This window comes from Leisingera aquaemixtae, from assembly GCF_001458395.1.
GTDB lineage: Bacteria > Pseudomonadota > Alphaproteobacteria > Rhodobacterales > Rhodobacteraceae > Leisingera > Leisingera aquaemixtae.
Map to the genome: position 1 here is coordinate 1 of NZ_CYSR01000030.1, position 54,943 is coordinate 54,943.

54 protein-coding genes, 3 tRNA genes, 1 other RNA gene and 1 pseudogene (1 of these 59 cut by a window edge) are annotated in these 54,943 nt (G+C 63.8%); 34 read left to right on the forward strand and 25 right to left on the reverse strand.

Annotation, left to right across the window (positions count from 1 at the left end; translation table 11 throughout):
- Positions 1 to 465: MerR family transcriptional regulator (locus tag PHA8399_RS13625; RefSeq protein WP_500683700.1), on the forward strand; the 465-nt coding region annotated here is incomplete at its 5' end.
- 9 nt (positions 466 to 474) lie between these two features.
- On the opposite strand, the pseudogene tnpC reads toward PHA8399_RS13625, so the two are convergent.
- The 5 genes and pseudogenes from tnpC to PHA8399_RS13650 all read right to left on the reverse strand — a co-directional run.
- Positions 475 to 1,824 (reverse strand): annotated as a pseudogene (gene tnpC, locus PHA8399_RS13630) (IS66 family transposase); the annotation flags it as partial.
- Between the two features lie 132 nt (positions 1,825 to 1,956).
- Positions 1,957 to 2,232 carry an IS66 family insertion sequence element accessory protein TnpB gene (tnpB, locus tag PHA8399_RS13635; protein ID WP_145977043.1) on the reverse strand — a complete coding sequence of 92 codons (276 nt, stop codon included), beginning with the start codon at positions 2,230 to 2,232 and terminating at the stop codon, positions 1,957 to 1,959.
- Positions 2,226 to 2,606 carry an IS66-like element accessory protein TnpA gene (tnpA, locus tag PHA8399_RS13640; protein WP_244270225.1) on the reverse strand — a complete coding sequence of 127 codons (381 nt, stop codon included), beginning with the start codon at positions 2,604 to 2,606 and terminating at the stop codon, positions 2,226 to 2,228. The genes tnpB and tnpA overlap by 7 nt, the downstream gene beginning before the upstream one ends.
- A 780-nt stretch (positions 2,607 to 3,386) precedes the next feature.
- Positions 3,387 to 3,460 (reverse strand) — tRNA-Ile (locus tag PHA8399_RS13645).
- Between the two features lie 172 nt (positions 3,461 to 3,632).
- Positions 3,633 to 3,705, reverse strand: a tRNA-Met gene (locus tag PHA8399_RS13650).
- A 161-nt stretch (positions 3,706 to 3,866) separates the two neighbouring features.
- Between PHA8399_RS13650 and purM the strand changes: the two genes are divergently transcribed.
- Together purM and purN are read left to right on the forward strand one after the other, a co-directional pair.
- The gene (purM, locus tag PHA8399_RS13655) at positions 3,867 to 4,913 is read left to right on the forward strand and encodes a phosphoribosylformylglycinamidine cyclo-ligase (protein WP_058287267.1); all 1,047 of its coding nucleotides are present in this window, start codon (positions 3,867 to 3,869) and stop codon (positions 4,911 to 4,913) included.
- Positions 4,910 to 5,506 (forward strand): phosphoribosylglycinamide formyltransferase, encoded by a 597-nt coding sequence (gene purN / locus PHA8399_RS13660; RefSeq protein WP_058286684.1) that lies wholly within the window; start codon positions 4,910 to 4,912, stop codon positions 5,504 to 5,506. Before purM ends, purN begins: the two co-directional genes overlap by 4 nt.
- Here purN and PHA8399_RS22355 read toward each other — a convergent pair.
- Positions 5,503 to 5,688: a hypothetical protein gene (locus PHA8399_RS22355; RefSeq protein WP_145977044.1), complete on the reverse strand. Its 186-nt coding sequence runs from the start codon at positions 5,686 to 5,688 to the stop codon at positions 5,503 to 5,505. The genes purN and PHA8399_RS22355 overlap by 4 nt on opposite strands.
- Before the next feature lie 63 nt (positions 5,689 to 5,751).
- Between PHA8399_RS22355 and PHA8399_RS22580 the strand changes: the two genes are divergently transcribed.
- Positions 5,752 to 5,898, forward strand: a complete 147-nt coding sequence (locus tag PHA8399_RS22580; protein WP_158509269.1) for a hypothetical protein — start codon at positions 5,752 to 5,754, stop codon at positions 5,896 to 5,898.
- Positions 5,899 to 5,917: 19 nt separating this feature from the next.
- Positions 5,918 to 7,075: a ribonuclease D gene (gene rnd / locus PHA8399_RS13665; protein WP_058286685.1), complete on the forward strand. Its 1,158-nt coding sequence runs from the start codon at positions 5,918 to 5,920 to the stop codon at positions 7,073 to 7,075.
- Between the two features lie 75 nt (positions 7,076 to 7,150).
- Here the strand turns inward: rnd and PHA8399_RS13670 are convergent, their stop codons facing one another.
- The gene (locus PHA8399_RS13670) at positions 7,151 to 7,663 is read right to left on the reverse strand and encodes a hypothetical protein (protein WP_058286686.1); all 513 of its coding nucleotides are present in this window, start codon (positions 7,661 to 7,663) and stop codon (positions 7,151 to 7,153) included.
- A gap of 135 nt (positions 7,664 to 7,798) precedes the next feature.
- Between PHA8399_RS13670 and PHA8399_RS13675 the strand changes: the two genes are divergently transcribed.
- On the forward strand, positions 7,799 to 8,209 hold the full coding sequence (locus PHA8399_RS13675) for a SufE family protein (RefSeq protein ID WP_008555164.1): 411 nt from the start codon (positions 7,799 to 7,801) through the stop codon (positions 8,207 to 8,209).
- Positions 8,210 to 8,256: 47 nt separating this feature from the next.
- On the opposite strand, the gene PHA8399_RS13680 is transcribed toward PHA8399_RS13675, so the two are convergent.
- Together PHA8399_RS13680 and PHA8399_RS13685 are read right to left on the reverse strand one after the other, a co-directional pair.
- The gene (locus tag PHA8399_RS13680) at positions 8,257 to 8,991 is read right to left on the reverse strand and encodes a DUF1638 domain-containing protein (RefSeq protein ID WP_058286687.1); all 735 of its coding nucleotides are present in this window, start codon (positions 8,989 to 8,991) and stop codon (positions 8,257 to 8,259) included.
- Position 8,992: 1 nt separating this feature from the next.
- Positions 8,993 to 9,691: a corrinoid protein gene (locus tag PHA8399_RS13685; protein ID WP_058286688.1), complete on the reverse strand. Its 699-nt coding sequence runs from the start codon at positions 9,689 to 9,691 to the stop codon at positions 8,993 to 8,995.
- A 222-nt stretch (positions 9,692 to 9,913) separates the two neighbouring features.
- Here PHA8399_RS13685 and PHA8399_RS13690 point away from each other — a divergent pair, with 222 nt between their 5' ends.
- Complete coding sequence (locus PHA8399_RS13690) at positions 9,914 to 10,993, forward strand: PA0069 family radical SAM protein (RefSeq protein WP_058286689.1); 1,080 nt, start codon at positions 9,914 to 9,916, stop codon at positions 10,991 to 10,993.
- A gap of 73 nt (positions 10,994 to 11,066) precedes the next feature.
- Positions 11,067 to 11,345 carry an acylphosphatase gene (locus PHA8399_RS13695; RefSeq protein WP_058286690.1) on the forward strand — a complete coding sequence of 93 codons (279 nt, stop codon included), beginning with the start codon at positions 11,067 to 11,069 and terminating at the stop codon, positions 11,343 to 11,345.
- 107 nt (positions 11,346 to 11,452) lie between these two features.
- Here PHA8399_RS13695 and bmt read toward each other — a convergent pair whose 3' ends face one another.
- From bmt to PHA8399_RS13710, 3 genes are all read right to left on the reverse strand, one after another.
- On the reverse strand, positions 11,453 to 12,475 hold the full coding sequence (bmt, locus tag PHA8399_RS13700; RefSeq protein ID WP_058286691.1) for a betaine--homocysteine S-methyltransferase: 1,023 nt from the start codon (positions 12,473 to 12,475) through the stop codon (positions 11,453 to 11,455).
- A 66-nt stretch (positions 12,476 to 12,541) separates the two neighbouring features.
- Positions 12,542 to 14,428 carry a phosphatidylglycerol lysyltransferase domain-containing protein gene (locus PHA8399_RS13705; RefSeq protein WP_058286692.1) on the reverse strand — a complete coding sequence of 629 codons (1,887 nt, stop codon included), beginning with the start codon at positions 14,426 to 14,428 and terminating at the stop codon, positions 12,542 to 12,544.
- 240 nt (positions 14,429 to 14,668) lie between these two features.
- Positions 14,669 to 14,986, reverse strand: coding sequence for a DUF1476 domain-containing protein (locus PHA8399_RS13710; protein WP_058286693.1), 318 nt, complete (start codon positions 14,984 to 14,986; stop codon positions 14,669 to 14,671).
- Between the two features lie 272 nt (positions 14,987 to 15,258).
- Between PHA8399_RS13710 and purC the strand changes: the two genes are divergently transcribed.
- The 6 genes from purC (at position 15,259) to PHA8399_RS13740 (ending at position 23,714) form a co-directional block, all read left to right on the forward strand.
- Positions 15,259 to 16,020, forward strand: coding sequence for a phosphoribosylaminoimidazolesuccinocarboxamide synthase (gene purC / locus PHA8399_RS13715; protein ID WP_008555976.1), 762 nt, complete (start codon positions 15,259 to 15,261; stop codon positions 16,018 to 16,020).
- Between the two features lie 102 nt (positions 16,021 to 16,122).
- The gene (gene purS / locus PHA8399_RS13720) at positions 16,123 to 16,353 is read left to right on the forward strand and encodes a phosphoribosylformylglycinamidine synthase subunit PurS (RefSeq protein WP_027243772.1); all 231 of its coding nucleotides are present in this window, start codon (positions 16,123 to 16,125) and stop codon (positions 16,351 to 16,353) included.
- Positions 16,353 to 17,021: a phosphoribosylformylglycinamidine synthase subunit PurQ gene (gene purQ, locus PHA8399_RS13725; RefSeq protein WP_058286694.1), complete on the forward strand. Its 669-nt coding sequence runs from the start codon at positions 16,353 to 16,355 to the stop codon at positions 17,019 to 17,021. Before purS ends, purQ begins: the two co-directional genes overlap by 1 nt.
- A gap of 36 nt (positions 17,022 to 17,057) precedes the next feature.
- Complete coding sequence (locus PHA8399_RS13730; RefSeq protein ID WP_058286695.1) at positions 17,058 to 18,830, forward strand: ATP-binding protein; 1,773 nt, start codon at positions 17,058 to 17,060, stop codon at positions 18,828 to 18,830.
- A 30-nt stretch (positions 18,831 to 18,860) separates the two neighbouring features.
- Positions 18,861 to 20,198: a sigma-54-dependent transcriptional regulator gene (locus PHA8399_RS13735; RefSeq protein ID WP_058286696.1), complete on the forward strand. Its 1,338-nt coding sequence runs from the start codon at positions 18,861 to 18,863 to the stop codon at positions 20,196 to 20,198.
- A gap of 588 nt (positions 20,199 to 20,786) precedes the next feature.
- Positions 20,787 to 23,714, forward strand: coding sequence for an Rne/Rng family ribonuclease (locus PHA8399_RS13740; RefSeq protein WP_058286697.1), 2,928 nt, complete (start codon positions 20,787 to 20,789; stop codon positions 23,712 to 23,714).
- Between the two features lie 166 nt (positions 23,715 to 23,880).
- Here the strand turns inward: PHA8399_RS13740 and PHA8399_RS13745 are convergent, their stop codons facing one another.
- A complete protein-coding gene (locus PHA8399_RS13745) occupies positions 23,881 to 24,114 on the reverse strand; it encodes a sulfurtransferase TusA family protein (RefSeq protein ID WP_058286698.1) in 234 nt (77 codons plus the stop codon).
- Positions 24,115 to 24,208: 94 nt separating this feature from the next.
- Between PHA8399_RS13745 and PHA8399_RS13750 the strand changes: the two genes are divergently transcribed.
- The 3 genes from PHA8399_RS13750 to PHA8399_RS13760 all read left to right on the forward strand — a co-directional run bounded on the left by PHA8399_RS13750 (position 24,209) and on the right by PHA8399_RS13760 (position 27,687).
- Complete coding sequence (locus tag PHA8399_RS13750; protein WP_058286699.1) at positions 24,209 to 24,961, forward strand: cytochrome c biogenesis CcdA family protein; 753 nt, start codon at positions 24,209 to 24,211, stop codon at positions 24,959 to 24,961.
- Positions 24,962 to 25,093: 132 nt separating this feature from the next.
- The gene (locus tag PHA8399_RS13755; RefSeq protein WP_058286700.1) at positions 25,094 to 26,335 is read left to right on the forward strand and encodes a hypothetical protein; all 1,242 of its coding nucleotides are present in this window, start codon (positions 25,094 to 25,096) and stop codon (positions 26,333 to 26,335) included.
- Positions 26,332 to 27,687, forward strand: a complete 1,356-nt coding sequence (locus tag PHA8399_RS13760; RefSeq protein WP_058286701.1) for a cytochrome P450 — start codon at positions 26,332 to 26,334, stop codon at positions 27,685 to 27,687. Before PHA8399_RS13755 ends, PHA8399_RS13760 begins: the two co-directional genes overlap by 4 nt.
- Before the next feature lie 48 nt (positions 27,688 to 27,735).
- Here PHA8399_RS13760 and PHA8399_RS13765 read toward each other — a convergent pair whose 3' ends face one another.
- From PHA8399_RS13765 to fumC, 4 genes are read right to left on the reverse strand one after another with little or no spacing between them, the layout of a single operon-like run.
- The gene (locus PHA8399_RS13765; protein ID WP_058286702.1) at positions 27,736 to 27,963 is read right to left on the reverse strand and encodes a hypothetical protein; all 228 of its coding nucleotides are present in this window, start codon (positions 27,961 to 27,963) and stop codon (positions 27,736 to 27,738) included.
- Between the two features lie 23 nt (positions 27,964 to 27,986).
- Entirely contained in the window at positions 27,987 to 28,205 is a 219-nt protein-coding gene (locus PHA8399_RS13770) for a ribbon-helix-helix domain-containing protein (RefSeq protein WP_058286703.1), read from the reverse strand.
- Positions 28,202 to 28,378 (reverse strand): DUF4169 family protein, encoded by a 177-nt coding sequence (locus tag PHA8399_RS13775; protein WP_058286704.1) that lies wholly within the window; start codon positions 28,376 to 28,378, stop codon positions 28,202 to 28,204. Before PHA8399_RS13775 ends, PHA8399_RS13770 begins: the two co-directional genes overlap by 4 nt.
- Positions 28,378 to 29,772: a class II fumarate hydratase gene (fumC, locus tag PHA8399_RS13780; protein WP_058286705.1), complete on the reverse strand. Its 1,395-nt coding sequence runs from the start codon at positions 29,770 to 29,772 to the stop codon at positions 28,378 to 28,380. Before fumC ends, PHA8399_RS13775 begins: the two co-directional genes overlap by 1 nt.
- Before the next feature lie 206 nt (positions 29,773 to 29,978).
- On the opposite strand from fumC, the gene PHA8399_RS13785 reads away from it, so the two are divergent.
- Entirely contained in the window at positions 29,979 to 30,539 is a 561-nt protein-coding gene (locus PHA8399_RS13785; RefSeq protein WP_058286706.1) for a hypothetical protein, read from the forward strand.
- Between the two features lie 61 nt (positions 30,540 to 30,600).
- Here PHA8399_RS13785 and PHA8399_RS13790 read toward each other — a convergent pair whose 3' ends face one another.
- From PHA8399_RS13790 to PHA8399_RS13810, 6 genes are all read right to left on the reverse strand, one after another.
- The gene (locus tag PHA8399_RS13790; RefSeq protein WP_058286707.1) at positions 30,601 to 31,074 is read right to left on the reverse strand and encodes an SspB family protein; all 474 of its coding nucleotides are present in this window, start codon (positions 31,072 to 31,074) and stop codon (positions 30,601 to 30,603) included.
- Positions 31,075 to 31,193: 119 nt separating this feature from the next.
- A complete protein-coding gene (chrA, locus tag PHA8399_RS13795) occupies positions 31,194 to 32,465 on the reverse strand; it encodes a chromate efflux transporter (RefSeq protein ID WP_058286708.1) in 1,272 nt (423 codons plus the stop codon).
- Between the two features lie 269 nt (positions 32,466 to 32,734).
- Positions 32,735 to 33,274 (reverse strand): nuclear transport factor 2 family protein, encoded by a 540-nt coding sequence (locus PHA8399_RS13800; RefSeq protein ID WP_058286709.1) that lies wholly within the window; start codon positions 33,272 to 33,274, stop codon positions 32,735 to 32,737.
- A 305-nt stretch (positions 33,275 to 33,579) separates the two neighbouring features.
- Positions 33,580 to 33,929: a transfer-messenger RNA gene (gene ssrA / locus PHA8399_RS22015) on the reverse strand.
- 127 nt (positions 33,930 to 34,056) lie between these two features.
- Positions 34,057 to 34,308 (reverse strand): hypothetical protein, encoded by a 252-nt coding sequence (locus tag PHA8399_RS13805; protein WP_058286710.1) that lies wholly within the window; start codon positions 34,306 to 34,308, stop codon positions 34,057 to 34,059.
- 21 nt (positions 34,309 to 34,329) lie between these two features.
- Positions 34,330 to 35,058, reverse strand: a complete 729-nt coding sequence (locus PHA8399_RS13810) for a FadR/GntR family transcriptional regulator (protein ID WP_058286711.1) — start codon at positions 35,056 to 35,058, stop codon at positions 34,330 to 34,332.
- A 125-nt stretch (positions 35,059 to 35,183) separates the two neighbouring features.
- Between PHA8399_RS13810 and PHA8399_RS13815 the strand changes: the two genes are divergently transcribed.
- The 6 genes from PHA8399_RS13815 (at position 35,184) to PHA8399_RS13840 (ending at position 41,130) form a co-directional block, all read left to right on the forward strand.
- Positions 35,184 to 35,954 (forward strand): DUF2182 domain-containing protein, encoded by a 771-nt coding sequence (locus PHA8399_RS13815; RefSeq protein WP_208856312.1) that lies wholly within the window; start codon positions 35,184 to 35,186, stop codon positions 35,952 to 35,954.
- A gap of 15 nt (positions 35,955 to 35,969) precedes the next feature.
- Complete coding sequence (locus PHA8399_RS13820) at positions 35,970 to 36,602, forward strand: DUF1326 domain-containing protein (protein WP_058286712.1); 633 nt, start codon at positions 35,970 to 35,972, stop codon at positions 36,600 to 36,602.
- Between the two features lie 69 nt (positions 36,603 to 36,671).
- The gene (locus tag PHA8399_RS13825) at positions 36,672 to 37,775 is read left to right on the forward strand and encodes a dimethylsulfoniopropionate demethylase (protein ID WP_058286713.1); all 1,104 of its coding nucleotides are present in this window, start codon (positions 36,672 to 36,674) and stop codon (positions 37,773 to 37,775) included.
- A gap of 11 nt (positions 37,776 to 37,786) precedes the next feature.
- Entirely contained in the window at positions 37,787 to 38,779 is a 993-nt protein-coding gene (gene acuI, locus PHA8399_RS13830; protein ID WP_058286714.1) for an acryloyl-CoA reductase, read from the forward strand.
- Between the two features lie 194 nt (positions 38,780 to 38,973).
- Entirely contained in the window at positions 38,974 to 39,393 is a 420-nt protein-coding gene (locus tag PHA8399_RS13835) for a universal stress protein (protein ID WP_058286715.1), read from the forward strand.
- Between the two features lie 96 nt (positions 39,394 to 39,489).
- Positions 39,490 to 41,130, forward strand: a complete 1,641-nt coding sequence (locus tag PHA8399_RS13840) for a BCCT family transporter (protein WP_058286716.1) — start codon at positions 39,490 to 39,492, stop codon at positions 41,128 to 41,130.
- 56 nt (positions 41,131 to 41,186) lie between these two features.
- On the opposite strand, the gene PHA8399_RS13845 is transcribed toward PHA8399_RS13840, so the two are convergent.
- Positions 41,187 to 41,567 (reverse strand): VOC family protein, encoded by a 381-nt coding sequence (locus tag PHA8399_RS13845; RefSeq protein ID WP_058286717.1) that lies wholly within the window; start codon positions 41,565 to 41,567, stop codon positions 41,187 to 41,189.
- A 264-nt stretch (positions 41,568 to 41,831) separates the two neighbouring features.
- Between PHA8399_RS13845 and PHA8399_RS13850 the strand changes: the two genes are divergently transcribed.
- The 9 genes from PHA8399_RS13850 (at position 41,832) to PHA8399_RS13890 (ending at position 51,854) form a co-directional block, all read left to right on the forward strand.
- Positions 41,832 to 43,055, forward strand: coding sequence for an aminotransferase class V-fold PLP-dependent enzyme (locus tag PHA8399_RS13850; RefSeq protein WP_058286718.1), 1,224 nt, complete (start codon positions 41,832 to 41,834; stop codon positions 43,053 to 43,055).
- 24 nt (positions 43,056 to 43,079) lie between these two features.
- The gene (locus PHA8399_RS13855; RefSeq protein ID WP_058286719.1) at positions 43,080 to 44,504 is read left to right on the forward strand and encodes a cryptochrome/photolyase family protein; all 1,425 of its coding nucleotides are present in this window, start codon (positions 43,080 to 43,082) and stop codon (positions 44,502 to 44,504) included.
- 81 nt (positions 44,505 to 44,585) lie between these two features.
- A complete protein-coding gene (locus tag PHA8399_RS13860; protein WP_058286720.1) occupies positions 44,586 to 45,791 on the forward strand; it encodes an SAM-dependent methyltransferase in 1,206 nt (401 codons plus the stop codon).
- 29 nt (positions 45,792 to 45,820) lie between these two features.
- Positions 45,821 to 46,261, forward strand: a complete 441-nt coding sequence (locus PHA8399_RS13865) for a TrgA family protein (protein WP_058286721.1) — start codon at positions 45,821 to 45,823, stop codon at positions 46,259 to 46,261.
- Positions 46,262 to 46,291: 30 nt separating this feature from the next.
- Positions 46,292 to 47,416, forward strand: coding sequence for an NUDIX domain-containing protein (locus tag PHA8399_RS13870; protein ID WP_058286722.1), 1,125 nt, complete (start codon positions 46,292 to 46,294; stop codon positions 47,414 to 47,416).
- A gap of 68 nt (positions 47,417 to 47,484) precedes the next feature.
- On the forward strand, positions 47,485 to 48,519 hold the full coding sequence (locus tag PHA8399_RS13875; RefSeq protein ID WP_058286723.1) for a cysteine synthase A: 1,035 nt from the start codon (positions 47,485 to 47,487) through the stop codon (positions 48,517 to 48,519).
- Entirely contained in the window at positions 48,516 to 50,972 is a 2,457-nt protein-coding gene (locus PHA8399_RS13880; RefSeq protein WP_058286724.1) for a DUF3772 domain-containing protein, read from the forward strand. Before PHA8399_RS13875 ends, PHA8399_RS13880 begins: the two co-directional genes overlap by 4 nt.
- Entirely contained in the window at positions 50,959 to 51,684 is a 726-nt protein-coding gene (locus tag PHA8399_RS13885) for an alanyl-tRNA editing protein (RefSeq protein ID WP_058287269.1), read from the forward strand. Before PHA8399_RS13880 ends, PHA8399_RS13885 begins: the two co-directional genes overlap by 14 nt.
- 80 nt (positions 51,685 to 51,764) lie before the next feature.
- A tRNA-Ser gene (locus PHA8399_RS13890) sits at positions 51,765 to 51,854 on the forward strand.
- 102 nt (positions 51,855 to 51,956) lie between these two features.
- Here PHA8399_RS13890 and PHA8399_RS13895 read toward each other — a convergent pair.
- Positions 51,957 to 52,154, reverse strand: a complete 198-nt coding sequence (locus PHA8399_RS13895; protein WP_058286725.1) for a hypothetical protein — start codon at positions 52,152 to 52,154, stop codon at positions 51,957 to 51,959.
- An 812-nt stretch (positions 52,155 to 52,966) separates the two neighbouring features.
- Between PHA8399_RS13895 and PHA8399_RS13900 the strand changes: the two genes are divergently transcribed.
- Positions 52,967 to 54,943, forward strand: partial view of a Hint domain-containing protein gene (locus PHA8399_RS13900; protein WP_058286726.1) — the 5' portion only. It continues 252 nt past the right edge of the window; the window shows 1,977 of its 2,229 coding nt (coding positions 1-1,977); it begins with the start codon at positions 52,967 to 52,969; its stop codon lies beyond the right edge, outside the window.

The window sequence follows — 54,943 nt, forward strand, 5'->3', positions numbered from 1 at the left end:
AAGAAGCCAAAGAGCGGCGAACACAATGCCCGCACCAGTGAAGAGGCGCTTGGAGTCATTCGCGAGATGGCAGGACGCTGGCCGGATGAGTCGATTGCTGCCTGTCTAAACCGCATGGGAATGCAGACTGGCCAGGGCAAGACCTGGAATGCGAAACGCGTTTCATCCATCCGGCGTGTGAATGACATTCACGGATACCTGTCTGCTGACAAGGATGGCCCGTGGCGCACAATGACCGAGGCAGCGAAAGAGCTCGGTGTGACCAATCACGTCATCCGCAAACTGATAAAGGACGGTATTCTGCCCGCAAATCAGGTGGTCGATGGCGCGCCGTACCAAATCCGGACGGCTGACCTGCATTCGGATAAGGTCAAAAACGCTCTCGCACGGAAAGGACGCCCGTGTCGCGCTGACCTCGACGACCAGCTATCAATGTTTCCAAGCACTTATGAAGGGGGTGCATAATGACCAACCAACTGCGATAGGGCGGATCAGGTTCTCGACAGCATTGGAGTCGATCTCGACGCGGCCGTCGTGGAGGAAGGTCTGCAGCCCGTCCCACTGCCGGTGGATGTAGGCCAGCTTCTCTCCGAGACGTGACTTTGAGGAGATCCGGCGGCGCTGGCTCTGCAGCCATTCTCCGAACCCGGTGACCAGCGGCGCGGTGCGGGTCTGCCGGGCGGACAGCCGCTGGCCGGGGCCCATGCCGCGGATCTCACCCTCGATGCGGTAGAGCTCCGCAATCCGGCGCAGCCCTTCGGCGGCGATCTCCGAGCCGTCGCGGTCGAAGACCTCCTTCAGCTTCCTGCGGGCATGCGCCCAGCAATACGCGACCGTGACCGGCGCGCCGCCTTTCCGCGAGGGGCGCGTCAGCCGGTTGTAGCCGGAATAGCCGTCCAGCTGCAGGATGCCATCGAAGCCCAGCAGGATCTGTTCCGCGTTCTGCCCGGCGCGGCCGGGAGCATAGGTGAACACCACGCCGGGCGGGTCATCGCCGCCCCATCCCCTGTCGTCCCGGGCCAGCGCCCAGAGATACCCGGTCTTTGTCCGGCCGCGGCCCGGGTCCAGGACCGGCGCCGTGGTCTCGTCCATGAACAGCTTGCCCGATCCTTTCAGGTGCTCGGCCAGCCGGTCGACTACGGGACCGAGGTGGAAGGCGGCTGTCCCCACCCAATCGGCGAGCGTGCTGCGGTGCAGGTCGATCCCGGAGCGGACCAGGATCTGGCTCTGGCGGTATAACGGCAGATGATCCGAGAATTTGCTGACCAGAACATGCGCGATGGCGCCCTCGGTCGGCAGACCACCCTCGATCAGGTGCGCGGGGGCTGGTGCCTGGGTGACACCCTCGGCGCAGGCACGGCAGGCATATTTGGGCCGGACAGTGACGATGACACGGAGCTGCGCGGGAATAATATCCAGCCGCTCGGTGCGATCCTCGCCGATCCGGTGCATCTCGCCGCACCCGCACGGGCAGTCCAAGCTGTCCGGCTCGATCACCCTCTCGACCCGCGGCAGGTCCTTGGGCAGATTGCCTCGGTTGCGGCGGGCTGCCTTGCGCGGCGCCGGACCGGTGGACGCCTGCGTGTTTTGCTGCGTCTTGGCCTCGGCCACCGCGGTCTCGAGATCCTCGAAAGCTAGCTGCCGCTCGTCCTCGCTCAGCTTCTCCGACCGCTTGCCATGCACGGCCTGGTTCAGCTCGGCGACGAGATGCTCCAGGCGTTTGTTGGCCTCCCGAAGCGCATCCCGCTCGCGCAGCACTGCCAGAACGGCGTCACGCTGGTCTTCAGGAATGGCAGAAAGGTCGATGGGCGGGGCGCTGGACATGGCCGGACCATACCCTGATCTCCCCCTATAGAAGCAGGCTTTCCGCAGCCCGAGTCACTCTGCCACAGCCGGGCGGCGCGGCTCCAGGGACCGCACCCGCCGCCAGTCCAGCCCGGCAAACAGCGCCTCGAATTAGGCACGGTTCAGCGTCATCGCCCCGTCGCGGATCGCAGGCCAGGTGAACGTGCTGTCCTCCAGCCGCTTGTAAGCCATGACAAGCCCGCTGCCGTCCCAGAACAGGATCTTCATCCTGTCCGCCCGTTTGGCGCGGAACACAAAGACCGTGCCGGTGAACGGATCTTCCGCCAGCGCTGACTGCACGAGCGCTGCCAGACCGTCATGGCCTTTGCGGAAATCCACCGGCTTCGTCGCCACCAGAACCCGCACGCCCTGCGAGGGCATCAGCATGGCGTGGCTCCGAGCGCATGCACGATCTCGGCGATCCGGATTGCGGGCGTGCCCGGCGCCAGTTCGATCCTGACTTCGCCCGAAACGATCCGGATCACCTCTGCTGAAGCGGCAATGTCCGGCGCCGGCTGCACCTCCGGAACATCGCAGACCACCAGCGGGGCGAAGACCGGTTCGTCCAGCTCCGCCGCTGGCAACACCAGCTTCCCCTGCTTCGCCAGTCGGCGCCAGGCCGACAGCTGGTTCGCTAAGACCCCATACCGCGCGGCCACGCCATTCACCGTCGCACCCGGCTCGAGCGTATCCGCCACCGCCTGGGCCTTGGCGTCATCCGGCCACCGACGGTGACCCGACGCGTAGATCTCGACGCCCAACGATTTGAGAAACGAATTTGTAGCGCACATTGCGAAACGCACTCCCCACTGTGAGATGTGCAAGATCTCGCAGCACGGGATGGGCGCTACAACGTGGGGCGCAGACGCCGGTTACGATTTTCTCGTAGGTGCTGCGTTTAGTGCTTCTTTGAAATCACTTCTGCGCACTGTCGCACTTGAAAAGGGACAAGCTCGAGTTTGGAGACCTGTCGAAGCGGCCGTTATTTACCACAAAGAGGGGTGACCGCTCTCCATCAAAAGGGCCGTAGGTCACCCCTCTTTGTAGGCCGCGTTAGCGGCATTCGGTCTAAAAAAGCACATATATTTGCTGGTTGAGCTTTAACTGTGGAGGTCACCTTGTGAACAGTGGTATTGAATGAAGTTGCTGCCAATCAGCAACAGGAAGTAATGTGAAAGTTACAACGTGAGCAAAGTTCAGTGTGTATTTTGCACGGACGCAGTGCATATCGGCTGGCCTTTGCCAGTTCGCGTCTGCAGAGAATGGCGGTAAAGCGGGCTGTGGTTGCAGTAGTATGAACCGGAGGCGGATGGCTGGTTTGGGCGGGGTTTGCTAGCAAACTGACGTATGGCGCCTAATAGGTAATTTGGATCGCAAGAATGGGTCCGATCCTACCCTGTGGTTTCCGCTTGTTCTTGTTTCAGTCGGCGGAATTTGAGCCGCGTGAAAATTGAAAAGCCCACAGATGGAGCACTTTTAGAAGCAATCACATGCTTTATAGTTCCCGAAGAAATTTCTCCGTATCTCAATGACTGCTCACCTAGGGGATGAGGGACTTGAACCCCCAGCCAAAGCGTTATGAGCGCTCTGCTCTAACCAATTGAGCTAATCCCCCAGGAGCAGGCGCTGAGTACAGCAATGTTGCTGTGACGCCAAGGGTGTTCGGCCATCTGACCGAATTTTCTTCCTAGTACGCCTATCAGTAAGTCATACCAGTAATATTCGTTCTGATTTACCAGTCTCGAATCCATTTACTTGTTGACTAGATCAATCAATCAGTAAGTTTATACCTACTAACAAAGAATTGAACCTGCAACCAAAGCGTTATGAGCGCTCTGCTCTAACCGTTGAGCTACAGGCCCGCCATTGTCCTGTGGTTAGAAAATGGCGCGCGGGAGGTCAAGCGGCGATTGCATCGCGGTGCTGCGGCCGCGGCCTTCTGTGCCGGGATGCAATCGCTTGTTTCCTTCTCTTCCGCCTTGCGCTAAAGGCTGCCGCAACGTGTTGGAAGGAGCCAAATGATGACCAGCGGCAAGAACGGCCTGACCTATGCAGACGCAGGTGTGGACATTGATGCGGGCAACGCCCTGGTCGACCGGATCAAGCCGGCCGCCAAGCGTACCAACCGCCCGGGCGTGGCCAGCGGGCTGGGTGGATTTGGCGCTCTGTTCGATCTGAAAGCCGCCGGTTACAGCGATCCGATCCTGGTCGGCGCCACCGATGGTGTCGGCACCAAACTGCGGATCGCGATCGACACCGGCGTGGTAGATGGCGTTGGCATCGACCTGGTGGCGATGTGCGTCAACGACCTGGTGTGCCAGGGCGCTGAGCCGCTGTTCTTCCTCGACTATTTCGCCACCGGAAAACTGGAAACCGACACCGCTGCCCGCATCATCGAGGGCATTGCCGAGGGCTGCGTGCGCTCCGGCTGCGCGCTGATCGGCGGAGAAACGGCAGAGATGCCGGGCATGTACCCCGAAGGCGATTTTGACCTTGCGGGCTTTGCCGTGGGCGCGATGGAGCGCGGCTCTGCGCTGCCTGAAGGCGTGGTCGAGGGCGACGTGCTGCTGGGGCTGGCGTCCGACGGCGTGCATTCCAACGGCTATTCCCTGGTGCGCAAGCTGGTCGAGGTCTCCGGCCTGGGCTGGGATGCGGACTGCCCGTTTGGCGAAAGCACTCTGGGCGCGGCGCTGCTGACCCCGACGCGTCTCTATGTGAAGCAGTGCCTGGCCGCGGTGCGGGCAGGGGGCGTGCATGCGCTGGCCCATATCACCGGCGGCGGCCTGACCGAGAATCTGCCGCGCGTGCTGCCCGAGGACCTGGGCGCCGACATCGACCTGAACGCCTGGGACCTGCCGCCCGTGTTCAAATGGATGGCAGAGACCGGCGGCATTGCCGAAGCGGAAATGCTCAAGACCTTCAACTGCGGCATTGGCATGATCCTGTCGGTCGCGGCGGACCGCGCCGATGAGCTGGTGAAGGTGCTGGAAGCCGAAGGCGAGACAGTGGCCCGTCTGGGCACCGTCACCAAAGGCGCCGGCATGCGCTATGCGGGCAAGCTGCTGTGAGCCACAAGAAGGTCGCGATCCTGATATCCGGCGGCGGCTCCAACATGGTGTCGCTGCTGGAGAGCATGACCGGCGGCCATCCGGCGCGGCCCTGTCTGGTGCTGTCCAACAACGCAAGTGCCGGCGGGCTGGCCAAGGCCGCTGCCGCAGGTGTGGCCACTGCCGTGGTGGACCACCGCCCCTTTCAGGGCGACCGGGCGGCCTTTGAGGCTGAGCTGGTGAAACCCATTTTCGAGGCCGGTGCGGATATTGTCTGTCTGGCCGGTTTCATGCGGGTTCTGACCGCCGGGTTCGTGTCGCAGTTCGAAGGCCGGATGCTGAACATTCACCCCTCGCTGCTGCCGAAATACAAAGGCTTGCACACTCACGCCCGCGCGCTTGAGGCGGGCGACGCGGAGCATGGCTGCACCGTGCATGAGGTGACGCCGCGCCTGGACGACGGCCCGGTGCTGGGCCAGGCCCGGGTGCCGGTTCTGCCCAGCGACACGCCGGAAACGCTGGCGGCGCGGGTGCTGGTGCAGGAGCACAAGCTGTACCCGGCCGTGCTGCGCCGTTTTGCCGCTGGCGACAAAACCCCGGTCCAGCTGCCCTAGCGCCGTTCCTGCGCGGCTGCGCTGTTGCCGTGCCAATCCAGCAGATCCTGCTGCGGAGCCGGGGCCAGAAGCGCGGGCAGGCCCAGCAGCAATAGCAAAGCAGCAGCAGCCAGCAGCGGAATCATCCTGCGATGCGGCGCAGTTCCTGCAGTTTTTGCGGCGGAAAAGTCGAGTGAAGTCATCGGTCATTCTCCTGTTTGCGATGCACACCTAACCTAGGGGCTGCACTTGCATCAGGGAAATGAATGTTTGACGACAGTATTATCACAAACAGTGAATTCAGGGGCGCCGGTACGCCAGCGGCTGTGCCGCTTGCAGCACAAAACCACGGCGGCAGCGGCACCTGTTTGCATTGCCCGGAACAAGCGCGTATCACGGCCCGGCCCACGTGAGATTGAAAAGCGGTAATTGATGAAAACCCTGACCACGACCGAAGAACTGCAGGCCTTTTGCGATGCCGCCGCACAGCATCCCTATGTCACTGTGGATACCGAATTTCTGCGCGAGCGGACCTATTATTCCAAGCTTTGCCTGATTCAGCTGGCCTTTGCCGGCGATGGTGAAAACGACGCTGTGCTGGTTGACCCGCTGGCGGAGGGCATCTCGCTGGAGCCGCTTTATGCGCTGTTTCGCGACGAAAACGTGGTTAAGGTGTTCCATGCCGCGCGTCAGGACCTCGAGATCTTCTGGGTCGATGCGAGCGTCTTTCCCAAGCCTCTGTTTGACACTCAGGTTGCGGCGATGGTCTGCGGCTTTGGCGAGCAGGCGGGATATGAAACCCTGGTGCGCAAGATCGTCAAGCAGGGGCTGGACAAGACCTCGCGCTTTACCGACTGGTCGCGCCGTCCGCTGAGCGAGGCGCAGAAGACATATGCGCTGGCGGATGTGACCCATCTGCGCAAGATCTACGAATTCCTGGCGGCCGAACTGGAGAAGAGCGGCCGGTCCCACTGGGTCGCGGAAGAGCTGCAGGTGCTGACCGATCCGGCAACTTATGACATCCAGCCGCAGGAGGCCTGGCAGCGGGTCAAGACCCGCACCAACTCGGGCAAGTTCCTGGCGGTGGTGCGCGAGCTGGCGGCGTTCCGCGAGATTTACGCGCAGAGTAACAACGTGCCGCGCAACCGGGTGTTCAAGGATGACGCGCTGGTGGAGCTGGCCTCGACCAAGCCGCGCACTGCGGCGGAGCTGGGCGGCTCTCGTCTGCTTCTGCGCGAGGCCCGCAAAGGCGCTATTGCCGAGGGCATCCTGGAGGCGGTGGCCAAGGGCGTCAGCTGCCCGCCGGAGAAGTTCCCCCGCCTGGACCGCAGCAGGGAGAAGCTGCAGGTGAACCCGGCGCTGGCGGACCTGCTTCGGGTGCTCCTGAAGGCCAAGACCGAGGCTGAGGGCGTTGCGGCCAAGCTGATCGCGCCGAGCGCCGATCTGGATGCCATCGCTGCGGGCCTGCGGGATGTGCCGGCCCTTAGCGGCTGGCGCCGCGAGGTGTTTGGTGCCGATGCGCTGAGGCTTTGCGAGGGCAAGATCGGCCTTGCCGCCAACGGCCAGGCGGTACAGGTGGTGGAGCTTTAAAGAGCTGTCACCTGCGCAAAAGAAACGCCCGCAAACGCGGGCGTTCTTTGTTTCAGTCCTTTACAGCGTTAAGGATCAGCGCCGGCGGCTTTCCCGTGCGTTCTCCGCGCCGTTCACCCGGACCAGGCGGATTGCCTCAAGATCCTCATTGGACAGCGTGCGGGCCGCATGAAGCGTCCGGCTGAATTCGCTGCCCTTCAGGGTTGCTTCCTCCGGATAGACCACCCGGAAGTCATAGGCCAGAACGCCGTCCTCTGCTGTTTCAGCCTTGCGCAGCTCGACATCAAACGCGCCCTGGCGCGCCGCAACGCCGGAGGCGTGAATGATGGCCCCGGAGGCGGTGCGCTCAATCTGCAGCCGGGTGACCTGGCTGATCAGGACGCTTTTGTCCTCTGGCGGTTTCTTGGCGAAAATCCCGCGCGCGTTGCTTTCCTGCGGCAGCAGCGGGTTGGTGCCCTGCGGCACCGTTGACTCTGCGGGGGCCGATCTGCCGAACCAGTTGGTGGGGTTGACTCGCGAGTCTTTCCAGCCGCCGCAGCCGGCCAGACCCAGCGCTGCGGCCAATGTGAGAGCCAATGGTTTGTGCATCTGTCCCCGCCCATTCAAAATGTCTTTGCAAGGGATTACCCGATTGGCCGAAGCTTGAAAAGCGGTTGAAATGGTGCGGGCAGGGGCTTAGGTGCTGATCAGCCCCGGAATGCGGATTTTGAGGATGGACGGACGATGGCCACAGCCGCCTTTGAAGAGATCGTGGAAGACTTCGAGTTCATGGAGGACTGGGAGGACCGCTACCGCCATGTGATCGACCTGGGCAAGGCGATGGAGCCGCTGGACGACGCGCTGAAGGTGCCCGCCACCAAGGTCGACGGCTGCGCCAGCCAGGTGTGGCTGCATGCGACGGTCGAGGGCGGGGTGTTCCGGTTCGACGGCGACAGCGACGCAATGATTGTGCGCGGTCTGATCGCGGTGCTGCGCAAGCTGTATAACGGTCTGCCCCTGCAGCAGGTGGTGTCGGTGGACGCCAAGGCGGAACTGGGGCGGCTGGAGCTGAATGAGCATCTGTCTTCGCAGCGCTCCAATGGCCTCAGGGCAATGATCGAGCGGATCCGCGAAACCGCGATGGCGCAGGCCTGAGGCCGGCCGGGGCGAGGGGCCGGCCCCTCGCGCTCCCCGGGATATTTTCAGCCAGAACCAGAAGAAGAGGATCCCTTGGCCCAGGCGGTCAGGGATGTTTCCAGATCGCCATAGCCGGTGTGGCGGTGCTCGAACTCCAGCCCCATGCGGTCTGCGCATGCGCGGGCCTTTTCCACCAGCTTGGGGTCGCTGGTCTGCGACTGGTAGATCAGCTTGGTGTAGTTGCCGAACACCATGTCCCGCAGCTCCGGATTCTTGTCGAGGCCCATCGGGCGCCAGACGAAAGCGTCGAACTGCTTGACCAGGAAATCGGTGAGGTAGAAGGCGGTGATTTCGCCTTCTTCCGAATGGCGGGCAAAGGTCTCGTTGCCCTCGAAGAAGGAATAGCAATGCGGGCCTGCCACCATCTCGACGCCCAGCTCGGCGCATTTGCGCTCCAGCGCGCCGCCGGTGCCGCAATCGGCATAAACCACAAATATCTTGTCATAGACGGCTGAATGCTTGGCCACGGCGCCGTCGATGGCGTCCACAATCTGCTCCGGATAGAGGTGCAGCTTGGCAGGCAGGCAGGTGAGGTCGATGTGATCCAGCCCGTTTTTCTCATTGATGTCAATGATTTCACGCGCAAGCGCGCCGCAGGCGATCAGCAGGATGCGGCCGGTCTTCTTTTCAGGGGCGGCCAGGCCCTGTTCGGTGAGGGAGCTTTCCTCAAGCGTCCGCCCGGTGGGGGGGCGGAAGGCAGCCCGCTCTGTCAAGCGGGCTGCGCGTCCTTTGCGTGCCAAATCAGGCGCTCATCGCGTTGTGCTTGCGCGCGACGAAATCCTTGGCCATTTCCACGGCCACGGCTGCGTCCCGGCAATAGCCGTCGGCGCCGATTGCCTTGCCGAACTCTTCGTTCAGCGGCGCGCCGCCAACCAGCACGATGTAGTCGTCGCGCAGGCCCTGCTCGATCATGGTGTCGATGACGACCTTCATGTAGGGCATGGTGGTGGTCAGCAGAGCGGACATGCCGAGGATATCGGGCTTATGCTCAGCCATGGCTTCCAGGTAGTTCTCGACCGGGTTGTTGATGCCGATGTCGTAAACTTCGAAGCCGGCGCCTTCCATCATCATCGACACCAGGTTCTTGCCGATGTCGTGGATGTCGCCCTTGACGGTGCCGATCACCATGGAGCCCATGCGCGGGGCGCCGGTTTCCGCCAGCAGCGGCTTCAGGATGGACATGCCGCCCTTCATCGCGTTGGCCGCCAGCAGCACTTCGGGAACGAACAGGATGCCGTCGCGGAAGTCGGCGCCGACGATGGTCATGCCGCCCACCAGAGCCTTGGTCAGGATGTCGTAAGGCGCCCAGCCGCGCTCGAGAAGGATGTTCACGCCTTCTTCGATTTCCTCTTTGAGACCATCATAGAGGTCGTCAAACATCTGCTGAACAAGTTCCTCGTCATCGAGTTCCGAGAGGATGATGTCTTCTTCGTCCGACATGCGCCTAATCCTTGCTGACGGGGATGTCCCCGGTGTTGGCCTATTTCAGAAGCTTTTGTGACAGAATGCCGCCCGCGGACTGCATTATTTGCGACATTGCCGCCGTTCTAACCGACGTATAGAGACAATTTCGGTGCAAGAATAATGAAGATTCCACATGGAAATCTTCGATTTTGGCCATTTGTTCTTTATTTGTTCCGGTGTGGCGGTTATTTTGCGCCTATGCCACAGGAATTCACGCCAGATCCCCTACGCCGCAAAGCGCGCGCCAGCCTCAGCAATGCGGCAGGCCGCTATGATATGGTGCGCGATGCGGTCGATGACGGCTGGTTTCAGGAGGCGCCGGAGGCGGTGATTCCCACCGAGGTGCGGCAGGAGGCGGCGCGGTCGATGATCACCTACAACCGGTCGCCCGATCTGCCGTTTGACCGGTCGATCAACCCGTACCGCGGGTGCGAGCATGGTTGCATCTATTGCTTTGCGCGGCCCACCCATGCCTACTTGGGCCTGTCGCCGGGGATGGATTTCGAAACCCGGCTGATTGCGCGGCCCAATGCGGCGGCGGTGCTGCGGCGGGAGTTGTCGGCGCCGCGCTACAAGGCGGCCACTATCGCGCTTGGCACCAATACCGATCCCTACCAGCCGTGTGAGCGGAACAATGGCATCACCCGGGCCTGCCTGGAGGTGCTGCGCGATTTCAATCACCCGGTGGCAATTGTGACCAAGGGCGCAATGGTCGAGCGCGATCTGGATATCCTGGCACCGATGGCAGCCAAGGGGCTGGTGCGGGTCGGCATTTCCGTCACCACCCTGGATGCGGATCTGTCGCGCCGGATGGAGCCGCGGGCGCCACTTCCCGCCAGGCGTCTGGCCGCGATCCGGCGGCTGACGGCGGCAGGCGTGCCGGTGCGGGTGATGACTTCTCCCGTAGTGCCGGGGCTGACGGATCATGAGCTGGAGGCGCTGCTGGCCGCGGGGGCTGATGCCGGCGCCGATGCCGCAAGCTGGATCATGCTGCGGCTGCCGCGGGAGGTGTCGGAGCTGTGGCAGGAATGGCTGGCGGAACATGAGCCGGGCCGCGCCGCCAAGGTGATGGCGCGGCTGAGGGAGATGCACGGCGGGCGCGATTATGACCCGCGCTGGGGCCACAGGATGCGGGGAGAGGGCCAGTACGCCGAGATGATCGCGCAGCGTTTCAAGGCGGCCTGCAAGCGTCTGGGGTTGCAGGAGCGGACACAGGATCTGCGCTGCGATTTGTTCGCCCGCCCGCCGCAGCCCGGCGATCAACTGGCGTTGTTCTGATCTATTCTTGAACCGCCGTGGCGGCGCTTCTGTGCTATGCTGGAGGTCTTCATGACGGAAAGGAAGGTGTCCAATGGCATCTGTAGCTGTGAAGGCGCGTGTCACCGGGCGCGTGCAGGGCGTGGCTTTCCGCGCCTGGGCCAGGGCGGAAGCGATGCGTCATGGGCTGACGGGCTGGGTCCGCAATGAACCTGACGGGTCCGTGCGGGCGTTGCTGATGGGGCCGTCGGCCAGTGTCGCCGACATGGTGCGCAGAATGGGCCGCGGCCCCGGTGCGGCCTCGGTGAAGGACGTTCTGACGGAAAAAACCGATCCCGACCCGGAGATCCGCGGTTTCAGCATTGTCGGCTAAGCAAAGGTGAGCACCGCGGCGGTGCGGGCAACGGGAGCGTAAAAGAGCGCCGCATGCTGACATGCGGCGCCAACCCTGTTCCGGCCTTTACTGGCCTGTTGCGGTGGTCAGGCGCGGCGGCGGCCGCGGCGGCCGCGGCGCTCGCTGCCGGCTGCGGTATCCTCGCCGGTGCCGTCGCTGTCAGAGGTGAAGGGGCCCAGAACCTCGACGATCTGTTCCAGTGCCGGGCGGCCGCCGCGCGGGCGGCTGTCGAGCGCCGCGCGCATGTGGCGCAGGTGGTCGGGCATGGTGCCGCAGCAGCCGCCGATGATCTTGGCGCCCGCATCCCGGGCCATCACCGCATATTCGCCCATCAGTTCCGGGGTGCCGTCGTAGTGGATGTGGCCGTCGACATATTTCGGAATGCCGGCATTGCCCTTGGAGATGATCGGGCGCTCGGTGCCCTGGGCGGCAAAGCCCAGAACGGTGCGCAGAATGTCGGAGGCGCCGGTGCCGCAGTTGGCACCGAAGGCTAGCGGCGCGTTGTCGAATTCCTCCACCAGCTGGGCGAAATCGGCCGAGGTTACCCCCATCATGGTGCGGCCAGCGGTGTCAAAGCTCATGGTGCCGCACCAGGGCATGTCTGCCAGTTTGAAGGCCTCCGCCGCGGCGCGGAATTCCTCCGGCGCGGAAATGGTTTCGAGCCACAGCACATCAGCGCCGCCTTCTTTCAGGGCATCGGCCTGCTCGTGGAACATCTCAACCGCCAGCGCGTGGGACATGGCGCCGACGGGTTCGAAGATTTCCCCGGTCGGACCGACGGAGCCGGCCACGGCAATCTTGCGCTCCGCCTTATCGGCCACTTCGCGGCCAAGCTCGGCGGCAATCCGGTTCAGCTCGTGCACGCGGCCCTGTGCGTCATGCAGTTTCAGGCGTGCGGCGGTGCCGCCGAAGCTGTTGGTCAGGAACAGGTCGCTGCCCGCATCGACAGAGCCCTGGTACAGCGCCATGATCTTCTTGGGTTCGTCCACGTTCCACAGTTCCGGCGCATCGCCAGACTGCAGACCCATGGCAAACAGATTGGTGCCGGTTGCGCCATCCGCCAGCAGCACATCCCTGGTGTCCAGCAGCTGTTTGAAAGTATTCGTCATCAGATTTGTCCCATGTCAGCAGGCCGCCCCGGCGGTGCGGACGGCAAAGTGGTCTGTTTCCCTGTCTCATGCCGGGCGGGCAAGGGCAATTTCATTTTCTTCATCTTCATTATGAGTCTGCGGCGCTGCGGCAGGCAGCACTGGCGGCGGGCGGTGCACCAGGCGCACAAGCTCGGCAACGGATATGGCCATCTGCAGCCAGCTGGGCGCTGCCATGTACCGCGGCTCCCATTGCGGGGCAAAGCATGCCTTGAACCGGCGCAGGCCGCGGTCCGCGCGCCCGGCCAGCCGGTGATCCGGCACCGCGGCCAGTGAAAGGCGGGGGATGCCTTCCGCAGCGGCGGCAGCGATGCCTGCGCGCACCAGCGCGTGTCCGGTGCCGTCGGGCACGCCGGGGCGCAGGCGGATCAGATCCAGGCACCATTCGCGGGCCGAGGTATGGAAGCTGGCAAAGCCGATGAGCTGCCCCTGATGGAAGGCCAGGATCACCTCCTGGCAGGACAGGTAGCCGGGCTCAAACCGGCCCATAGTGGTGCCATAGGCGGTGCCGTGGGCCGATTGCCAGGCCGCGTCGGCCTCCTGCATCTGGTCAAACGGCAGGCGGTTCACAGCGCGGCCGACGTTGATGCCAGCGGTCTCCGCATGGCGCAGTTTGCGGCGCAGCTGGCGGCGGCATGATCCGCTTTCGGAAAACGCTTGCGGGTTAAGGACCGCTTCCTTGGCGATCCGCAGCACGGTCCAGCCTGACTTGCGGGCCAGAAGCGCCGTGCGCGCGCTGCACTTGTAATAGCAGGCCGCGGCGTTGCGGCGGCGGGCATGCCGCGCGAGCGGGGCAAAGGTTTCTCCGGTCAGGCCCGAAAGCGGGTCGAACAGCGCCACCGAAGCCTGGGCGCTGTCCAGCAAGGCAATGCGGTTCAGGCCAAAGGCGTGGACCCGGCCGCCGTTCTGGCGGATGATCCCGGTCTCCGCACAGCAGCGGTCCCAGGGCAGGGCGGCGGCCGGCTGGCTGCGGCTGCCAAGCAGATCGGTGTCGTCCACTGCTGTCTTTTGCGCTGTCAACAGGCCGGGAAAGACCAGCAGAAATCCGGCGATTACTGCTGGGATGGCATAATAAATCACGCGGAAGGCCAGCAGCGCGGCGATCAGGCTGTGGTCCGGAACCGCAGGCAGCAGCGCGCAAAGCGCCAGCTCAAACGGTCCCGCCCCGCCGGGCGCGGAAGAGACGACCGCAAGGCCCAGGGCCACAGCATAGGCGGTGAGAAGCTGACCCCAGGCAACGCCGGTGCCGGACGGCAGCAGCAGCCACAGGGCCGTGCCCGCGGCAGCAACGTCGGCTGCCGCCCAAAACCCCAAGGCAGTCATCGCGGTCAGCGACGGCCAGCGCAGCGGCAGCCCGAACAGCTGGAATTGCGGGATCAGAAAGCTGCAGGCCGCAAGTGCCGCTGCGGTCAGCAGGATCAGGGCGCCCGCCCAGGCCAGGCCCGGCACAGGCGGCGCGGCGATCAGGGACGCGCCGCAGATCACCGCCAGGGAAGCGAGAAAGGTCGCAGCAACCAGCGCGGTCAGCTGCCCCGCCTGCAGGGGCGTCAGGCCGGGCAGCAGGCGCCAGCGGGCGTAAGATCCAGTGACCAGGCCAAAACCGGCGGTCTGCGAAAAGGCGATGGCGGCCATGCCGGCGCGGCGCGCAGCCGGTCCGTCGAGCCCGGTGCCGAGGTGGCGGTGGGCAACGCAATCATAACGCCCCAGCGCACAGAAGCTGACGGCTGTGGCCAGCGCAGCGCCCGTCCATTTCCATGCCGGGAGGTCAAAGACGAGGGCGCCAAGCTCATTCAGGGAAGGCAGGTCCGATTGCACCTGCAGCAGCCAGAGGCAGCCCGCCATGACCGCAAACGGAACGGCCAGCCGAAGCAGCCGCGCGGCCGTTCTGGGGGCGGAGGATACGGAAAACGTCATGGCACTCCCGGACTGGCGCGCAACAAACACCTTGCCCGGCAGTATAGGGGATGCGGTTTTCGGTTCGGTTAACCCTTAAAATTGACGGGTGTCGGCCCGGCGATGCCGTGCTGGAGGCAAACCGGCGCACAAAGGCAGCACGCTCCCGCCACCGGCCTGTGCCGCACCGGGGCGGCAAGCGCCCGGACACAGGGCGGGCCGGGGGTATTCCAGCCGGGCCTTTTGCCGCTGCCAGGCTGTTCAGCTCGTCTCGTTCAGGATGTCTGCCTGCGCCTGCACCAGAAGTTCCTGCAGTTTCAGGCGGATCTGCTCTTCGCTGGCCCGGCTGCCCAGATCGCCGGTCAGCTTGCGCACCACGTCCTCATGGCTGGCTTCCTCAAGGTCCGCTGCCACAATCGACTGGGCATACTCATTGGCCGAGGAGCCAGTCTTGCCCAAAAGGTCCGCCGCCCACAGGCCCAGCATCTTGTTGCGGCGCGCACGCGCCTTGAACTGCATTTCCTCATCATGCGCAAACTTGGCCTCAAAGGCCTGCTCGCGTTCGTCGAATGTTGTCATGGCTGATCCTCATTAACCTTGTGCACCTGTGGTATGATAGGAGTATGATTGCTCCCCAGGGCAAGAAAAAACAGTTCCTGATAAAGCCTTTGGGCGGATTTGTCCTAAGCAGGGCAGCGGCTGGCCGGATCCGGGTGCCGGTTCGGGGGCGGCCGCCGCAACGCCCGCGGCATGGCGGGCCCGTGCAGCAAGCTTGCGGCTGAAGCCCCCTTGCACTATGAGGGCGGCACATCGCAGGGCCGGATTCCCGGCAATGACCCGAAAGGTTCCCAATGGCGCGCCGCAAGAAAATCTACGAAGGCAAGGCAAAGACACTGTATGAAGGCCCGGAGCCGGGCACCATTGTGCAGTATTTCAAGGATGACGCCACCGCCTTCAACGCCGAAAAGCACGACGTGATCGAAGGCAAGGGAGTCCTGAACAACATCCTCAGCGAGTTCTTCATGCTGGGGCTGGGGCAGATCGGTGTGCCGACCCATTTTCTGAAGCGTCTGAATATGCGCGAGCAGCTGGTGCGCAGCTGCGAGATCATCCCGCTGGAGATCATCGTGCGCAACTATGCGGCGGGCAGCATCTCCAAGCGCCTGGGCATCGATGAGGGCACCCAACTGCCGCGCCCGATCGTGGAATACTGCTACAAGGACGACGCCCTGGGCGATCCGCTGGTCACCGAAGAGCATATCGCCGCCTTCGGCTGGGCCAGCCAGCAGGATATGGACGACATCCTGAGCCTGGCGCTGCGGGTGAATGATTTCCTGTCCGGCGTGTTCCTGGCGGTCGGCATCCGCCTGGTCGACTTCAAGATCGAGATCGGGCGCATTTACGAGGGCGACTTCCAGCGCCTGGTGATCGCCGATGAGATCAGCCCCGACAGCTGCCGCCTGTGGGACATCAACACCGGCCAGAAGCTGGACAAGGACGTGTTCCGCCGCGACCTCGGCAGCCTGACCGATGCCTACAGCGAAGTGGCGCGCCGCCTTGGCGTGATGCCGAATAATCCGCCTGCGCCGGGCAAGCCGACGCTGGTGAACTGAGATCGGGACCCGCTGCGCCTGCCGCGCCGCGGGTCCTTGAGTATTTTTAGAAAGATGAAGCCTGGATGGGGCTTCGCCATCGAAAACCTGAGGGATGATGCGATGAAGGCACGGGTGCATGTGATGCTGAAGAACGGGGTTCTGGATCCGCAGGGCGAGGCTGTGCGCCACGCGCTGGGGGCCCTGGGCTTTGACAAGGTTGAAGGTGTGCGCCAGGGCAAAGTGATTGACCTGGATCTGGCCGAAGGCGCGACCGAAGCAGATGTGACCGCGATGTGCGAGAAGCTGCTGGCCAACACCGTGATCGAATCCTACAGCATCGAGATGCAGTGATGAAGGCGGCGGTAGTAGTCTTCCCGGGTTCGAACTGCGACCGCGATCTGGCGGTGGCGTTCGAGCAGGCCGGCTTCGATGTGTCGATGGTCTGGCACAAGGACAGTGCGCTGCCTGAGGGTGTGGACATCGTTGGAGTGCCGGGCGGCTTTTCCTATGGCGACTATCTGCGCTGCGGCGCGATTGCGGCCCAGTCTCCGATCTGCAAGGCGGTGATTGAGCACGCCGAGCGCGGCGGCTATGCCATTGGCGTCTGCAACGGTTTCCAGATCCTGACCGAAACCGGCGTGCTGCCGGGGGCGCTGCTGCGTAATGCAGGTTTGAAATACATCTGCCGCACTGTGAACCTTAAGGTGGCGACCGCTGACAGTGTCTTTACCCAAGGCTACAATGCGGGTGATGTGATTGGTGTCCCGATTGCCCACCACGACGGCAACTATTTCGCCGATGCGGACACCGTCAAGGCGCTGCAGGACCAGGACCGGGTGGCCTTCACCTATGAAGACAACCCCAACGGCTCGGTCGCGGACATTGCCGGCATCCTGTCGGACAACCGCCGCGTTCTCGGCATGATGCCGCACCCGGAGCGGGCTGCGGATGAGGGTCATGGCGGCACCGACGGTGCGGCAGTGTTCCGCGCATTGGCGGGAATGGTCACCGCGGCGTGACTTGAGGATGCGGGGCGGCCGCAATAGGTATGAGTCATGACCGCCCCGCGCTCTGAGATGATCAAAAGCAAGGCAAAGGCTGGTTCGCGCACGATTTCGTGGCGGGCGCGGCTTGGGCTTGTGCTGTTCATGGTGGTGGCCGCGGTCACCGTCTGGACCACCAACCGGGCACTGACCCACCGGTTCACCGAAAGCACCCGCAACCGGGCCGAGCTGCGGCTGGCGCTGTATTCCGGCAACCTGCTGAGCGAGTTGCGCCAGCACGCCATCGTGCCGCAGCTGCTGGCGCGCGACCAGACCTTGATCTCGGCGCTGCAGTCCAATGATTTTTCCCTGTCTACCCAGCGGCTTATCTCCTTTGTCGATGAAATCGGCGCGGCCTCGATCATGCTGCTGGCGCAGGACGGGCGCACGGTGGCGGCCACGGACCGCAACCGGCTGGGCTCGAACCACCGCAATGCCGCCTATTTCGTTGATGCAGTGCGGGCCAAGTCGACCGTATTCTCGGTGATCCCGCGCGAGGTCGGCGGCTACCGCTTCACCTATTCGCGCCGCATCATTGATGCGACCGGCGTTCTGGGCGCGATTGTGGTTGAAGTGGACCTGCAAAAGTTCGAGCGCGCCTGGGCGGGAATTTCCGACGCGGTGCTGGTCACCGACAGCACCGGCACCATTATCCTGGCCACCGAGGCGCGTTGGCGCGGTCTTAAGGAAGGCGATGCGCTGACGCTGCAGACGCCCGAAGGCGCGATCCAGCGGGCGATCCGCGCCACCACCGACTGGACCGCGCTGCCCCCCGACGCCTACCTGCAGGGCGAGGCGGTGATGCGGCTGGAAACAAGGGTGCCGTTCCAAGGCTGGCGGATGGCGTCCTTCACCACCTATTCGTCGGTGCGGGAGCGGGTAAATGCCGTGCTGGCGCTGGAAATTATGGGATTCGCGATCCTGCTGGCGCTGGCTTTCTATGCGCTGAGCCGCAAGACCGCGCTGCGGATGGCGCTGTTCCAGCGTGAGTCGGCAGAGCTTCGCGTATTGAATGCGCGTTTGCAGCGGGAAATCGCCGAGCGTGAACGGATGCAAAAGACCCTCGCGGTGGCCGAGCAGAGCCTGGCGCAAAGCTCCAAACTGGCTGCCCTCGGGGAGATGTCCGCGGCGGTCAGCCACGAGCTGAACCAGCCGCTGGCCGCGATGAAAACATATCTGGCCGGCGCCCGCCTGCTCTTGAACCGCAACCGACCGGATGAGGCGCTGGCCTCCTTCGGTCGCATTGACGACCTGATTGAGCGGATGGGGGCGATCACCCGCCAGCTGAAATCCTATGCGCGCAAGGGCGGCGATGCGTTCAGCCCTGTAAACTTGGGCGATGCGCTGGCATCCAGCCTGTCGATGATGGAACCGCAGCTGCGCCAGAGGCATGTGAAAATCACCCGGATTTTGCCCGAAGAACCTGTTATGGTGATGGGCGACCGGATGCGCCTGGAACAAGTTATGGTCAACCTCTTGCGCAATGCGCTGGACGCCACCAAATCCGTGGCGGACCCGGAGGTGGAAATCCTGCTGGCCGCCGGTGAGACGGCAACCCTGTCGGTGCGCGACAACGGGGTGGGGATCAAGGACTTCGACAACCTGTTCGAGCCTTTCTACACCACCAAGCAGCCCGGGGATGGGGTTGGTTTGGGTCTTGCCATCTCCTCGGGGATCGTCAACGACCTTGGGGGACGGCTGACCGCCCGCAACGGCCAGAACGGCGGCGCGGTCTTTGAGATGCAACTGCCGGTCCTGGTGGACGGTATCGAGGCTGCCGAATAGGCCGCCCGGAGTGATTAGGAGAGAACGCGCATGGCCCAGGCTATGAAAATCGCGATCGTTGATGATGAACAGGATATGCGGCAGTCGATCAGCCAGTGGCTGGCGCTGTCGGGGTATGACACGGAAACCTTCCCCAGCGCCGAGGAAGCGCTGAAGGTGCTGGGGCCGGATTATCCGGGGATCGTGATCTCCGATATCAAGATGCCGGGCATGGACGGGATGCAGTTCCTGAAAAAGCTGATGGGCACCGACTCTGCGCTGCCGGTGATCATGATCACCGGCCATGGCGATGTGCCGATGGCGGTGGAGGCGATGCGCGTCGGCGCCTTCGACTTCCTGGAGAAGCCCTTTAACCCGGACCGCATGTCGGAGCTGGCCAAGCGCGCCACCGGCGCCCGCCGCCTGACCCTGGACAACCGGGCGCTGCGGCGCGAGCTGTCGGACGGCTCGCAGATCATGAAAAAGCTGATCGGTCAAAGCCCGGTGATGGAGCGCCTGCGCGAGGATATTCTGGACCTCGGCCAGGCCGACGGCCACGTTCTGATCGACGGGGAAACCGGCACCGGCAAGACGCTGGTCGCTCATGCGCTGCACGCGGTCGGCAGCCGTGCGGGCAAGAAATTCGTGCTGGTCTCTTGCGCCGCTTTGGAAGAGGAGGCGCTGGCCAAGCGCCTGTTCGGCCCGATGCAGCCCGAAGACAGCATGCTGCCCGCAATCGAGGAGGCCCGCGGCGGCACTCTGGTGCTGGAAGACATCGACGCGCTGTCGGAAACCCTGCAGGCCAAGCTCTTGAGCGTGATCAACGAACAGGGCACGCCTGCCGAAACCCGGATCATCGCCATTTCCAACCTGCAGGAAGCCGGCAAGACCTGTGAGGACGCGCTGCGCCCGGATCTGTTCTACCGTCTGGCGGCGCTGCGCATCACCGTGCCGCCGCTGCGCCAGCGCGGCGAGGATATCCTGACCCTGTTCACCCGCCTCAGCGAGCAGTTTTCCGAGGAATACGGCTGCGATGCGCCGCAGGTCAGCGCTCAGGAGGCCGCGCAGCTCTTGCAGGCGCCCTGGCCGGGCAACGTGCGTCAGTTGATCAACATCGCCGAGCGTGCCGTGCTGCAGTCGCGCCGCGGCTCCGGCACCATCGCGTCGCTCCTGATGTCCGATCACGAGGAAATGCAGCCGGTAATGACCACCGAGGGCAAGCCGCTGAAGGAATATGTGGAAGCCTTCGAGCGGATGCTGATCGACAACACCATGCGCCGCCACAAGGGCTCGATCGCCAGCGTGATGGACGAGCTGTGCCTGCCGCGCCGGACGCTGAACGAGAAAATGGCGAAATACGGCCTGCAGCGCTCGGATTATCTGGCGTGACCGCTGTCCGGGCCGTTTCCTGACGCAGGACACGGTCCGGGCGCGTTTCGTTTTGGGGGCCGGAACTGCCGCAGAAGTCCGGCACTTCGCTGAATTTCAACGAAAAGTTAACGTTTTTCCGGGTAAGAGCAGGCTGGATTCATTTTCAGGTCCTGCGGTGACGAATGCCCATTGTCATTACCTATCCACAGGCCTTATGCTGTCCGAACGGGCCGGAAACCGGCACTTGGCTTCCCCCGTTCTGATGAGTTTCGCTGGCTTCGGCTTTTGTCCGGCACGATCCGAGAAAGCTGCAGCCAGACCGATTGGCCCCCTTGATCCAAGGGGGCAGTTTAGCGCCCGAGCCGGAATCTAACCCGGCGCAGGGATTATTAGGCAGGACAGGCCGCGGCTTGCCTGCCGGAGAAGAACCGCGATGACGCGCGCGAGAGCGAAGAGCACTGAGGCAGGAAGGCCGGGCATAGTCCCCGGGACCACCTGCTGCACCGCGCCGTCCCAGATCGCCCTGACAAGACACCACCCGAAACGCGCGCGGCCGCCTGGAAGCAGACAGCTTGCGGGCGCACAGGGCAGGTGCACCAAGGACAAATGGCAAATAAGATGCTTATTGACGCCACCCACGCGGAAGAAACCCGCGTTGTGGTGGTCGATGGAAACAAGGTTGAGGAGTTCGACTTTGAGTCCGAAAACAAACGCCAGCTTGCTGGCAACATCTACCTCGCAAAAGTAACCCGGGTCGAACCGTCGCTGCAGGCGGCGTTTGTTGACTATGGCGGCAACCGCCATGGCTTCCTGGCGTTCTCGGAAATCCACCCGGATTATTACCAGATCCCGGTGGCCGACCGCGAAGCGCTGATGGAGGAAGAGCGCGCCTATGCCGAGGCGATGCGCGCGCGCGACGAGGAAGAAGAAGAAAAACCGTCCAAACCCAAGCGGTCGCGCCGGTCCAAGTCTTCGGCCAAGGCGGCCAAGGCCTCCTCCGGTGATGCGGTGGAGACCAAGGAAGTCGGCGTCGCTGACGAGAAGACCGGCGAAATCGCCGGGATGGAAACCATCGACCTGAGCGATAGCGCCGCGGCTGCGGATGTGCCTGCGGAACTGGCCGAAGTGCCTGAGGGCTCCTCGCCGGTGGAACGTGTTGCGGAAACCCCGGTGGAAGAGCCGGAAGACGAGAATGAAGCCCCCGCTGAGGCGGCAGAGGCGGATGCTTCTGCTGTGGCGGGTGACGAGGCTGCGGACGAAGCTGAGGCAGCAGCTGCCGAGGCCGAAACCGAAGCGGACGCCGAAGAAGTCAAGGCAGAGGACGCTGCCGGCGACGAGGGCGACGAAAACGGTGAGTCCCGCCGGGCCGACGCGGCCACCAAGGATGAAACCATCGAATCCGTCGCCGAAGAGGACGACAGCGAGGACATCCGTCCGCCGCGCAAACCCCGCCCGCGCCGCTACAAGATCCAGGAAGTGATCAAGGTGCGCCAGGTGCTGCTGGTGCAGGTCGTCAAGGAAGAGCGCGGCAACAAGGGCGCAGCGCTGACCACATATCTGTCGCTGGCCGGCCGCTACTGCGTGCTGATGCCGAACACCGCCCGCGGCGGCGGCATCTCCCGCAAGATCACCAATGCTGCCGACCGCAAGAAGCTCAAGGACATTGCCTCCGAACTGGACGTGCCGACCGGCGCGGGCCTGATCGTGCGCACCGCTGGGGCCAAGCGCACCAAGGCGGAGATCAAGCGCGACTACGAATACCTGCAGCGCCTGTGGGAGCAGATTCGCGAGCTGACGCTGAAATCCATCGCGCCGGCCAAGATCTATGAGGAAGGCGACCTGATCAAACGCTCGATCCGCGATCTTTATAACCGCGACATCGACGAGGTTCTGGTGGAAGGCGACCGCGGCTACCGCATCGCCAAGGACTTCATGAAGATGATTATGCCGTCCCACGCCAAGAACGTGAAGCATTACCAGGACGCGCTGCCGCTGTTCGCCCGCTACCAGGTCGAAAGCTACCTGGGCGGCATGTTCAACCCGGTCGTGCAGCTGAAATCCGGCGGTTACATCGTGATCGGCGTGACCGAAGCGTTGGTGGCGATCGACGTGAACTCCGGCCGGGCGACCAAGGAAGCCTCGATCGAGGAAACCGCGCTCAAGACTAACTTGGAGGCCGCCGAAGAAGTGGCGCGCCAGCTGCGCCTGCGCGACCTTGCGGGCCTGATCGTGATCGACTTCATCGACATGGACGAGCGCAAGAACAACGCCGCCGTCGAAAAGCGCATGAAGGACAAGCTGAAGACCGACCGCGCCCGCATCCAGGTGGGCCGGATCTCGGGCTTCGGCCTGATGGAAATGTCGCGCCAGCGGCTGCGCCCCGGCATGATCGAGGCGACCACCGCGCCGTGCCCGCATTGCCACGGCACCGGACTGATCCGCTCTGACGACTCGATGGCGCTGTCGATCCTGCGCCAGATCGAGGAAGAGGGCACCCGCCGCCGCTCCCGCGAGGTGCTGGTGCGCTGCCCGGTCTCCATCGCCAACTTCCTGATGAACCAGAAGCGCGAGCACATCGCCCAGATCGAGGCGCGTTACGGCCTGTCCGTGCGCATCGAAGGCGACGCGCATCTGGTCAGCCCGGACTTCGTGCTGGAGAAGTTCAAGACCGCTTCCCGCACCGTGCCTGCGGCCACCGCTCCGGTGGTGTCGGTGGATACCTCGATCATGGAGCAGGTGGACGCTGACGAAGCGCAGCAGGACGAGGAAGAGGCCCCCGTCGCCGTTGAGGCCGCTGAGGACGATGCGCCGCAGGACGACAAGCCCAAGCGCAAGCGCCGCCGCCGCCGCCGCCGGAAGTCCGGCAACGGCGATCAGGCCCAGACGGGCGAGAACGGCGAGGACACCTCCGAAGACCAGGATCAGCCGAAGGAAGAGGCTGACGAGGCGCTGGAAGCTGACTCTGAGGCGGAAGAGCCTGCCGCGGAAGACGTGAAGGAGAAGAAGCCCTCCCGCACCCGCACCCGGTCCCGTTCGCGCAAACCGAAGAGCAAGCAGGCTGAGGCAGACGCAGTTGCTGCTGAAGGCTCCGAAGCCGCCGCAGAGGAAGCGCCCGCCGCTGCCGAAGCGCCTGTGGCTGAGACGGTCGCGGAAGCTCAGGCTGATGAGACTGCAGAACCGGCGGTTGAGGCCGTTGCGGACAGCACAGACGCCGCTGCCGCCCAGGACGCAGAGCCCGCTGCGGAAGCTGAACAGGCCGCTCCGGCAGAAGAACCGGCTGCTGCGCAAGAGGCAGAGGCTGAGGCGCCTGCAGAAGCTGCTGCCGAAGCGGCCGAAGAGCTGTCTTCTGAGGAACCCGATGCGGAACCAGCCGGGGAGCAGACTGCTGTGGAAGAGGCCGCTGCGCTGGAACCCGCCGCTGCGCCGGAAGAGGAAAAACAGCCGGAGCCTGCCATGGCTGGCGCCGCCGCTGAGCGGGAGCCCGCAGCTTCGTCCAAGCCAAAACGCCGCGGCTGGTGGTCGATGGGCGGCTGAGCTCAGCATGGAACACGCGAAAAGGCAGGCCGTCAGGCCTGCCTTTTTCAGTTGGGGCTGCCTCCAATCAGGAAACTTCGGGCTGCGCACGAAACACAGTTTTCCGGGCCGCAGTTTTTGCGGAACTCCGGTGCCGCAAGGCACGGGCGCTGGGAAGGTTCGCGGCCTAGCCGCCCTTGCGGATCAGGTAGATCTGGTGGCCTGCGCCTTCGCTGTGGCCCAGGAATTCATGCCCTGCCTCATTACAGAAATGCGGCACGTCGATCACCGCCGCCGGGTCGTCCGCCAGCAGTTGCAGCACATGGCCGCGCTGCAGCGATTTCAGCCGCTTGCGCGCCTTCAGGACGGGCAGGGGGCACAGCAGCCCGATTGCATCGAGGGTCTCTTTGATCTCGCTCATGGTGTTCAGATAAGGGGGATGTTTCATGCTGTCCACAAGGATGTGACCAGCCGTCCCCGTGACGTTGGCCGCCTGCTGGCATAAGTGTTGGACCATGTTTGGAATCGAGATCATCGACGCAGGGCTGCTCCCTGCCATGCTGGTGGCGCTGCTGGGCGGCGTGATCAGTTTTCTGTCGCCCTGCGTGCTGCCGATTGTGCCGCCTTACCTGGCCTATATGAGCGGCGTCACCATCGGCGAGATGCAGGGCACAGTCGCCGCGCGGCGTAAGGCGATCATCGCGGCGCTGTTCTTTGTGCTGGGGCTGTCCACGGTGTTTCTGCTGCTGGGCTTCACGGCCTCTGCATTCGGCGCATTTGTGCTGCAAAATCAGGAGCTTTTCGCCCAGGTTTCAGGCGTCGTCGTGATCATCTTCGGGCTCCACTTCCTGTCGGTTTTCCGCATTCCGCTGCTGGACCGCGAGGCACGGATGGAGGCGGGCGAATCCGGCGGCTCCGCTTTGGGGGCTTATGTGCTCGGGCTGGCTTTTGCCTTTGGCTGGACGCCGTGTATCGGCCCGCAGCTGGGCGCCATCCTGTCGCTGGCCGCATCGGAGGCTTCCGTCAGCCGCGGCACGCTTCTGCTGGGCGTTTACGCCGCGGGTCTGGGCGTACCGTTTCTGCTGGCGGCGATGTTCCTGAACCGCTCGATGACGCTGATGAACAAGATGAAACGCCACATGGGGCTGATCGAGAAAGTGATGGGCGGCCTGTTGCTGTTTGTCGGCATCATGCTGGTCACCGGCCTGTTCACCACCTTCTCCTGGTGGCTGCTGGAAACCTTCCCGGCGCTGGCCACGCTGGGCTGACCTGAGGACTTTCAAAGGGGCCTGAGGGCCCCTTTTTCTTTGCCTCGCCCGGCCTTACTCTTGCCGGATTGCGCTGCTAGTCTGCGCTGGAGACGTCAGAGCAGGACAACGCGGATCAACAGCGTGGATCACATGGGTTCCAACCCCCAGCAGGTGCGCAAACGCCGGGTGTTTTACATCCCCGGCTATGACCCGATTCACCCGCGCCGCTACCGGGAGCTTTACCGCAAGGAAGGCGCCGCGCAGGCGCAGATTTCCGGCTACAGCCTGACGCTCTCTCCCAAACGGACCAACGGCCCCTACGGCTGGCATGTTGCGGTTGAGATGGACGGGCAGCGCACGGAGGCGGATATCGAGGTGCTGGTCTGGTCCGACATCGTGCGCGGCAGCATGGAGGCGACGATTGCAGGCACCTACTGGCAGCTGTTGCGCACCGCCTGGATCTATCTCTCCACCGGCGCGCTCAGGCGGCTGATGCGGCTGCGCAAGGGGCCGGTGATTGCCGCGCTCTACCCGGTGGGAATGCTGCTTGTGCAGGCGCTTCTGGCGCTGCTGCTGGCTTGGGGCGCTGCTCATGCCATTGGCCTTGCCGCTGCTGCTGCCGGGCTGAACGGCCCCTTTGCCCTGCTGCCAGCCTGGATGCTGGGCCTTGGCGCCGGCTATGCGCTGCTGCGCTGGTTCAAGACACGCGACGGCAAGTTCTTCGCGTATTACCTGATGCACGATTACGCCCATTCTGCGGCCTCCCGCGGCGCCATTCCGCCGGAGATGGAGGTGCGGATGGACGAATTCCGCGCTCTGATAGCAGGCGCCTTACAGGACAAAACCCTGGACGAGGTGCTGGTCGTCGGCCACTCCTCCGGTGCGCATCTGGGGGTGCCGGTGCTGGCGGACCTGATCCGGCATGGGCTGCCCGAAGACCGCCCCGCTCTTGGATTTCTCACGCTGGGGCAGGTGGTGCCCATGGTCTCCTTCCTGCCGCAGGCCAGCCGTCTGCGGGCCGATCTGAGATACCTGTCCCAGCGCACGGAGCTTGCCTGGGTGGATGTCACCGCGCCGGGCGATGGCTGCGCCTTTGCGCTGTGTGATCCTGTCGCTGTCAGCGGCGTTGCGCCGGAAGGCAAGCGCTGGCCGCTGGTGTTTTCTGCCGCCTTCACCCAGACCCTCAGCCCGGAGCGCTGGCAGCAGCTGCGCTGGCGGTTTTTCCGTCTGCATTTCCAGTATCTTTGCGCTTTCGACCGGCCGGGCGACTATGACTATTTCCGCATCACTGCTGGGCCGCTGACGCTGGCAGAACGGTACCGGGACCGGAAACCTTCGAAGTCGCGGATTGACGTGCCGGTGTCGAAGTTCACCTCGGTGGCCGCTGAATGACCCAAGTGATGCCGCCAAAACCGCCAGCGCGCTCCGACAAGGTGCCGCTGTGGCGATATGTAAGACTGTTCCGTCAGGACATCCTGTCGGCGCAGCCTGCGCGGCTTTACCGCGCCTGGATGGCAGAGTTCCGCACGCCGTTTTTCCGCTCCTTCCTAGTCAACCAGCCGGATCTGGTGAAGCTGCTGCTGAAGGAGCGCCCGGATGATTTCCCGAAATCGGACCGCATTGCAGAGGGGCTGAAGCCCTTGCTGGGCAATTCGGTGTTTCTGACCAATGGCGCGGACTGGAAGCGGCAGCGGCGGATCATTGATCCCGCCTTCGAGGGCGGGCGGCTCAAGGATACCTACCCGGCGATGCGCGCCGCGGCGGAGGCGGCGGTCCAGCGCCTGGAGGGGCGGAAGGGGCCGGTGGAGATTGAGGAGGAAACCTCGCACGCGGCGGCAGACGTGATCTTCCGCACGTTGTTTTCGATCCCGATCGGCCATGAGGTGGCCGGCGAAGTCTTCACCCGGTTCCGCGACTACCAGCGCAGCCAGCCATTGCTGAACCTGGCCGCGTTCGTGCCGCTGCCGCGCTGGATGCCGCGGTTCTTCCGCCGCGGTACCCGCCGGAACGCCGCAGAGATCCGGACGCTGATCGCGAAGCTGACGGCCGAACGGATGGCGGCGATCGAGGCGGGCAGGGCGCCGGATGACCTGGCGACCAAGATCATGACCACCCGCGACCCGAAGACCGGCAGCACGTTTGATACCGCCGAGATGGTCGATCAGGTGGCGATCTTCTTCCTCGCGGGTCATGAAACCAGCGCCTCGGCCTTGGCCTGGGCGCTCTATCTGGTGGCGCTCTACCCGGATTGGCAGGAAAGGGTGGCGGCGGAGGCCGCGGTGCTGGAGGATGAGAGCTTTGCTGCCGTTTCACGGCTGAAGGTCAGCCGCGATGTGTTCCGCGAAACCTTGCGGCTGTATCCGCCGGTGCCGATGATGGTGCGGGAGGCTGCATGTCCCGAACACTTCCGCAACCGTGCCGTGCCCAAGGGCGCGCAGATGGTGCTCAGCCCCTGGCACCTGCACCGGCATGAGCGGCTGTGGGAGAACCCGAACGGCTTTGATCCCGCGCGCTGGGGGACGGAGAACGGCAAGCAGTGCCAGCGGGACGCGTATATCCCGTTCTCAGCCGGTGCCCGCGTGTGTACGGGGGCGGGTTTCGCCATGGTGGAGGGGCCGCTGATCCTGTCGATGATCCTGCGCCGGTTCCGCGTTGAGCCGGTTGCGGGCAGGGCGCCCGTTCCTGTGGCGCATCTCACGGTGCGGTCGAAAAACGGGATCTGGCTGCACCTCTCGGAGCGGTAGCCAAGAAAATTCGAATTTTCTTGGCAAATTTCTTCGAAGAAATTTGCGTTACTGGATGATACGCACGGCTTCCTGGTTGCAGAAGATAACGACCTGACCAGCGTTTTCCACGGCGTGGAAACCGCGGTGTTTCAATTCCTGCCGAAACCGGTCCCAGCCGAGCAGCCGTTCTATGTCACGCTTCTGCCGCCGGATGACGCCGCCCTTGGCGGCCGCCTGGGAACGGAAAAGTTGCTGCAACCACGCGTCAGCAGAGAGAGGGGCAGGTACCGGCATAAGCTGAGGATGGCAATTTGTGGTTAACGCGCCCTTAACCGCCGCAGCACGAACAGCCGGATGGCGGACGCCAGCCCGCAGTCCTCGCCCCGGGTTTCGTCAATTTCCGCTGCCAAGTCATTGATTGCCCTGTCTTCGCGGGTTGCGATTTCGCGAAAGGCATCCCAGAACTCATCCTCCAGCGACACGGAGGTGCGATGCCCGCGCAGGGTCAGGGAATGCTTCTTCGGGCGGGAATTCATTCGTCGCGCTTGTGCTCGTCCAGACGTTTGAGCTCTTGCGCGTTGCGCGCCTTGTCCAGGTCTTTCTCGGCCTTGGTCCGCCCGAACGTCACGGCGTTCCGGTCAGCACGGGCCTTCTTCTGGGCCCGCGCTTTTTCCTTTCTGTACCGGTTCAGGTTGACCGGCTTTTCCATCAGTCCTTCGGCCCGATCATCTGCTCGGGCCGCACCACTGCGTCAAAAGTGGCTTCATCGACAAAGCCCAGCTTGACCGCTTCTTCCTTCAGCGTGGTGCCGTTCTTATGCGCGGTCTTGGCAACGGTGGTGGCGTTGTCATAACCGATGGTCGGCGCCAGCGCGGTGACCAGCATCAGCGACTCCTTCATCAGCTTGTCGATGCGCGGCTCGTTGGCCTTGATGCCGTTCAGCATCCGCTCGGTGAAGCTGTCGGCCGCATCGCCCAGCAGCTGGATCGACTGCAAGAGGTTGTAGGACATCATCGGGTTGTAGACGTTCAGCTCGAAATGGCCCTGGGAGCCTGCGAACTTGATCGCCGCGTCATTGCCCATGACGTGCGCTGCCACCTGGGTCAGCGCCTCGGCCTGGGTCGGGTTCACCTTGCCCGGCATGATCGAGGAGCCGGGCTCGTTCTCCGGCAGGATCAGCTCACCCAGGCCGGAGCGCGGACCGGAGCCGAGGAAGCGGATGTCGTTGGCGATCTTGTAGCAGCTGCCCGCAATCGTCGCGAGCGCGCCGGACAGGAACACCATCGCGTCATGCGCCGCCAGTGCCTCGAACTTGTTCGGTGCTGTGACGAAGGGCAGGCCGGTGATCTCCGCCATGTTGGCGGCAACGGTCTCGCCCCAGCCTTTCTGGGTGTTCAGACCGGTGCCGACGGCGGTGCCGCCCTGCGCCAGCTCATAGATCCCGGGCATTGCCGCCTCGACCCGGGCCAGGCCTTGACGGATCTGATGCGCGTAGCCGCCGAATTCCTGGCCCAGCGTCAGCGGGGTCGCGTCCTGGGTGTGAGTGCGGCCGATCTTGATGATGTCCTTGAATTCTTCGGACTTCTTCTCCAGCCCTTCGGCAAGCTTGGTCAGCCCGGGCACCAGCACGTCGCGCACCATCATCGCAGTGGCGATATGCATCGCGGTCGGGAAGGTGTCGTTGGACGACTGCCCCATGTTGCAGTGATCGTTCGGATGCACCGGATCCTTGGAGCCGATGGTGCCGCCCAGGATCTCGATGGCGCGGTTGGCGATCACCTCGTTGGAGTTCATGTTGGACTGGGTGCCGGACCCCGTCTGCCACACCACCAGCGGGAAGTTGTCGTCGAATTTACCTGCCACCACTTCGCTGGCGGCCTGGATGACGGCATCGGCGATCTTTGCGTCCAGCTTGCCCGACTCTTTGTTGGCCATGGCGCAGGCCTGCTTGATTACCCCCAGCGCGCGCACAATGGCGACCGGCTGTCTTTCCCAGCCGATCGGAAAGTTCATGATCGACCGCTGGGTCTGCGCGCCCCAGTACTTGTCTGCTGGGACCTCGAGCGGACCAAAGCTGTCGGTTTCGGTGCGGGTCTCGGACATCCGTCTTCTCTCCGTTACGTATGCGATTGTATGCCGTTTAGCCTGCGCATTGCGGCAGTGCAATTGGCCAGTTGCGCGCAGCATAGCCAATCGCGCGGGCAGGTATAGTGCCGAATTGGCGCAATCGGAGACATGCCATTGCCTGAAACCATGCTATGATTACAGTGCGTGGGGGACAGGCCTGGACATCCGGAGGGAATTGCGACGTGCCAACGCATTTGCGAACTCTCAAGGCCTTGCTGAGCCTTGACGCCCTGGTGGCGGCGGTTCTGCTCTTGCTGCTGCCGCAGTGGGCGCGCGCGGACATTTCCCGCTTCGCGGGCGAATACGCCGGCAGCGTCGAGATCGTGAAGGAAGACGGTGACACCGACCCCCGGGATATGAGCGTGGCGATCCGCGAATTGAAGAAAGGTTTCACCATCAAGTGGACGTCTACGACGGAAAAGGACGACGGGCGCCGGAAGTCGAAAACCTATGAGATCGAGTTTCTGCCCAGCGGCCGTGAAGGTGTCTTTTCCGCAGCGATGACCCGCAATGTATTCGGCCATTCGGTGCCGCTCGACCCGATGAAAGGGGAGCCGTTTGTCTGGTGCCGTATCACCGGCGATACGCTGACGGTGTTCTCGCTGTATATCCATCCCAACGGGGATTACGAGATGCAGCAGTACGACCGGACTTTGGCCGAAGGCGGCTTGGACCTTGAATATATCTCGCGCCTGAACGGCGAACCCCGGCGGCAGCTGCGCACCTTCCTGTCGCGGCAGTGATGCAGGCATAAAACAGGCGGCCTGCGGGGCCGCCAGTTGTTCACCCGAGAGCGGACGCGCGTTATTTGCGGAAGCTGTCCAGCGAGACGATGTCTGCGTTTTTCTTTTCCTCGGCCGGGACACGGGCGGTGTCCTGCTCCTCATCGGCATCCGGTGCCTCTGCATAGCCCTCGGAATCCTCATCGGCGCTTTCGAACCGCAGCCCGAATTCCACCGACGGGTCGACGAAAGTACGGATCGCGTCATAGGGGATATAAAGAGGTTCGGGCGAGTCGCCGAAGTTCAGTGTGACGGCAAAGCCTTCTTCATCCACAGTCAGGTTGTCGAACCAGTGCTGCATGACCACGGTCATTTCGCCCGGGTAGCGGTCGGACAGCCAGTCGGCCAGTTCCACATCGGGATGGGCCGTGTCGAAGGTGATGAAAAAGTGGTGGTTACCGGGCAAGCCGTTGTCAGCGATGTCCTGCAGCACGGTCCGGATCAGGCCGCGCATGGCAGAGTGCATCAAGTTGCCATAGTCGATTTCACGGGACATGCAGTCACCCTTTGTTCATTTGCTCCCAAGCATAAGAGATTCTGGCGGAAACAAAAGACCGCCCTTTTCGCCAGCCGAATTATTTTTGGCACAGGACGGCGGGTTGAAAGCCGCCGCAGTCAGCTGATTGGAAACGGGAATTCGCCAAGGGCCAGTCCGGCGCAGGCCATGGCAGCCAGCAGCAGCAGCATATTGCCGCGCACCATCCAGGCCGCCAGCGGCGCCAGCAGAACCAGCAGCACCGCGGCGGTGTCCATGCTGCTCCAGACCGGCGCAGGGATATGCAGGATTCCAGCCTCATAAACCTGCGTTTGGGCAAACGCCACATGCATCAGGAACCAGACCGACAGGTTCAGAATCACGCCCGCGACCGTGGCAGTAACCGCCTTCAGTGCCATGCCAAGCCGGGGATGCGCGGCGATGCGCTCGACATAAGGCGCGGCGGCGAAGATCCACAGAAAGCAGGGCATGAAGGTCGCCCACAGCGCCACCGCGCCTGCCGCCAGAAACAGGCCAATTCCGTCCTGCAGCAGCCCCGACAGCATGGCAACGAATTGCGTGACCAGGATCAGCGGTCCGGGCGTGGTCTCGGCCAGTCCCAGGGCGTCGATCATCTGTCCGGCGGTGATCCAGCCGAACTGGCTGACAACCGTTTGGCTGATATAGGCCAGCACCGCATAGGCACCGCCAAAGGTCACTACCGCGAGTTTGGCGAAGAACCAGCCGACATCGGCCAGGAAGCCTGCGCCGGACAGGCTGAGCGCAATCAGCGGCAGCAGCCACAGGCTGCCCCAGACGGCGACGGTCCGCAACGTGCCGGCAGCCTGAAACGGCGCGGCAGAGGCGGGCAGCTCCGCCCCGGCTGACTTGCGCAGGAAGCCGGTGAGGGCGGCCGCAAGCACCACCAGCGGGAACGGCAGGTTCAGCAGGAACAGCGCGGCAAAGCCGAAGCCGGCCAGCATCCAGTCCGCCCGATGGCGCAGCGCCTTGCCCGCCAGCCGCCGCAGCGCCTGCAGGATGATGACAACAACAGCGGCCTTGATGCCCAGAAAGGCGGATTGCACCGCGGGCAGGGTGCCGTATTGCACGTAAAGCCAGGCCAAAAGGGCAATCACCGCGGCCCCGGGCAGAACAAACAGCAGCCCCGCCAGCAGCCCGCCAGCGGTGCCGCGCATCTTCCAGCCGGTATAGGTTGCCAGCTGCATCGCTTCCGGCCCCGGCAGCAGCATGCAAAACGAAAGCCCCCGCAGGAAGCTTTCTTCGCTCAGCCAGGGGCGGTCCTCGACCAGATCCTTGTGCATCACGGCAATCTGCGCCGCCGGGCCGCCAAAGCTCAGCACCCCGATGCGCCCAAAGACACGGAACATCTCTGCCCAGCCGGGATGGCTCATGCTGCGCGCTCCGCGACCCGGCTGTGGCCTCGGCAGGCGCGGGCCCGGCGGTTCAGCGCGTTATCCAGGGTCATGGCTGCCTCAAGCTGCTGATGGTGCTCCACTGACCGGCGCAACAGCCCCGCCGCCATGGCGGCAAGGCCGTGCCAATCGGTACCGGCGCCTCTCACACCCCGGGCCAGCCTGTCAAGCGCTGGAAGGCTTGAGCCTGGCTCGTCCGGCAGGGGGCAAAGATCAAGAACCTGCGATGATGGCGCCGCATACGCCTGTTAGCCGAGCCGTTCCCCGGTCAGGCAGATGGCCAGGGCCTCCGGCGGCAGCTGGCCCAGCATTTCGAACATCCGGAAATAATCCATGTTGGAGTGCATCTCGGCAATCCTGCCGTCCTCCACCCGCGCCATGACCTGGCCGGTGATCTCGAACGGTTCGCCGTCGCGGGGATTGCTGGTCGCGGCCACCAGCCGGACCGACACCCATTCGTCGGTTTCCATCACATGGGTGAAGGTCACCTTGATCGGACCCAAAAGGTTGCGCAGCGCAGCGACTACCTCGCTGTAATCGCTTTCCGGTTCTGCAAGGGCGGAAACAGACCCGGAGATCAGCGTATTGCGGCGCATGATGTCGGAGACGGCGTTCAGATTGCCTCTGCCCCAGACTTCCTCAAACCAGTAATGCAGCAGACGGGTCAAAGGCATGTCCGCCATGCCCGCCGGGTCGAAGGGGGCTTCCATGACAGGGCTTGCGCCGGATGCGGCGGCCCGGCGCGTGACAAAGGGTTCAGTCGCGGGTTTGGTGAAAGTATCAGTCATTCTTTTCGTTAAGCAGAGCCATGCCCGGTCAGGCAAGGGGCATAGGGAGCTGTCAGGCAGCCGCGCCGGTTCGGACGGCAAGCAGCAGGACGGAGGGAGTTGCACGCTCCGGCACGGCCGGGCTGAAATCGCAGAGCGTCAGTATTTCAACATTGTGCAGTCAAAGGCATTGAAGGATTTCTTGCGGTCCGAGTCCGGTTCAGACCCGGCAGTTTAGCCGGCGCCGGCAGGTTTTACAGCCCATCCCTAAGGTTTTAGGCATTCCCCGCACACCGGCTGGGGACTTGGTTGGACAAAGTGGAGAAAGTGCAGGTTTCTGTTGCCAGGTACCTGCGAACCCCGCCTTACGCGGCTAGGCGCAAGGGCTTAGATTTCGATTCCTCGAACTGCTTACGCAGCCAGAGCAACCGGAGCACGATTGTCGTTTGCAATTGTACTGTTTGGGCCGGTACGGTGGCACCCCGCCGAGACAAAGCAAACCCCTTTAGACGTCCGTCGATCCTGTTTCGGCCCCATGATCCCCAAACGAAGGATTTTGGTGGAGCCGCCGGGTACCGCCCCCGGGTCCGATCCGCTTATTACGAGCGCGTTTATGTCCATAGTTCCACAAGGGAACATCAGCTATATAGTGCGCTTCTGTGCGGTTGCAAAGGGGGCAACCGGAATCCTGCGAGGATTCCGGCCAGTTTTCCGGCGCGGAAAACTGGTGCTGTGCCGCCGCTGGTGCCGCCAGAAATCCTCGCAGGATTTCTGGCCGTTTTCCGCGCCGGAAAACGGCACTGTCACACCAGTTTGCGGATCGGGGCGCTGTTGCAGAAGACGACAACCTGCTCGCGGTTCAGCACCGCCTGAAACCCGCGGGCGCGGACTTCGGCCAGAAAGGCCTCCATCCCGGCATAGCGCTCGATATCGCGGATCTTGCGGCGGAACACCTGGCCGTTCTGAACCGCTTTGCAGGCGAAGATATCGCGCAGCCAGATATCGGGGGAGAGGGCGGAACCGGGTTTAACCATGACCCAACTGTCCCGGGTCATGGTTAAAAAAGTGTTGAGCCGTTACCTCTGCGCCCGCGCGGCAAAAACGTCAGAGGCCAGCTTGCGGGTCTCGCTCTCCAGATCCTGCAAGCCGGAGACGGCTGCACTGCCGTCGCCCGCCTCGATGGCGTCGGCAATACGGGAATGCAGGCCGGTGATCGCTTCGCGGTCGCGCGCGGTGAAAGTGATCATGTTCATCAAGGGCTGCATTGCTTCCACTGCGCCGGCCAGCTGATACGACAGCACCGGATTGCCCGCGCCGTCCACCAGCGCCCGGTGAAACGCCACGTCGGAGGCGCAGAAGGCCTCATCGGTCAGGCCGGGCTGCCCCTGGCGGAAGATCTCCGCCCGCATCGTCGCCAGGTGGTCCGCACTGCGGCGCTCGGCCGACAGCGGCGCGCAGGCGCGTTCCAGCGCGTAGCGCGCCTCGCAGGCGGTATCGAAACTCACCGCATTCATGCTCAGCAGCAGGGTGGAGGTGGTGATCTGCTGCGAATAGGCGTCCTCGAAACTCAGCCGGTTCACAAACGCTCCGCCGGAGGCGCCGCGCTGGGTGCGGATCAGCGACTGCGCCGCCAGCCGCTTCAGCGCTTCGCGCACGGTCGGGCGGGACACCTGGAAGTGATCCGACAGTTCCGCCTCCGACGGCAGCCGCTCATCGACAATCAACTCGCCGGAAATGATGGCATCCTTGATCGCCTGGGCTATCTGAACCGAAAGATCGGCGGAGCTGTTGGGGTCAATCTTCATGCCCGGGGTCCTGACGCTGCGTTATGCCGGAGCGGGGCCGGCAAGAAATCATTTGTCTGACATTTAAAAGTCTGACATTTAAAACTCAAGACGTGAGTCGCTAACCCTCATACGCGGAGCGCGCGATGAAAGCCATTCTGGCACAACGGATCAGAACCATGGGAGGCTGGCATTGGCTGGGCCTGTTCGGGCTGATCCTGGGGGCGTGGGGGCTGCTTTATGCAATGTCGGTGCCGGCCGAACTGCGCGAGGCCGGGGCGATCTACGGTCCGGATTTCTGGCGCGACTTCTGCGTGCTGACACCGGATGCGGCGGGCTTTGGCAAGATGCTGATTATGTGGGCACTGATGTCGGCCGCGATGATGGCGCCGACAGCATTGCCCGCCTTTGCCACCTACGAGGACCTGTCCCACACTGCGCCGGACACCAGTTTCACCCGGCTGGTGGGCGGCTATCTGGCGGTTTGGCTGGGCTTTTCGGCGCTGGCCGCCGTGCTGCAACTGGGACTGTTCCAGGCAGAATTGCTCACCGCCTTTGGCGACAGCAACTCGCGCTACCTGTCGGCGGGGCTGCTGCTGGTCGCGGGCGGCTACCAGTTTTCGCCGGTAAAGGAAGCCTGCCTCAGCAAATGCCGCCGCCCGCTGGTGTTCTTTATGCAGCACTGGGACGAGGGGCCGCTGCGTAACGGCCTGCGGCTGGGGCTGGTATGCTTGGGCTGCTGCTGGGCACTGATGCTGCTGGCCTTTGCGGGCGGCACCATGAATATCGCCTTCATGGGGCTGGCGACCGTGATCATGATTTTGGAAAAGCTGCCGGACCTGGGCCGCTACATCACCAAACCGCTGGGTGCGGGGCTGGTGATTGCGGCGCTGGCGCTGGCGGCAGGGATTATCTGAGAGGGAGACTAAGACATGGCCTTGGACGCCGCTACGGGCACCGTGCCCTGGACAATCAAAGGGGAGCTGATCCTCAACTGCAACTGCACCGTGTTTTGCCCCTGCGTGGTGTCGCTGGGCAAGCACCCGCCGACCGAGGGCCACTGCCAGGCCTGGGCGGGCGTGCGTATCGACACCGGCGACTACGGCGGGGTTGACCTGTCCGGCCTGAACGTCGGCCTGTTCCTGGAAATCCCCGGCAACATGGGCCGCGGCAACTGGAAGGCGGCGGCCTATATCGACGACCGCGCCTCGGATGACGCCTATGACGCGCTGGTTGCGATCTTCTCCGGCGCGGCGCGCGGCACGACCGGCCTGTTCTCTATGCTGGTGGGCGAGTTCCTGGGCGCCGAGCGCGCACCGGTCACTTTCGAGACCGAAGGCAAGGAACGCCGCCTGATGGTCGGCAAGAAGATCCAGGGTGCCGTGGTCCCGGTCGAGGGCAAGGACGGCAAGGACATCGTTGTCACCAACACCGAATACTGGATGGGCCCGGACATCACCGTCGCCACCGCCACCAAGGGCCGCGTACGCGCCTTTGGCCGGGTCTGGGACTTTGACGGCCGTTCTGCCGAGATTTGCCAGATCGACTGGCACGGGCCGAAGTAATCGGCTTTTCCGGCGGCGGCTCCGCTGCGGCCGCCGGGTACATTGCACATGGTTCTGGGAGGAATAGCCATGGCCCTGCTGTCCCCGTCGCGCCGCCTGCGGCGCACCCCGTTTTCCGATGGCGTCGAAGCGGCCGGTGTAAAGGCCTACACGGTCTACAACCGGATGCTGTTGCCCACCGTTTTTGAAAGCGTGCAGGCGGACTACCGCCACCTCAAAGAGCACGTGCAGGTCTGGGACGTTGCCTGCGAACGCCAGGTGGAGCTGCGCGGCCCCGACGCCGGGCGGCTGATGCAAATGCTGACGCCGCGCGATCTGCGCGGCATGACGGCAGGCCAGTGTTTCTACGTGCCCATCGTCGACGAGACCGGTGGCATGCTGAACGATCCGGTGGCGGTCAAGCTGAGCGACGACCGCTGGTGGATCTCGATTGCCGACAGCGATCTGCTGTTATGGGTCAAGGGCATTGCCAACGGCTGGCGGCTGGATGTGCTGGTGGATGAGCCGGATGTCTCGCCGCTCGCAATCCAAGGCCCCCGCGCGGACGACCTGATGGCCCGCGTCTTTGGCGAGGAGGTGCGCAAGGTCCGCTTTTTCCGCTTCGGCATCTTCCAGTTCGAAGGCCGCGACCTGGTGATCGCGCGCTCCGGCTATTCCAAGCAGGGCGGATATGAGATCTACCTTGAAGGCGGCGATTTGGGAATGCCGCTGTGGAACCGGCTGTTCGAAGCGGGCGAGGATCTGCAGGTCCGGGCCGGCTGCCCCAACCTGATCGAGCGGATCGAGGGCGGGCTGCTGAGCTACGGCAACGACATGACCGACGACAATACCCCGCATGAATGCGGGCTTGGCAAGTTTTGCAACACCCACACGGCGATTGGCTGCATCGGCCGCGACGCCCTGCTGCGGGTGGCCAAAGAGGGTCCGGTGCAGCAGATCCGCCCGATTGCGATTGACGGCGATGCGGTGCCGGGCTGCGACCGGCCCTGGCCGGTCTTTGCGAACGGCAAGCGGGCGGGGCAGGTGACGTCCTCCGCCTGGTCGCCGGACTTTGAGACCAACGTCTCGATCGGCATGATCCGCATGACTCATTGGGACGCGGGCACCAAGCTTGAGGTGGAGACACCCGACGGTATGCGCACAGCCACTGTGCGCGACACATTCTGGATTTAAGGAGAAGGCAGATGTTCAACGCTTTGGTTGTGAACAAGGACGAAGAGAGCGGCAAGACCTCCGCCGCGGTCGAGCAGATCAGCCTCGATCAGCTGCCCGAGGGCGAAGTGACCGTGGCGGTGGAGTATTCCACCGTGAACTACAAGGACGGGCTTTGCATCGGGCCGGGCGGCGGGCTGGTGCGCAAGTATCCGCACGTGCCGGGGATTGATTTTGCGGGCACCGTTGAGGCGTCCTCGGATGACCGCTATAAGCCGGGCGACAAGGTGGTGCTGACCGGCTGGCGCGTGGGCGAGGCCCATTGGGGCGGCTACAGCCAGAAGGCCAATGTGCGCGCCGACTGGCTGGTGCCGCTGCCGGAGGGGCTGGACACTCGCCAGGCGATGGCTGTTGGCACCGCGGGCTTTACCGCGATGCTGGCGGTCATGGCGCTGGAGGATCACGGGCTGGAGCCGGGCCACGGGCCGGTTCTGGTCACAGGCGCGGCAGGCGGCGTCGGCTCGGTCGCGACCGCAATCCTGGCCAATCTCGGCCATGAGGTAGCTGGCGTCACCGGCCGCCCGGAAACCGCGGACTACCTGAAGTCCCTGGGCGCCACCCAGATTGTTGCCCGCGAGGAAATCAACGAAACCACCAAACGGCCGCTGGAAAGCGAAACCTGGGCGGGCTGCGTGGATGCGGTCGGCGGCGCCATGCTGGCGCGGGTGCTGGGGCAGATGAAATACGGTGCCTCGGTGGCGGCTGTTGGTTTGGCGGGCGGCGCCGCGCTGCCGGCCACCGTTGTCCCGTTCCTGCTGCGCGGCGTGAACCTGTTGGGCATCGACTCGGTCATGCAGCCCTATGACAACCGTGTCCGCGCCTGGCAGCGGATCGCCAAGGACCTGCCGATGGACAAGCTGGAAGCGATGATCCAGCCCGCCACGCTGGGCGATCTGCCGCAACTGGGTGCGGATATCCTCAAGGGCCAGGTCAAGGGCCGCGTCGTGGTGGACGTCAACGCCTAAATCATTATAATACTTTGCATCTACCGGATGAACGCGCGGCGATGTCCGCGCGTTTTTCATGCGTGCCGCGGCCCTGCCGCGGTCCTAGGGAGGGGGCAGCGCCGCGATTGCGCGGTCCCGATACCGCCCCGCCCGGTGCGCTCTTGGCCTCTGTGCCGGTGACGCATTGAATTTGAAGCAAGAGGAGGGAGACCGTGTATTCCAAAATCATGGTGCCCGTCGATCTGACCCACGCCGACCGACTGGAGCGGGCGCTGCAATTGGCCTCGGATCTCGCGCATCTTTACAACGCAGAAGTGATTTTCGTGGGGGTGACCTCACCCCAGCCCAGCAAGGTGGCGCATAATCCGCAGGAGTTTGCGGCAAAACTCGATGCGTTCGCGTCCGGCCAGGCAGCCAAGCGCAACATGACCGCTTCGGGCCATGCCGTTGTCAGCCACGATCCGGCGGTGGACCTTGATAAGACGCTGATCAAGGCCTGCAGCGATACCGGGGCAGAGCTTATCGTGATGGCGAGCCACGTCCCGAACGTGAGCGATTACCTGTTCCATGCGCATGGCGGACGGGTTGCAGAAAAAGCGCCGGTTTCGGTGCTGGTCGTGCGCGAGAGCTGACCGCGGGCCCCTTGAAGACGCAAGCGCCAGCTTGCGGGGCCAAAGGTTGCAAGGCCGAAAGACAATGGGCCGGAGTTTACAGGGAAGGAGGCCGCAATGGCTGACGAAACCACAAATCAGGGTATCCCCGCCCCGGAAGGCGAATCGGATATCATCGATACCGAATACGAGATCGGTCAAGACAATATCGAAACCCAGATCGGCCCGTTCGGGGTCGACATCCACAACCCGGTGTTCCTGGTCTCGGGACTGGTGATCGTGGCCTTCGTGTTCTACGCGCTGGCGCTGCCGGAGCAGGCGGGAACATTTTTCAACTGGCTGCGCCCTGCGGTCACCAGCAATTTTGACTGGTTCTTCTTCGGGGCTGCGGATCTGTTTGTGCTGTTCTGCCTGTTTCTGATCGTGTCCCCCTGGGGCAGCGTGCGCCTGGGCGGCAATGAGGCAACGCCAGATTACACCTACTTGGGCTGGTTTGCGATGCTGTTTGCGGCGGGCATGGGCATCGGCCTGATGTTCTATGGCGTGAGCGAACCGATGAGCCACTTCTCCACCGCCTTCGGCGGCACGGCGGTGCCTGAGGGCGGCGGCGCCCGCACCGACTGGGCGCCGCTGGGCGCGGCGGCAGGCAATGAAGCTGAGGCAGTGCGCCTGGGGATGGCGGCGACGATCTTCCACTGGGGTCTTCACCCTTGGGCGATCTACGCCATTGTGGCGCTGGCGCTGGCGCTGTTCACCTACAACAAGGGCCTGCCGCTGACCATCCGCTCCGCCTTCTACCCGATCTTCGGGGAGCGCGTCTGGGGCTGGACTGGCCACATCATCGACATTCTGGCGGTCTTTGCCACGCTGTTCGGCCTTGCCACCTCGCTGGGCTTCGGGGCGACACAGGCCAACGCCGGCCTTAATGAGCTGTTTGGTGTGCCGACAGGCGCCACCACCGAGGTGGTTCTGATTTCGGTCATCACGGCGATCGCGCTGATTTCGGTCCTGCGGGGCCTGGATGGCGGTGTGAAGGTGCTGTCGGAGATCAACATGGGGCTGGCCTTCCTGCTGCTGATCTTCGTGCTGCTGGTCGGGCCGACCGTGGCGATCCTGACCGGGTTTGCCTCCAGCCTGATGGCATATGTCGAATACCTGCCGGCATTGTCGAACCCGATCGGGCGCGAGGACGTGAACTTCAGCCAGGGCTGGACCGCCTTCTACTGGGCCTGGTGGATCAGCTGGTCGCCGTTTGTGGGCATGTTCATCGCCCGCGTCAGCCGCGGCCGTACCGTGCGGGAGTTCCTGATCTGCGTGCTGCTGATCCCGAGCCTGGTCTGCGTGCTGTGGATGAGCGTCTTTGGCGGCACTGCGATCCATCAGGTGATCACCGACGGCTTCACCGGGGCGCAGGACGCGTCGCTTGAACTCAAGCTGTTCAAGATGCTGGGCGAGCTGCCGCTGTCCGGGATCACCTCCTTTGTGGGGATCGTGCTGGTGGTTGTGTTCTTCGTGACCTCCTCCGACTCCGGCTCGCTGGTGATCGACACTATCACCGCAGGCGGCAAGGTCGACGCGCCGGTGCCGCAGAGGGTGTTCTGGTGCATCTTCGAGGGTGCCGTTGCAATCGTGCTGCTGCTGGGCGGCGGGCTGGCGGCGCTGCAGGCGATGGTGATCTCCACCGGCCTGCCATTCACCGTGGTGCTGCTGCTGATGTGCTGGGCCATCTTCCGCGGGCTGCTGACCGAAGCGCGCTGAGGCCGCACCAGGAAACGCGGAAACGCCCCGGCCGTGCAGCCGGGGCGTTTTATCATTCACTCATTGTATTTGAAGAACCCCAGCGAATTGCCGTCCGGATCGGTGGCATAGAAGAACCGCCCGGGCGGGATGGCGATGGTTTCCGACACAACCTTGCCGCCCGCATCCGTCACCCGCTCCATCACATCTTCCAGCGCGCCCTCAGCGGTCAGGTGCAGCGTCGGGCCGCGGCCGTCGCCTGCGGGTTTGCCGGGATAGAGATGCAGCGCAACACCGGATGCCTCATCTGCGGTCTTGAACATCGCGATGGGGTTGGGGCCGCTGGTGTCGATGCTCAGGTCCGCGCCGGTGACCTTGGAATAAAACGTCACTGCCGCGTCCAGATCGCTTACGGGCAGCTCGCCCCAGACCAGAAAATCCTTGGGGGTAAAGGCCATGTCAAATCCTCCATGTTTGCCTGCGGCCAAAGTCTCATGCCCTAATGTCAGTTTCTGGCATCAGCCGCCGGACTTGACCGCTGCGGGCCCCGGACGCTATCACGCCTGCGTCCTGTGCCGGGAATTCCCGCTTGCAGGGCTGCCTGCGATCCCTCAATCCTTGTGCGGGAGCGCGGCTCGGCTGGAAGACCTGCCATGTTCGGGGAGATCCCTGGCATGTGCCGGCCTTCCCATCGGACCGCAGCGATTGAGGAGAGATTTGCAATGACTGCATTGGATATTGAATTCGTCCGGGCCCAGTTTCCGGCCTTTGCCGAACCCGGTCTTGACGGCCAGGCGTTTTTTGAAAACGCGGGCGGCTCTTACACCTGCCGGCAGGTAATTGACCGGCTCGTCCGGTTTTACACCCAGCGCAAGGTGCAGCCCTATGCGCCCTATGAGGCATCCCGGCTGGGCGGGGAGGAGATGGACGAGGCCCGCACCCGCCTCGCGGCCCTCCTGGGCGTCGCCACGGATGAGCTGAGCTTTGGCCCCTCGACCACTCAGAACACCTATGTTCTGGCGCAGGCCTTCCGCACGTTCATGAAACCGGGCGAGGCCATCATCGTCACAAACCAGGATCACGAGGCCAACAGCGGCCCGTGGCGGCGGCTGGCAGAGGAGGGGATCGAGGTCCGCGAATGGCAGATTGACCCGCAGACCGGCCATCTGGACACGGCCCGGCTGGAAGAACTGCTGGACGAAAAGGTGCGCCTTGTCTGCTTCCCGCATTGCTCCAACGTGGTGGGGGAGATCAACCCGGTGGCGGAGATCACCGCGATGGCGCACGCCGCAGGGGCCTTTGTCTGTGTCGACGGCGTCTCCTACGCGCCGCACGGGCTGCCGAATGTGGATGAACTGGGCGCCGACATCTACCTGTTCTCCGCCTACAAGACCTACGGGCCGCATCAGGGCATCATGGTGATCCGCAGGGCGCTGGGCGAGCTGCTGCCGAACCAGGCGCATTACTTCAACGCTGGCTGCCTCTACAAACGCTTCACCCCGGCAGGCCCGGACCATGCCCAGGTGGCCGCTTCGGCCGGTATGGCGGATTACTTCGAGGCGCTGGCCGCCCATCACGGCCACGCAGGCAGCGCGGCAGAAACCGGTGCCTTCGTTCACGACCTCATGCGCGGGCATGAGATCGTCCTGCTGCAACCGCTGCTGGATGCGGTGAAGGACCGCAACAACGTCCGCCTGCTGGGGCCATCCACCGCTGAGACCCGCGCGCCGACGGTGGCCCTGGCCCTCAACCGTGCTGCGGAACCGGTGGCGGCTCAGCTGGCAGAATTTGGCATCATGGCCGGCGGCGGCGATTTCTATGCCGTCCGCGCGCTGGAGGCGATGGGCATTGATCTAGCCGAGGGCGTGCTGCGTATCAGCTTCACCCATTACACGTCCAAGGCCGAGGTTGCGAAGCTGATCGAGGCGTTGGACCGGGTGCTGTAACGCCAACAGGACAAGGACAACGACATGAGCAGCCGTGCGCCGGTGATCTGGTGGATCAGGCGGGATCTCCGCCTTTGCGACAACCCGGCCCTCACGGCTGCCGCCGAAAGCGGCGCCCCGGTCTTGCCTGTCTATATCCTGGATGAGCAGGACGAGGCGCTGGGCGCGGCGCCAAAGTTCCGCATCGGCCTGGGGCTGGAGCATTTCGGGCAGGAACTGGCCAAGGCCGGCTCCCGCCTGATCCTGCGCCGCGGCAAGGCGCTGGAGGTGCTGCAGGACCTGATCGAAGAAACCGGGGCAGGGGCCGTGCACTGGTCCCGCCTCTATGACCCCCAGGCCATTGCGCGCGACAGCGCAATCAAGCAGCAGCTGAAGCAGCAGGGCGTCGCGGTCAAATCCCACGGCGGCCGGCTGCTGTTCGAACCCTGGACGGTGGAGACCAAGGCCGGCGGCATGTACAAGGTCTACACCCCGTTCTGGAAGGCAGTGCGGGGCCGCAATGTGGACAGCCTGCTGCCCGCCCCCGGAAAACTGGCCGCACCGGACAGCTGGCCTGCCAGCGACGGCTTGGCCGATTGGCACATGGGGGCCGCCATGCGCCGCGGGGCGGATGTGGTTGCCCGGTATTGCCGGGTGGGCGAAGCAGCAGCGCAGGCGCGGCTGGACGACTTCCTGGAAAACAGCGTTGACGCCTACAAGGCCCGCCGCGACTATCCGGCGGAGGATGCAACCTCTGGCCTATCAGAAAACCTCGCCTGGGGCGAAATCAGCCCGCACCGGATGTGGCGCCGGGGCAGCGCAGCGATGGAGCGCGGCAGCCAGGGCGCAGAGCACTTTCTGAAGGAAATCGTCTGGCGCGAGTTCGCCTACCACCTGATGTACAACTCGCCCCACATCCTGACCGAAAGCTGGCGCGAGGAATGGCAGGATTTCCCCTGGTCTAAAAAGATCACCCCGCAGGTGCAGGCCTGGCAGCGCGGGCAGACCGGTTACGGCTTTGTCGATGCCGCCATGCGGGAGCTGTATGTGACCGGCAAGATGCACAACCGGGCCCGGATGATCGTCGCAAGTTTCCTCACCAAACATCTGATGACGCACTGGAAAATCGGCATGGACTGGTTCGCGGACACGCTTGTGGACTGGGACCCGGCCTCCAACGCCCTGGGCTGGCAGTGGGTGGCGGGCTCCGGCCCCGACGCGGCCCCCTTCTTCCGCGTCTTCAATCCCAGCGGCCAGCTGGAAAAATTCGACCCCGAAGGCGCCTACACCGGCCGCTGGATCGCCGAAGGCCAGGACACCCCGCCGCAGACCGCGCTGGACTTTTTTGACGCTGCGCCGCTGTCCTGGGATCTGTCCGCCGGCATGGCGCCTGCGGAGCCGGTTGTCAGCCTGCAGGCGGGCCGGGACCGTGCGCTCACGGCCTATCGCGAGGCCCGCGAAGAGCGCTAACGCACAGTTTTCTTGCCAGAAAGCCCCCTGCGGCCTAGCTTTTCCCTGTAGCACTTCCGTTTTGCGTACAGGGGGAAGCCTATGAAGCTGACGTCGGTTGAAGGTCAGGATAACTTGCCGCGCTACTTTGCAGCGGTGTTTTCCAGGATCAAAGCCATGGAGGTCGGGCAGTTGGATATCCATCTGCCGGACGGGCGCGTCTTTTCGGCCAAGGGGCGCAATCCCGGCCCGGTTGCCGATCTGCATATCCACAACCCGGAGTGCTTTGCCCGGCTGATCCGCGAGGGCGACCTGGGCTTTTCCGATGCCTATCTCGAAGGCTGGTGGAGCACGTCCGACCTGCAGGCCTTCATGGATCTGGTTCATATGGGGGCAAATACTGTCTATGACGGTTTCCCGGGCCGCGGCCTGGCCCGCGCATACGAGCGGTTCCGGTTCTGGCTGCACCGCAACCACCGCCGCCAGGCCAAGAAAAACATCTCCTATCACTACGATCTGGGCAATGAGTTCTACGGAATGTGGCTGGACGACACGATGACCTATTCCAGCGCCCTGTTCCAAAGCGGCCAGGACAGCCTGGAAAAAGCGCAGACCGCCAAATACGCCTCGATGGTGGACCAGATGGGGGTCAAACCCGGCGACCACGTGCTGGAGATCGGCTGCGGCTGGGGCGGGTTCGCCGAGTATGCCGCCGGTCAGCGCGGGCTGCTGGTGACGGGCCTGACGATCAGTAAGGAACAGTTAAGGTTTGCCCGCGAAAGGCTCGAAAAAGCTGGTCTTTCGGACCGGGTGGAGCTGCGGTTGCAGGACTACCGCGACTGCCGCGGCCAGTTCGATGGCATCGCCTCGATCGAAATGTTCGAGGCGGTGGGCGAGAAATACTGGCCCGCCTATTTCAGCACCATCCGCGATCGGCTGAAACCCGGCGGTCAGGCCACCTTGCAGATCATCACCGTCGCCGACCGGCGCTGGGAGGTTTACCGCAAGGGTGTCGATTTCATCCAGAAGCACATCTTCCCGGGCGGAATGCTGCCGTCCCCGAAGGTGCTGCGCGAACAGGTGGAAAGGGCGGGCCTCGGCGTCGTGCGCTCAATCGAATTCGGCGACAGCTACAACCAGACCCTGCGGCGCTGGCATGACACGTTCAATGCCCGCTGGGACCAGATTTCCGGCATGGGCTTTGACGACCGCTTTCACAAGATGTGGAACTTTTACCTCACCTCCTGCGCGGCAGCCTTTAAGACTGGAAATTGCGACGTGACGCAGATTACAGTTGCGCATCGCTGAGTGAACTGCCGCACGGATTTTGACACGACATGCCCACCGGAGCCCGACTGACCGCCGCTATCTGCCTGGGCCTGGTGGCGTTTTTTGCGTCCTTCCTGGTCATGCCGCTGATGCCCGAGGGCACGGATTTCGGCTATTTCGTGCATGTGAATGTGGCGCTGGGGCTGCTGTGCGGCTGGATCTTCATGGGCAGGCGGGCAGGCCGCGGCCTGGTGCCTGCCATCAATAACGGGATCACCGGCATGGCGGTGATGGTGCTTTGGGCGCTGTTCATCCAGGGTGCCTGGGAGATGTTCCGCCTCGCCATGCGGCACCGCTATGACGGCCCGTTTGAGGCGCTGTCGGCGATCTTTGTCATTGCGCTGGACTATTTCTTTGTTATCGCTGTGCCGTCCGTTCTGGTGCCGCTGGCCGTGGGCGGTGTGCTGGCCGGGCTCGCGACCGAAAACGCCTCCCGCCGCTGGCGTTGATTGACATTTCTTAACAACGGGTTACCGACCGTGGCTAATCTCTTTTTCTTTGGCACCCTGCGCCATCTTCCTTTGCTTGAGCTGGTTCTGGGCCGCAGCGGCGAGGCCCTGAACGCACAGCCGGCGGCGCTGCCCGGGCATGGGGTTTACCAGGTCGCGGGGCAGCCGTTTCCTGCGATTGAGGAACGGGCGGGTGCCACCGCTGCCGGTATTCTAGTGCAGGATCTCACGCCCGCCTGCCTGGATGCGCTCAACTTCTACGAGGGCGGCTTTGGCTACGCGCTGAAACCGGTCACCGTGCAGCTGGAGGACGGCAGCACCGCTCCGGCTGAGGTCTATTTCCCCGAACCCGGCCTGTGGCAGACGGCGGAGCCCTGGGATCTGGCGGCCTGGGTGGAGGAGTGGGGCGCGCTGTCCTTGCGCGCCGCCGAAGAGGTGATGGCCTACCACGGCCGCATGAGCGCAGAGGAGGTGGCCCGCTGCTTCCCCTCGGTCCGCCGCCGCGCCGCGGCCTGGCTGGCCGCGCAGGCCCGCCCGGGCGCGCCGGACCGTGATCTGTCCAGGGACGTGGTCGTCCACAGCCACACTCGCGCCTGGCTGAACTTCTTCGCGATGGAGGAGATGGAACTGCAATTCCGCCGCTACGACGGCAGCATGAGCCCGGTGATGCACCGCTCTGCCGCGATGGCGGGCCATGCGGCGGTGGTGCTGCCCTATGACCCGGTCCGCGATCAGGTGCTGCTGGTGGAGCAATTCCGCGCACCCCCCTTCATCATGGGCGAGGCCAGCCCCTGGATGTGGGAGCCGGTGGCGGGTGTGATCGACCCGGGCGAAACGCCCGAGGAAACCGCCATTCGCGAGGCGCAGGAGGAGGCAGGCGTCACCGTTGAGCGGCTGGAAGCCGTGGCGCAGGTCTATCCCTCAAGCGGCGCATTGGCGGAATTTATTCACGTTTTCATAGGCATATCGGACCTTTCTGATGTCAACGGCGGCGGCGGCGTTGCAGGCGAGGGGGAGGATATCCGCAGCAAGATCCTCAGCTATGAGGAGTTGATGCTGGGGGTGGATGACCAGATCTATCAGGACATGCCGCTGGTGACCGCGGCGCTGTGGCTGTCACGCCACCGTGAACGGCTGCGGAACGCACGCTCCTGAGCCGCTTCGCGCCTTGTGAACACCGGGGCGCTTGGTTACATCTTGGGGAACAGATCGAAAGGGATACCATGCGCATTGCACGTGATTTGGCTGATGCCATCGGCCACACACCTCTTATCCGCCTGAACCGCGTCAGCGAAGAGACCGGCTGCGAGATCCTGGGCAAGGCGGAATTCATGAATCCTGGCCAGTCGGTCAAGGACCGGGCGGCGCTCTATATCATCAAGGATGCTGTGGCCCGCGGTGAGCTGAAGCCGGGCGGCACCATTGTCGAAGGCACTGCCGGCAACACCGGCATCGGCCTGGCGCTGGTCGGCGCATCGATGGGCTTCAAGACGGTGATCGTGATCCCGGAAACCCAGTCCGAAGAAAAGAAGGACATGCTGCGCCTGGCGGGCGCCCAGCTGGTCCAGGTGCCTGCGGCGCCTTACAAAAATCCCAACAACTATGTGCGCTATTCCCAGCGTCTGGCGGAAAAACTGGCCCAGACAGAGTCGAACGGCGCGATCTGGGCCAACCAGTTCGACAACGTGGCCAACCGCCAGGCCCATGTGGAAACCACCGGCCCGGAAATCTGGGAACAGACCAGCGGCAAGGTCGACGGCTTTGTCTGCGCTGTCGGCTCCGGCGGCACCCTGGCGGGCGTGGCCGAGGCGCTGCAGCCCAAGGGCGTGAAGATCGGCCTGGCCGATCCGATGGGCGCGGCGCTCTTCTCCTATTACACCACTGGCGAGCTGGCCTCCGACGGCAGCTCGATCACCGAGGGCATCGGCCAGGGCCGGATCACCAAGAACCTGGAAGGCTTCACGCCTGATTTCAGTTATCAGGTGCCGGACGGCGAGGCGCTGCCGTTTGTCTTCGACCTGCTGCACGAGGAAGGCCTGGTGCTGGGCGGCTCCTCCGGCATTAACATTGCAGGCGCTGTGCGCATGGCTAAGGACATGGGCCCGGGCAAGACCATCGTCACCGTTCTGTGCGACTATGGCACCCGCTACCAGTCCAAACTGTTCAACCCGGATTTCCTGCGGGAGAAAGACCTGCCGGTGCCGGAGTGGATGACCCATACGCCTGCGTCCATTCCCGGCGTATTTGAGGACGTATGACAGCTTTCATAACCGCTTTGCGGACTGTTTTGCTGGGGCTGGCCTTCGCGGCCGGCCTCGCTATGCCTGGCCTGGCGCAGCTGAACGCTGAATCCCGGGCTGTTTATCAGGACTGGCTGAAGACCGCCAACCGCGCGGAGGAGGTCATTGACGCCAGACGGGCCTCCAGCGCTGCGCTGGAAACCCTGCGCAAGGAGCTGGCCGGCTACCGGCAGAACTTCCTGGACGCACGCACCGAAAACGGTGACCGTCTTGAGACGCTTGAAGGCCAGCTTGCCGCCCTTGGCGAGCCGCCTGCCGAGGGCCAGAGCGAGCCCGAGGACATCGCCCAGCTGCGCAGCTCGCTGGAGCAGCAGCTGAAAGACCTCAAGGTTCCGCGCATCGTGGCGGAAGAGGCCTTCAGCCGCGCCAACGGCCTGATTTCCGAAATTGACAAGATCATCCGCGAGCGCCGCACCCGCAAGCTGCTGGAGCGCGGCCCGTCGCCTCTGAACCCCGAGAACTGGCCGGGCGCGTGGCGCTCCCTGTCTCGGTCTGCCGGCTCGCTTCTGAATGAAACGGTCATCCGCATTGGCAGCGCCACCACCGCCGAGCGGATTCAGAACAGTCTGCCTGCCTTGCTTCTGCTGCTGGTGATTTCCGCGCTGCTGCTGGCGCGCGGCCGGGCCTGGGCCCATGCGGCGGGCGACTATCTGCGCCAGTTCGGCAGCAGCGGCCGCGGCGTTTGGGGCTTTGTGGTCTCGCTGCTGGAGGTGATCGTGCCTTTCGTCGGCATCCTCCTGCTGGTGGCGGCTGTCGACCTGTCCGGCATACTCGGGTTCCGCGGTGCTGTGCTGCTGGATCACATCCCCGGCTGGGCGCTGCTGATCCTGTCCTTCCATTGGCTGGGCAACCAGCTGTTTTCCGGCCGGATCGAAAACGACCTGGTCCCGGTGCAGGAGGGGCGCCTGAACGAAACCCGGCTGATGGTCGATATCCTGGCGGTGATCCTGGTTCTGCAAGATGCGCTGAGCCTGGTGGAAAACATCGACAACATCCCGGCAGAAGCCCATGCGGTCGCCAGCTTCCCGCTGATCATGGGTGCTGCACTGGTGCTGCTGCGCCTGCACCGGATCGGCGCCAAGCGCCGCCAGCAGCAAAGCGAGGACGATGCGGACGAAGACGGCGCCATTGCTGCCGGTGCCAACCGGGTCATGACGCTGGTGCGCCGCGCCACCTACCTCCTGGGGTTCGTGTCCCCGGTGCTGGCCGCCTTCGGCTATGTCAACGCGGCAGAGGCGCTGATCTATCCGGCGGCTTCCACCTTGGCGCTGCTGGCGGCCCTTTTGGTGCTGCAGCGCTTCCTGGGCGACGTCTACGGCTGGCTGTCCGGAAAGGGTTCTGAGGCACGGGATTCGCTGTTTGCGGTTCTGATCGGTTTCCTGCTGGTAACCTTGGCGCTGCCGCTGCTGGCGCTGATCTGGGGCGCGCGGGTGGCCGACCTGACAGAGCTGTGGTCGCGGTTCCTGGAGGGCTTCCAGATCGGCGGCACCCGGATTTCGCCCACCGCCTTTCTGACGTTCGCCATCGTTTTCGCCATCGGCTACGCCCTGACGCGGCTGGTGCAGGGGTCTTTGCGCAACTCGCTTCTGCCCAAGACCAAGATTGATCCGGGCGGCCAGAACGCGATTACTTCCGGGCTTGGCTATGTCGGCATCTTCCTGGCCGCGGTGGTGGCGATCTCCATGGCGGGCCTCGACCTGTCCTCGCTCGCTATCGTCGCCGGTGCGCTGTCGGTCGGTATCGGCTTCGGCTTGCAGACCATCGTGTCCAACTTCGTCTCCGGCATCATCCTGCTGATCGAGCGTCCGGTCTCCAAGGGCGACTGGATCGAAGTCGGCGGGCTGATGGGATATGTCCGCGACATCTCGGTACGCTCCACCCGGATCGAGACCTTCGACCGCACCGACGTGATCGTGCCGAACTCCGACCTGATCTCGGGCACCGTCACCAACTACACCCGCGGCAACACCGTGGGCCGGGTGATCGTGCCGGTCGGCGTCGCCTATGGCACCGACCCGCGCAAGGTGGAGGCGATCCTGAGCGATATTGCCAAGGGCCATCCGATGGTGCTGCTCAACCCGGCGCCCTCGGTGGTGTTCCAGGGCTTCGGCGCCGATTCCCTCGATTTCGAGATTCGCGCCATCCTGCGCGACGTGAACTGGGTGCTGTCGGTGAAATCCGACTTGAACTATGAAATCGCCAGGCGCTTCCAGGAAGAAGGGGTCGAAATCCCCTTCATGCAGCGCGACATCTGGATCCGCAATCCGGAAGCGCTGGCCCAGGCCCAGGCTGCAAGCACTGCCGAAACGCCCGCATCCGCCCCCGCGGCTGCACCGCCAAAGCCGGATCTGGACGATCTGCAGCACGATCCCGACAACGATGCTGAAGGAGATTCAGATGCCGACAAGTGAGCTTTTGTACCGCAAGGACGCCTATGCCCGGATGACCGAGGCCGAGGTTCTGGCGCAAACGGATCAGGGCGGGATCATCCTCGACCGCACATTGTTTTACGCCACCGGCGGCGGCCAGCCCGGCGACAGCGGCAAGCTGCTGTGGGCGGAGGGGCAATGCAGCATCGCCACCACCGTCAAAGGCGAGGACGGCGTGGTGGTGCTGGTGCCGGAGGAGGGCTCGGCCCTGCCTCCCGTTGGTGCCACGGTGACCCAGGTGCTCGACTGGGACCGCCGCTATGGCCATATGCGGGTGCATACGGCGCTGCACCTTCTGTCCGTGGTTATCCCTTTGGAAGTGACCGGCGGTTCGATCAGCGACGGCAAAGGGCGGCTCGATTTCAACATGCCCGAGGCGCCAGAGGACAAGCAGGCGCTTCAGGACCAGTTGCAGGCGCTCATTGACCGCGATCTGGAGGTGACCGAGGACTGGATCACCGACGCTGAACTGGACGCCAATCCGCAGCTGGTGAAAACCATGTCGGTCTCGCCGCCGCGCGGGGCAGGGAAGGTGCGGCTGGTGCGGATCGGTACCGGACAAGAGCAGATTGACCTGCAGCCCTGCGGCGGCACCCACGTCAAGCGCACCCGCGAGATCGGCAAAATCCGCCTTGGCAAGGTAGAGAAAAAGGGCAAACAGAACCGCCGCGTCTACCTGCATCTGGAGGGCTGAAAAAGATTGGGGGGAAGGCGCATTTTTTGCCATTTCGGCTCTTGCAATTCCCCTGCCAATCCTTCAAAAGCCCCCTCAACGGAGAGGTGGCCGAGTGGTCGAAGGCGCACGCCTGGAAAGTGTGTAGGCGGGAAACCGTCTCCAGGGTTCGAATCCCTGTCTCTCCGCCATAACCCCAGCAGAATGGCACGTTTAGGCCGCCGCAAATGATCCCAGCGCCAGTGCTGTGCGCCGGTTGCTGCGGGTTGTTCGAACCGGTAGCGGCGGCCGGGTCAGTTGGGCCGGACCGCCACCAGAACGACACCCAATTCCTGTTCCAGCTCCTGCAGTTTCTTAAGCTGGTCTTCCGGCAGCGCGGCGGTATCCGCCTCGACCTCGGCCAGCGCAACGACAGGGCTGCCGATATCCTTTTCAAGATCCTGGATCGCGTGGAGCTTCTCCGCTTCGAGCGTGGCGAGGGGGTAGAGCATTGCAGTCTCCTGTCTGTTGATGCGGGTGAGTATAGCCGGTTTTTGGGATCGAGGGAGGGATTGATTGCACGCCGGGCCGCGCGGGCGCGTGGCCGGGGATGGCGCAGTTCCGCGGGCTTTAATAAAGTCTTTGGCGTTTTTAGCTTTCTGGTCAGGCCGCGCTGACCGTCCGGTTAGGGGCTTTGATTCGAAAGAACAGGCGGGCCGGACCGGCATCCGGTGGAAACAAACGCCTGAAATCCCGGGAATTGAGGCCAAATTCCGCCCCATTTCCTACGCAGCGCCGGGCAACCGCAGCGGGTGCCGGCCGCATCCAGCGCTTCAGCCGGTGTTCCGGATGTGGAAACATATACGGCGCAAAGCCGGCCACCGCATGCGGCACTTCGCAAATTTTTCCAGGTTTCGGCATCTGCCGCCCCCGGAAATGGAAACAATGCGGGCGGAAATCCTTCCGCCTCCGGGCGGCTGCCGTGCTTAATGCGAGGAATTTTAGGCAATTTTTTAACTTTGAGGGCCGGGGTGCCTAAAGTATGGATGGATTAGCCCATTTGGGGGGCGAGTTCTGCAAGCTGCTGAACCGTGGTGGACTGCTAAATTTTGAGACAAGTCCCGGTGCTGATTTACGGGCACACCACTGATCAGAAAGCTACGGCCATCCGATTGCGCGTTGTTTCAGCGCGCAAACCAGTGCGCGCGCGCTCTGGCTCCCCATCCGTGTGGGCTGGTGTTCTGACTGCGGCGGACCGCATGGCTGTCCGGCGGACCCGGCAGATGGGGATTTTCGCCTGACCGGTGAGGAGAGGGTAGTGACAATGAGTGACGAGCAGCCGAATCCGGCACGGGACGGGATCGTAGAGGGCACGTCAGGCGATGACCTGATTGACGCGGTCTACACCGGCGACCCGGACGGCGATCTGGTTGACCACGCCGATGCCACCGGCCCGGCGGCAGGACCTGATGATGACGTCATCCTTGGCGGTGCCGGCAACGACAGCATCTATGCCGGCGCAGGCGATGACACCGCCGAGGGCGGCAATGGCGACGACCTGATCCTGGGCGACGGTGTGTCCGGCGCCCCCACAGCGGTCACCATCACAATCGACGGCTCCACTGCAGGCATCACAAATCGGCTGTTCGCCTATACCATTGACCCGCATACCGGTGAAATCAGCAATGTGGTGGTGCTGGCCGAAAACGCCAACGGGAGCGTTGGCAGCAGCTTCACCTACGACGCGCCAGAAGGCGCCATCGTCGGGGTCGGCATCTCCAATGCCAAAGGCACCTATTACTCGTCCGGTTACGGCAGCAACTCGGGCCTTAATCCCGACGGGCTGGTCCACACCCGGGCCTTCGGGCAGAACCCGGATGGCTCCGTGCAGATCGGTTTCGAGGATCTGCCCGGCCTTGGTGATCAGGATTTCAATGACATCACGCTGACCGTCGATCTGGGCGCCTCGGGCACCACCTTTGACAACGCGCACTACGATTACACCTCCGGCCCGCAGGACCCGGTGGCGCCGGGGGACGACCTGCTGTCCGGCGGCTCGGGAGACGACACCATCCTGGGCGGCGGCGGCAATGACACAATCGATGGCGGCGACGGGGCGGATTCTGTGGACGGCGGCAGCGGCGACGATGTGATCGACACGTCCAAGGACAGCGGCGTGCCGCTGCCGGACCGCGGCTTTCCGGGCTACACGGGCACCGGCCCGGATATCCCCTTCATCCCGGCGGATGGGGACCCGTTGGACGACAGGGATACCGTGCTGGGCGGGGCCGGCAATGATACCATCTCGACGGGCGACGATGCCGACCTGATCGACGGCGGCACCGGCATGGATGTGATCGACGGCGGCATCGACGACGACACCATCGACGGCGGCGCGGATGCGGATCTGATCACCGGCAGCGAAGGCTCGGACTCCCTCCTCGGCGGCGGCGGCGATGACACCATCTTTGGCGGCCTGAACCCGGCTTTCTCGGACGGGCTGAACATCACCGATGACGGCAGCGACGGCCGCCCGGCGGACCCCGATCCCGCCAACGGGATGGACACGATCCACGGCGGCGCCGGGAACGACCTGATCTATGGCCAGGATGACGACGACGAAATCTATGGCGGCACCGGTGATGACACCATCGACGCAGGCATCGACGACGATTTGGTCGATGGCGGTGCCGGCAACGATCTGATCACCGGCGGCCACGGGGCGGACACCCTGTCCGGCGGTGACGGCCGCGACACCTTCCTCGGCGGCACAGCCGGCGACGTGGTGGATGGCGGTTCGGGCGGCGACGACTTCGATACCCTGGACCTGAGGGGCTCCGGCCGGTTTGAGCTGGCCGGCGTGACCGAGGATGCGGATGGCAACAGCCTCTCGGGCACCGTCAACTTCCTCGACAGTAACGGCGCTGTAACCGGCTCCATGACCTTTGGCGAGATCGAGCAGATCATTCCCTGCTTCACGCCGGGCACTCTGATCGCCACTCCGCTGGGCGAACGCCGGGTCGAGGACCTGCAAGCGGGCGACCGGGTGATCACCCGCGACAACGGCATTCAGGCGATCCGCTGGATTGGCGCGCGCACGCTGGAAGGCCGCGATCTGGCCGGTGCCTCGCATCTGCAGCCAGTGGTGATCTGCAAGGGAGCCCTCGGCAACGGCCTGCCGGAGCGCGACATGATGGTCAGCCCCAACCACCGGGTGCTGGTTGCCAATAACAAGACCGCTCTCTACTTCGAGGACCGCGAGGTTCTGGTGGCGGCCAAGCATCTGACCGGCCTGGCTGGT

What these genes read in the sequence shown, in the direction of transcription:
- PHA8399_RS13775 (WP_058286704.1), bottom strand. Translation starts at nt 28,378, where the DNA reads ATGGAAAAGCCGGTCAACCTGAACCGGTACAGAAAGGAAAAAGCGCGG.
- PHA8399_RS13755 (WP_058286700.1), top strand. Translation starts at nt 25,094, where the DNA reads ATGGGTTCCAACCCCCAGCAGGTGCGCAAACGCCGGGTGTTTTACATC.
- purC (WP_008555976.1), top strand. Translation starts at nt 15,259, where the DNA reads ATGGCGCGCCGCAAGAAAATCTACGAAGGCAAGGCAAAGACACTGTAT.
- PHA8399_RS13710 (WP_058286693.1), bottom strand. Translation starts at nt 14,986, where the DNA reads ATGACAACATTCGACGAACGCGAGCAGGCCTTTGAGGCCAAGTTTGCG.
- fumC (WP_058286705.1), bottom strand. Translation starts at nt 29,772, where the DNA reads ATGTCCGAGACCCGCACCGAAACCGACAGCTTTGGTCCGCTCGAGGTC.
- PHA8399_RS13885 (WP_058287269.1), top strand. Translation starts at nt 50,959, where the DNA reads ATGCCGACAAGTGAGCTTTTGTACCGCAAGGACGCCTATGCCCGGATG.
- PHA8399_RS13805 (WP_058286710.1), bottom strand. Translation starts at nt 34,308, where the DNA reads ATGACCCGGGACAGTTGGGTCATGGTTAAACCCGGTTCCGCCCTCTCC.
- purM (WP_058287267.1), top strand. Translation starts at nt 3,867, where the DNA reads ATGACCAGCGGCAAGAACGGCCTGACCTATGCAGACGCAGGTGTGGAC.
- PHA8399_RS13750 (WP_058286699.1), top strand. Translation starts at nt 24,209, where the DNA reads ATGTTTGGAATCGAGATCATCGACGCAGGGCTGCTCCCTGCCATGCTG.
- PHA8399_RS13880 (WP_058286724.1), top strand. Translation starts at nt 48,516, where the DNA reads ATGACAGCTTTCATAACCGCTTTGCGGACTGTTTTGCTGGGGCTGGCC.
- PHA8399_RS13840 (WP_058286716.1), top strand. Translation starts at nt 39,490, where the DNA reads ATGGCTGACGAAACCACAAATCAGGGTATCCCCGCCCCGGAAGGCGAA.
- PHA8399_RS13865 (WP_058286721.1), top strand. Translation starts at nt 45,821, where the DNA reads ATGCCCACCGGAGCCCGACTGACCGCCGCTATCTGCCTGGGCCTGGTG.
- tnpB (WP_145977043.1), bottom strand. Translation starts at nt 2,232, where the DNA reads ATGCTGATGCCCTCGCAGGGCGTGCGGGTTCTGGTGGCGACGAAGCCG.
- PHA8399_RS22355 (WP_145977044.1), bottom strand. Translation starts at nt 5,688, where the DNA reads ATGACTTCACTCGACTTTTCCGCCGCAAAAACTGCAGGAACTGCGCCG.
- PHA8399_RS13790 (WP_058286707.1), bottom strand. Translation starts at nt 31,074, where the DNA reads ATGTCCCGTGAAATCGACTATGGCAACTTGATGCACTCTGCCATGCGC.
- PHA8399_RS13860 (WP_058286720.1), top strand. Translation starts at nt 44,586, where the DNA reads ATGAAGCTGACGTCGGTTGAAGGTCAGGATAACTTGCCGCGCTACTTT.
- PHA8399_RS13855 (WP_058286719.1), top strand. Translation starts at nt 43,080, where the DNA reads ATGAGCAGCCGTGCGCCGGTGATCTGGTGGATCAGGCGGGATCTCCGC.
- PHA8399_RS13690 (WP_058286689.1), top strand. Translation starts at nt 9,914, where the DNA reads ATGCCACAGGAATTCACGCCAGATCCCCTACGCCGCAAAGCGCGCGCC.
- PHA8399_RS13740 (WP_058286697.1), top strand. Translation starts at nt 20,787, where the DNA reads ATGGCAAATAAGATGCTTATTGACGCCACCCACGCGGAAGAAACCCGC.
- PHA8399_RS13820 (WP_058286712.1), top strand. Translation starts at nt 35,970, where the DNA reads ATGGCCTTGGACGCCGCTACGGGCACCGTGCCCTGGACAATCAAAGGG.
- PHA8399_RS13695 (WP_058286690.1), top strand. Translation starts at nt 11,067, where the DNA reads ATGGCATCTGTAGCTGTGAAGGCGCGTGTCACCGGGCGCGTGCAGGGC.
- PHA8399_RS13810 (WP_058286711.1), bottom strand. Translation starts at nt 35,058, where the DNA reads ATGAAGATTGACCCCAACAGCTCCGCCGATCTTTCGGTTCAGATAGCC.
- PHA8399_RS13895 (WP_058286725.1), bottom strand. Translation starts at nt 52,154, where the DNA reads ATGCTCTACCCCCTCGCCACGCTCGAAGCGGAGAAGCTCCACGCGATC.
- PHA8399_RS13745 (WP_058286698.1), bottom strand. Translation starts at nt 24,114, where the DNA reads ATGAGCGAGATCAAAGAGACCCTCGATGCAATCGGGCTGCTGTGCCCC.
- PHA8399_RS13845 (WP_058286717.1), bottom strand. Translation starts at nt 41,567, where the DNA reads ATGGCCTTTACCCCCAAGGATTTTCTGGTCTGGGGCGAGCTGCCCGTA.
- PHA8399_RS13670 (WP_058286686.1), bottom strand. Translation starts at nt 7,663, where the DNA reads ATGCACAAACCATTGGCTCTCACATTGGCCGCAGCGCTGGGTCTGGCC.
- rnd (WP_058286685.1), top strand. Translation starts at nt 5,918, where the DNA reads ATGAAAACCCTGACCACGACCGAAGAACTGCAGGCCTTTTGCGATGCC.
- PHA8399_RS13730 (WP_058286695.1), top strand. Translation starts at nt 17,058, where the DNA reads ATGACCGCCCCGCGCTCTGAGATGATCAAAAGCAAGGCAAAGGCTGGT.
- PHA8399_RS13770 (WP_058286703.1), bottom strand. Translation starts at nt 28,205, where the DNA reads ATGAATTCCCGCCCGAAGAAGCATTCCCTGACCCTGCGCGGGCATCGC.
- PHA8399_RS13825 (WP_058286713.1), top strand. Translation starts at nt 36,672, where the DNA reads ATGGCCCTGCTGTCCCCGTCGCGCCGCCTGCGGCGCACCCCGTTTTCC.
- PHA8399_RS13800 (WP_058286709.1), bottom strand. Translation starts at nt 33,274, where the DNA reads ATGACTGATACTTTCACCAAACCCGCGACTGAACCCTTTGTCACGCGC.
- PHA8399_RS13815 (WP_208856312.1), top strand. Translation starts at nt 35,184, where the DNA reads ATGAAAGCCATTCTGGCACAACGGATCAGAACCATGGGAGGCTGGCAT.
- acuI (WP_058286714.1), top strand. Translation starts at nt 37,787, where the DNA reads ATGTTCAACGCTTTGGTTGTGAACAAGGACGAAGAGAGCGGCAAGACC.
- PHA8399_RS22580 (WP_158509269.1), top strand. Translation starts at nt 5,752, where the DNA reads ATGTTTGACGACAGTATTATCACAAACAGTGAATTCAGGGGCGCCGGT.
- PHA8399_RS13875 (WP_058286723.1), top strand. Translation starts at nt 47,485, where the DNA reads ATGCGCATTGCACGTGATTTGGCTGATGCCATCGGCCACACACCTCTT.
- PHA8399_RS13705 (WP_058286692.1), bottom strand. Translation starts at nt 14,428, where the DNA reads ATGACGTTTTCCGTATCCTCCGCCCCCAGAACGGCCGCGCGGCTGCTT.
- PHA8399_RS13675 (WP_008555164.1), top strand. Translation starts at nt 7,799, where the DNA reads ATGGCCACAGCCGCCTTTGAAGAGATCGTGGAAGACTTCGAGTTCATG.
- PHA8399_RS13850 (WP_058286718.1), top strand. Translation starts at nt 41,832, where the DNA reads ATGACTGCATTGGATATTGAATTCGTCCGGGCCCAGTTTCCGGCCTTT.
- purS (WP_027243772.1), top strand. Translation starts at nt 16,123, where the DNA reads ATGAAGGCACGGGTGCATGTGATGCTGAAGAACGGGGTTCTGGATCCG.
- bmt (WP_058286691.1), bottom strand. Translation starts at nt 12,475, where the DNA reads ATGACGAATACTTTCAAACAGCTGCTGGACACCAGGGATGTGCTGCTG.
- PHA8399_RS13685 (WP_058286688.1), bottom strand. Translation starts at nt 9,691, where the DNA reads ATGTCGGACGAAGAAGACATCATCCTCTCGGAACTCGATGACGAGGAA.
- PHA8399_RS13760 (WP_058286701.1), top strand. Translation starts at nt 26,332, where the DNA reads ATGACCCAAGTGATGCCGCCAAAACCGCCAGCGCGCTCCGACAAGGTG.
- purQ (WP_058286694.1), top strand. Translation starts at nt 16,353, where the DNA reads ATGAAGGCGGCGGTAGTAGTCTTCCCGGGTTCGAACTGCGACCGCGAT.
- PHA8399_RS13765 (WP_058286702.1), bottom strand. Translation starts at nt 27,963, where the DNA reads ATGCCGGTACCTGCCCCTCTCTCTGCTGACGCGTGGTTGCAGCAACTT.
- PHA8399_RS13735 (WP_058286696.1), top strand. Translation starts at nt 18,861, where the DNA reads ATGGCCCAGGCTATGAAAATCGCGATCGTTGATGATGAACAGGATATG.
- chrA (WP_058286708.1), bottom strand. Translation starts at nt 32,465, where the DNA reads ATGAGCCATCCCGGCTGGGCAGAGATGTTCCGTGTCTTTGGGCGCATC.